Origin of the sequence: Orenia metallireducens, assembly GCF_003001995.1 — a bacterium.
In the GTDB taxonomy this organism is placed as follows: domain Bacteria; phylum Bacillota; class Halanaerobiia; order Halobacteroidales; family Halobacteroidaceae; genus Orenia; species Orenia metallireducens_B.
On record NZ_PVNB01000025.1, the window covers coordinates 1 to 57,671 of the forward strand.

At 33.1% G+C, this 57,671-nt stretch carries 56 protein-coding genes (1 of these 56 running past the window's edge); 3 read left to right on the forward strand and 53 right to left on the reverse strand.

The window, feature by feature from the left end; genetic code table 11:
* The 3 genes from BX659_RS14595 to BX659_RS14600 form a co-directional block, all read right to left on the reverse strand.
* The coding region (locus tag BX659_RS14595; RefSeq protein WP_146129056.1) for a hypothetical protein at positions 1 to 236 on the reverse strand (236 nt) is incomplete at its 3' end.
* A 141-nt stretch (positions 237 to 377) separates the two neighbouring features.
* Positions 378 to 548 carry a hypothetical protein gene (locus tag BX659_RS19075; protein ID WP_172431952.1) on the reverse strand — a complete coding sequence of 57 codons (171 nt, stop codon included), beginning with the start codon at positions 546 to 548 and terminating at the stop codon, positions 378 to 380.
* Between the two features lie 135 nt (positions 549 to 683).
* Complete coding sequence (locus BX659_RS14600) at positions 684 to 896, reverse strand: helix-turn-helix transcriptional regulator (protein ID WP_216358822.1); 213 nt, start codon at positions 894 to 896, stop codon at positions 684 to 686.
* A 174-nt stretch (positions 897 to 1,070) separates the two neighbouring features.
* Between BX659_RS14600 and BX659_RS14605 the strand changes: the two genes are divergently transcribed.
* The 3 genes from BX659_RS14605 to BX659_RS14615 all read left to right on the forward strand — a co-directional run bounded on the left by BX659_RS14605 (position 1,071) and on the right by BX659_RS14615 (position 3,735).
* Positions 1,071 to 1,478 carry a helix-turn-helix domain-containing protein gene (locus tag BX659_RS14605; RefSeq protein WP_097018805.1) on the forward strand — a complete coding sequence of 136 codons (408 nt, stop codon included), beginning with the start codon at positions 1,071 to 1,073 and terminating at the stop codon, positions 1,476 to 1,478.
* A 45-nt stretch (positions 1,479 to 1,523) separates the two neighbouring features.
* Positions 1,524 to 2,003 carry an ImmA/IrrE family metallo-endopeptidase gene (locus BX659_RS14610; RefSeq protein ID WP_097018806.1) on the forward strand — a complete coding sequence of 160 codons (480 nt, stop codon included), beginning with the start codon at positions 1,524 to 1,526 and terminating at the stop codon, positions 2,001 to 2,003.
* A 157-nt stretch (positions 2,004 to 2,160) separates the two neighbouring features.
* Positions 2,161 to 3,735, forward strand: a complete 1,575-nt coding sequence (locus BX659_RS14615; RefSeq protein ID WP_097018807.1) for a recombinase family protein — start codon at positions 2,161 to 2,163, stop codon at positions 3,733 to 3,735.
* An 8-nt stretch (positions 3,736 to 3,743) separates the two neighbouring features.
* Here BX659_RS14615 and BX659_RS14620 read toward each other — a convergent pair whose 3' ends face one another.
* The 50 genes from BX659_RS14620 to BX659_RS14860 all read right to left on the reverse strand — a co-directional run.
* Positions 3,744 to 4,229, reverse strand: coding sequence for a ferritin family protein (locus tag BX659_RS14620; protein WP_097018808.1), 486 nt, complete (start codon positions 4,227 to 4,229; stop codon positions 3,744 to 3,746).
* Positions 4,230 to 4,299: 70 nt separating this feature from the next.
* Positions 4,300 to 4,704, reverse strand: coding sequence for a hypothetical protein (locus BX659_RS14625; protein WP_097018809.1), 405 nt, complete (start codon positions 4,702 to 4,704; stop codon positions 4,300 to 4,302).
* 116 nt (positions 4,705 to 4,820) lie between these two features.
* A complete protein-coding gene (locus BX659_RS14630) occupies positions 4,821 to 5,651 on the reverse strand; it encodes an ABC transporter permease (RefSeq protein WP_097018810.1) in 831 nt (276 codons plus the stop codon).
* Positions 5,644 to 6,411 (reverse strand): ABC transporter ATP-binding protein, encoded by a 768-nt coding sequence (locus BX659_RS14635; protein WP_097018811.1) that lies wholly within the window; start codon positions 6,409 to 6,411, stop codon positions 5,644 to 5,646. The genes BX659_RS14630 and BX659_RS14635 overlap by 8 nt, the downstream gene beginning before the upstream one ends.
* 13 nt (positions 6,412 to 6,424) lie before the next feature.
* Positions 6,425 to 7,414, reverse strand: a complete 990-nt coding sequence (locus BX659_RS14640) for an ABC transporter substrate-binding protein (RefSeq protein WP_097018812.1) — start codon at positions 7,412 to 7,414, stop codon at positions 6,425 to 6,427.
* Positions 7,415 to 7,517: 103 nt separating this feature from the next.
* Entirely contained in the window at positions 7,518 to 8,129 is a 612-nt protein-coding gene (locus tag BX659_RS14645) for a tetratricopeptide repeat protein (protein WP_097018813.1), read from the reverse strand.
* A 123-nt stretch (positions 8,130 to 8,252) separates the two neighbouring features.
* A complete protein-coding gene (pssA, locus tag BX659_RS14650) occupies positions 8,253 to 8,804 on the reverse strand; it encodes a CDP-diacylglycerol--serine O-phosphatidyltransferase (protein ID WP_097018814.1) in 552 nt (183 codons plus the stop codon).
* A 490-nt stretch (positions 8,805 to 9,294) separates the two neighbouring features.
* Positions 9,295 to 10,401 (reverse strand): ABC transporter permease, encoded by a 1,107-nt coding sequence (locus BX659_RS14655; RefSeq protein ID WP_253250781.1) that lies wholly within the window; start codon positions 10,399 to 10,401, stop codon positions 9,295 to 9,297.
* A gap of 14 nt (positions 10,402 to 10,415) precedes the next feature.
* On the reverse strand, positions 10,416 to 11,384 hold the full coding sequence (locus BX659_RS14660; RefSeq protein WP_097018815.1) for an ABC transporter permease: 969 nt from the start codon (positions 11,382 to 11,384) through the stop codon (positions 10,416 to 10,418).
* Between the two features lie 84 nt (positions 11,385 to 11,468).
* Complete coding sequence (locus BX659_RS14665; protein WP_097018816.1) at positions 11,469 to 13,193, reverse strand: ABC transporter substrate-binding protein; 1,725 nt, start codon at positions 13,191 to 13,193, stop codon at positions 11,469 to 11,471.
* A gap of 311 nt (positions 13,194 to 13,504) precedes the next feature.
* The gene (gene dapF, locus BX659_RS14670) at positions 13,505 to 14,347 is read right to left on the reverse strand and encodes a diaminopimelate epimerase (protein ID WP_097018817.1); all 843 of its coding nucleotides are present in this window, start codon (positions 14,345 to 14,347) and stop codon (positions 13,505 to 13,507) included.
* Between the two features lie 314 nt (positions 14,348 to 14,661).
* Complete coding sequence (locus tag BX659_RS14675) at positions 14,662 to 16,137, reverse strand: protein adenylyltransferase SelO (protein WP_097018818.1); 1,476 nt, start codon at positions 16,135 to 16,137, stop codon at positions 14,662 to 14,664.
* A gap of 177 nt (positions 16,138 to 16,314) precedes the next feature.
* Positions 16,315 to 17,985, reverse strand: a complete 1,671-nt coding sequence (locus tag BX659_RS14680) for an SWIM zinc finger family protein (protein ID WP_097018819.1) — start codon at positions 17,983 to 17,985, stop codon at positions 16,315 to 16,317.
* A 589-nt stretch (positions 17,986 to 18,574) separates the two neighbouring features.
* Entirely contained in the window at positions 18,575 to 19,105 is a 531-nt protein-coding gene (locus tag BX659_RS14685) for a hypothetical protein (protein WP_097018820.1), read from the reverse strand.
* A 20-nt stretch (positions 19,106 to 19,125) separates the two neighbouring features.
* Positions 19,126 to 19,980 (reverse strand): RHS repeat-associated core domain-containing protein, encoded by an 855-nt coding sequence (locus BX659_RS14690; RefSeq protein WP_097018821.1) that lies wholly within the window; start codon positions 19,978 to 19,980, stop codon positions 19,126 to 19,128.
* Positions 19,981 to 20,221: 241 nt separating this feature from the next.
* The gene (locus tag BX659_RS14695) at positions 20,222 to 20,650 is read right to left on the reverse strand and encodes an RHS repeat-associated core domain-containing protein (protein WP_308871117.1); all 429 of its coding nucleotides are present in this window, start codon (positions 20,648 to 20,650) and stop codon (positions 20,222 to 20,224) included.
* Between the two features lie 198 nt (positions 20,651 to 20,848).
* Positions 20,849 to 21,460, reverse strand: a complete 612-nt coding sequence (locus BX659_RS14700) for a hypothetical protein (protein ID WP_097018823.1) — start codon at positions 21,458 to 21,460, stop codon at positions 20,849 to 20,851.
* A gap of 62 nt (positions 21,461 to 21,522) precedes the next feature.
* Positions 21,523 to 22,425: an RHS repeat-associated core domain-containing protein gene (locus BX659_RS19480; protein WP_097018824.1), complete on the reverse strand. Its 903-nt coding sequence runs from the start codon at positions 22,423 to 22,425 to the stop codon at positions 21,523 to 21,525.
* Positions 22,426 to 22,792: 367 nt separating this feature from the next.
* Positions 22,793 to 23,161 (reverse strand): hypothetical protein, encoded by a 369-nt coding sequence (locus BX659_RS14710; protein WP_097018825.1) that lies wholly within the window; start codon positions 23,159 to 23,161, stop codon positions 22,793 to 22,795.
* Positions 23,162 to 23,430: 269 nt separating this feature from the next.
* The gene (locus tag BX659_RS14715) at positions 23,431 to 24,276 is read right to left on the reverse strand and encodes an RHS repeat-associated core domain-containing protein (protein WP_097018826.1); all 846 of its coding nucleotides are present in this window, start codon (positions 24,274 to 24,276) and stop codon (positions 23,431 to 23,433) included.
* Positions 24,277 to 24,369: 93 nt separating this feature from the next.
* Positions 24,370 to 24,567: a hypothetical protein gene (locus tag BX659_RS14720; protein ID WP_097018827.1), complete on the reverse strand. Its 198-nt coding sequence runs from the start codon at positions 24,565 to 24,567 to the stop codon at positions 24,370 to 24,372.
* Between the two features lie 19 nt (positions 24,568 to 24,586).
* The gene (locus BX659_RS14725) at positions 24,587 to 24,859 is read right to left on the reverse strand and encodes a hypothetical protein (protein WP_097018828.1); all 273 of its coding nucleotides are present in this window, start codon (positions 24,857 to 24,859) and stop codon (positions 24,587 to 24,589) included.
* Positions 24,860 to 24,870: 11 nt separating this feature from the next.
* Positions 24,871 to 26,934 carry an RHS repeat domain-containing protein gene (locus tag BX659_RS14730; protein WP_253250782.1) on the reverse strand — a complete coding sequence of 688 codons (2,064 nt, stop codon included), beginning with the start codon at positions 26,932 to 26,934 and terminating at the stop codon, positions 24,871 to 24,873.
* A gap of 280 nt (positions 26,935 to 27,214) precedes the next feature.
* Entirely contained in the window at positions 27,215 to 27,907 is a 693-nt protein-coding gene (locus tag BX659_RS14735; protein ID WP_097018830.1) for an outer membrane protein assembly factor BamB family protein, read from the reverse strand.
* A 248-nt stretch (positions 27,908 to 28,155) separates the two neighbouring features.
* Positions 28,156 to 28,527: a RidA family protein gene (locus tag BX659_RS14740; protein WP_097018831.1), complete on the reverse strand. Its 372-nt coding sequence runs from the start codon at positions 28,525 to 28,527 to the stop codon at positions 28,156 to 28,158.
* Between the two features lie 78 nt (positions 28,528 to 28,605).
* Entirely contained in the window at positions 28,606 to 29,124 is a 519-nt protein-coding gene (locus BX659_RS14745) for a helix-turn-helix transcriptional regulator (protein ID WP_097018832.1), read from the reverse strand.
* A 27-nt stretch (positions 29,125 to 29,151) separates the two neighbouring features.
* A complete protein-coding gene (locus BX659_RS14750; protein WP_097018833.1) occupies positions 29,152 to 29,544 on the reverse strand; it encodes a helix-turn-helix transcriptional regulator in 393 nt (130 codons plus the stop codon).
* Between the two features lie 22 nt (positions 29,545 to 29,566).
* Positions 29,567 to 30,223, reverse strand: a complete 657-nt coding sequence (locus BX659_RS14755; protein ID WP_097018834.1) for a 4Fe-4S binding protein — start codon at positions 30,221 to 30,223, stop codon at positions 29,567 to 29,569.
* A gap of 228 nt (positions 30,224 to 30,451) precedes the next feature.
* Positions 30,452 to 30,682 (reverse strand): RNA chaperone Hfq, encoded by a 231-nt coding sequence (gene hfq / locus BX659_RS14760; protein ID WP_097018835.1) that lies wholly within the window; start codon positions 30,680 to 30,682, stop codon positions 30,452 to 30,454.
* 113 nt (positions 30,683 to 30,795) lie between these two features.
* Positions 30,796 to 30,993 carry a hypothetical protein gene (locus BX659_RS14765; RefSeq protein ID WP_097018836.1) on the reverse strand — a complete coding sequence of 66 codons (198 nt, stop codon included), beginning with the start codon at positions 30,991 to 30,993 and terminating at the stop codon, positions 30,796 to 30,798.
* 107 nt (positions 30,994 to 31,100) lie between these two features.
* Complete coding sequence (locus BX659_RS14770; protein WP_097018837.1) at positions 31,101 to 31,652, reverse strand: hypothetical protein; 552 nt, start codon at positions 31,650 to 31,652, stop codon at positions 31,101 to 31,103.
* Between the two features lie 9 nt (positions 31,653 to 31,661).
* Positions 31,662 to 32,261 (reverse strand): GTPase, encoded by a 600-nt coding sequence (locus BX659_RS14775; protein ID WP_097018838.1) that lies wholly within the window; start codon positions 32,259 to 32,261, stop codon positions 31,662 to 31,664.
* A gap of 84 nt (positions 32,262 to 32,345) precedes the next feature.
* Positions 32,346 to 33,308, reverse strand: a complete 963-nt coding sequence (locus BX659_RS14780; protein ID WP_097018839.1) for an AAA family ATPase — start codon at positions 33,306 to 33,308, stop codon at positions 32,346 to 32,348.
* Between the two features lie 229 nt (positions 33,309 to 33,537).
* Positions 33,538 to 33,840, reverse strand: a complete 303-nt coding sequence (locus tag BX659_RS14785; protein ID WP_097018840.1) for a hypothetical protein — start codon at positions 33,838 to 33,840, stop codon at positions 33,538 to 33,540.
* 49 nt (positions 33,841 to 33,889) lie between these two features.
* Positions 33,890 to 34,828, reverse strand: coding sequence for a tRNA (adenosine(37)-N6)-dimethylallyltransferase MiaA (miaA, locus tag BX659_RS14790; RefSeq protein WP_097018841.1), 939 nt, complete (start codon positions 34,826 to 34,828; stop codon positions 33,890 to 33,892).
* Between the two features lie 49 nt (positions 34,829 to 34,877).
* Positions 34,878 to 36,809, reverse strand: coding sequence for a DNA mismatch repair endonuclease MutL (gene mutL, locus BX659_RS14795; protein ID WP_097018842.1), 1,932 nt, complete (start codon positions 36,807 to 36,809; stop codon positions 34,878 to 34,880).
* Between the two features lie 29 nt (positions 36,810 to 36,838).
* Entirely contained in the window at positions 36,839 to 38,212 is a 1,374-nt protein-coding gene (locus tag BX659_RS14800) for a hypothetical protein (RefSeq protein WP_097018843.1), read from the reverse strand.
* 66 nt (positions 38,213 to 38,278) lie between these two features.
* Positions 38,279 to 40,978: a DNA mismatch repair protein MutS gene (mutS, locus tag BX659_RS14805; protein ID WP_097018844.1), complete on the reverse strand. Its 2,700-nt coding sequence runs from the start codon at positions 40,976 to 40,978 to the stop codon at positions 38,279 to 38,281.
* Positions 40,979 to 41,181: 203 nt separating this feature from the next.
* Entirely contained in the window at positions 41,182 to 41,313 is a 132-nt protein-coding gene (locus BX659_RS19490) for a hypothetical protein (RefSeq protein WP_258176149.1), read from the reverse strand.
* Positions 41,314 to 41,396: 83 nt separating this feature from the next.
* A complete protein-coding gene (locus BX659_RS14810) occupies positions 41,397 to 42,302 on the reverse strand; it encodes a DUF421 domain-containing protein (protein ID WP_097018845.1) in 906 nt (301 codons plus the stop codon).
* 201 nt (positions 42,303 to 42,503) lie between these two features.
* A complete protein-coding gene (locus BX659_RS14815) occupies positions 42,504 to 42,875 on the reverse strand; it encodes a YlbF family regulator (protein WP_258176150.1) in 372 nt (123 codons plus the stop codon).
* 46 nt (positions 42,876 to 42,921) lie between these two features.
* Positions 42,922 to 44,271, reverse strand: coding sequence for a tRNA (N6-isopentenyl adenosine(37)-C2)-methylthiotransferase MiaB (gene miaB / locus BX659_RS14820; protein WP_097018847.1), 1,350 nt, complete (start codon positions 44,269 to 44,271; stop codon positions 42,922 to 42,924).
* A gap of 178 nt (positions 44,272 to 44,449) precedes the next feature.
* Positions 44,450 to 45,349, reverse strand: coding sequence for a DUF5655 domain-containing protein (locus BX659_RS14825; RefSeq protein ID WP_097018848.1), 900 nt, complete (start codon positions 45,347 to 45,349; stop codon positions 44,450 to 44,452).
* 27 nt (positions 45,350 to 45,376) lie between these two features.
* A complete protein-coding gene (gene pglZ / locus BX659_RS14830) occupies positions 45,377 to 47,914 on the reverse strand; it encodes a BREX-1 system phosphatase PglZ type A (RefSeq protein WP_097018849.1) in 2,538 nt (845 codons plus the stop codon).
* A gap of 93 nt (positions 47,915 to 48,007) precedes the next feature.
* A complete protein-coding gene (gene pglX / locus BX659_RS14835) occupies positions 48,008 to 51,532 on the reverse strand; it encodes a BREX-1 system adenine-specific DNA-methyltransferase PglX (protein WP_097018850.1) in 3,525 nt (1,174 codons plus the stop codon).
* Positions 51,533 to 51,635: 103 nt separating this feature from the next.
* Positions 51,636 to 55,229, reverse strand: coding sequence for a BREX system P-loop protein BrxC (brxC, locus tag BX659_RS14840; protein WP_097018851.1), 3,594 nt, complete (start codon positions 55,227 to 55,229; stop codon positions 51,636 to 51,638).
* A gap of 43 nt (positions 55,230 to 55,272) precedes the next feature.
* The gene (locus BX659_RS14845) at positions 55,273 to 55,854 is read right to left on the reverse strand and encodes a DUF1788 domain-containing protein (protein WP_097018852.1); all 582 of its coding nucleotides are present in this window, start codon (positions 55,852 to 55,854) and stop codon (positions 55,273 to 55,275) included.
* Positions 55,855 to 55,901: 47 nt separating this feature from the next.
* Entirely contained in the window at positions 55,902 to 56,504 is a 603-nt protein-coding gene (locus BX659_RS14850) for a DUF1819 family protein (protein WP_097018853.1), read from the reverse strand.
* A 245-nt stretch (positions 56,505 to 56,749) separates the two neighbouring features.
* Entirely contained in the window at positions 56,750 to 57,124 is a 375-nt protein-coding gene (locus tag BX659_RS14855) for a hypothetical protein (RefSeq protein ID WP_253250783.1), read from the reverse strand.
* A 43-nt stretch (positions 57,125 to 57,167) separates the two neighbouring features.
* Positions 57,168 to 57,671, reverse strand: the 3' portion of a protein-coding gene (locus BX659_RS14860; protein WP_097018854.1) for an N-acetylmuramoyl-L-alanine amidase family protein. It continues 15 nt past the right edge of the window; the window shows 504 of its 519 coding nt (coding positions 16-519); its start codon lies off the right edge, out of view — the gene reads right to left on this strand; its stop codon occupies positions 57,168 to 57,170.

Genomic DNA, 57,671 nt, shown 5'->3' on the forward strand with positions numbered 1-57,671 from the left:
ATAAAGTTGATATGATATCTATCCTGGTCTACAATTTGACCCAATATCTTGAGCATATCCTTTAACCTCATCATTCCTTCTAATCTAGCTACTGGTATCATCCTTGCTCCTTCTAGTTTACTAATCTCATATCCTACCTTTTTATTTAAAATAATTACTCTTTTATTAAATCTATTCTTTTTAGAAATACTCTTTTTTATATTTATCTTCTTTTCAAGAGCTTGTCCATAATTCATCCAAGTAACCTCCTTTGAGGAGTTGTCATAACTCCCCATCTATGATATAATTGCATTAATATTAAATTTATTAAACTTCCTAATCGCCTGTACCAGCAGGTGATTATTTTTTGTCCACTATTATCTGCTATATCTACCAATCTATATGACTTCCTTCCTACTTAAACTATTTTTATTCTCACTTTGCTCTCTCTTTATCCTTCTTTTAACTACTTTAGCGTATATAGAATCAAACTCCTTACGCTTTAACTGCCTAAGTTCTTCAGGAACATCAGCAATCGTTATATTGGTTATTCTCAACTCTACTCCCACAGCATCCCCCCTATTATGTATATCTTATTTTAGCAACGAATTGTCCTATGCTTGGTTTTTTCTGCTAATAACCTTCATTCAATCTTTCACAACACATGAATAATCTTCATTATTATCGGAATACTAGTTCACGTATCATGAACTTAAATCTAAAAAAATATCCTCATATGTCTTATTAGGAAATAAGGATAATATCTTATTAATTTCACTCTCTTTAAAATCACTCTTTCCATTCTCTTTATTTAAATAGGTTCTAGGTGTAGTATCTAAGATTTCTGCCATATCTTCCTGAGTTAATGAGTTCTCTATCCTAATTCCCTTTAATCTCATATGTGATTTAATCTTCATATTTACCCCCCTTTCTTGTTCACATATTGTGAACTTATATTTATATTATAGTTCATGTATCGTGTATTGTCAAGGGTTAAATTCATTTTGAGTGAATTATTTTTCACAATTAGTGAACTTTATAGATTTTATTCACATTATGTGTAATAATATATTATATAAGGAGGTATCGTCATGACTCTAGGAGAAAGACTTAGAAAGTTAAGAAAAGAAAGAAATCTTACTTTAGCTGATTTATCAAGTCACTTTCATATGAGAAAAAGCACTTTTTCTAATTATGAAAATGACTATAGAAAACCAAATGCAGACCTACTAGAAGAGTTAGCTGATTACTTTAATGTTTCTGTTGATTATCTATTAGGCAGAACCAATGAAAGAAATCCAATGGAAAAATTAACAGCTCTTGCCCCAGAAGGAACTTTAAAATTATTAACTGCTGAAGAGTTAGAATTTCTAAGGGAGTTAGCACAAGATGAACAGAGACAAGTACTGTTAAGAGAATCTAGAGGACTAACCGATAGAGACTTAGCTAAAGCAATTAGAATAATTAAAGCCTTTGTAGAAGAAGAGGAAAGTAAATAACACACCTACTTTCCCCTTGCATTACTATAAAGAAAGGAGATTTTTATGTCTAAAATTAAGCACGCAGAAATAGTAGCTAGACAATTTTTAAAGAAACATAAGCTCAAAGTGCCAATCAATATAGAAGAAATAGCTAAGCTTTTAAATATCAGAGTGACTTATGCTAGTTTTGAAGGTGATGGTGCTATCTTATACAATGGTAAAGCAAAATTAATAATCGTAAATAAAAATCAAGAAATTGGACAACTTCGTTTTAATATAGCCCATGAGATATCTCATTTTCTGTTAAAGCATAGAGGTAAAATCTTCAATACCCACCCTGGTGATGAAAAACCACTGTATGAAAAATGTGCAGATACTTGTGCTAGCGAATTATTAATTCCTAGAAATGAGTTAAAACGAAAACATTATCAATTTAATGGCGATATCCAAAAACTAAAAAATTATTTTCAGGTTTCTGAAAAAGCTATGATAACTAAAATGAATATTTTGAACTTACCTTATCACAATACCTTTTATAAGTGATATTTATTTTTTACCTTATAAAAGAATTTTTTAACTATTATTCTTTTATATGTAATATGATATCAAAGCAATACTAACTTTTTATAAATACATAAAGGTTACTAAGGGATACTAATGATAATTAGAAATTAAAATTATATTATAAGGAGGAATTGATATGAAAAGAGCTATAGCTTATATTAGAGTATCTAGAGCCAGAGACAATATGATTACTCAAGATACACAATTAGAAAAGATTAAGCAATATTGTAGATTACATGAAATTAAGCTAGTAGATGTCTACTCTGACCTTGATTACTCTGGTCGTTCTACAGACAGACCTGGTTTTCAAAAATTATTCAAAGATATCAAGCATGGAAAATTAGACGCTGATTATTTAATGGTCTATAAGCTAGACCGCTTTGCAAGATCAGTTACATCATTCCATAAATATATGAATGCCCTTGATAGTTATGGCATCAACTTTATCTCAATCACCCAACAATTTGATACTTCTACTCCAATTGGAAGATTAATTCGTAATATCCTAGTAGACTTTGCCCAATTTGAGTCAGAAATGATAGCAGAAAGAGTCAAAGATAATCTTACCAAAAATGCAGCAGATGGTAATTGGAATGGTGGTCCCTTACCCTTTGGTTACGAATTAGATGAAAAAAGTAATATCTTAATTCCCAAAGAAGATGAAGCAGAGATTGTTAGAAACTTTTTTGACTGGTATTTAGAAGCTGGTGGCAGCTTTAATCAAATAGCTCAAAAAGTTAATAAAGAAGGAATTACAACCTCTAATAATAATCTATGGGCTCCATCACGTATCGGAGAAATTATTTCCCATCCTCTTTATTGTATAGCTGATGAAAAATCTATTAATTACTTTGAAAAGAAAGAGATTAAGGTTTTTAATAAAGAGACAGCAAATGGAAAAAATGGTTTAATGAGATATAATAGACGTACTTCAGATGGAACTCTAAATGAAGAAGAAAACTGGTTAATATCAGTTGGTCACCATCAAGGACTTATACCATCAGATAAATTCATTCAAGCCCAATATAAACGTAAAAGAAGGTCAAAACGCCCTCCACGAGCTGGAACTAGTACTAAAGGACTTTTAGCCTACCTATTAAAATGTGGCAAATGTGGTCGAGCTATGACTTTTTATTCATCTACTAAGACCTTAGCTAACAATAGAAAAAAGACCTATAGATATTATGTCTGCCGAGGAAGAAATCTAGGGAAATCAGTTTGTAATGGTCAAAGAGTGAATGCAGATAAAGTAGATGAATTAGTAATTAAGCAGATCCAAAATACAGACCATGAGAAATTTAATAATCTTCTTAATAAGGTAAGAGATGATTTAAAATACTCTATTAATAACTTAGAAAATAAAAGATTAATCTTAAAAAGAGATCTAGAACAATTCGAGAAAGAAGAAAAGAATTTATTAGATAAATTTAAAAAGACGAAGTCAGATCGATTAATATCTCTTATAGAAGATGAAGTAGAGGAGATCGCTGAAAAAAAGATTAAGATAGAGAATAAGTTAATAGAAATAGAAAATAAGTTAGATGAAAATCAATCTCAAATTTATTCAGATGAGTATCTATTAAATAAAATACATGAGTTTAATGAAAACTTTGATGAAATGACCTTTGAAGAAAAACGTAGCAGTCTACAAAGTATAATTAATAAAATCACTTATGATGAAGGGGATATTGAATTAGATCTATTCTTTTAACTTAGCTTTCATAGTTGTACTTTGTAACTGTATGATTCATCGTGCATTGCATTAAAGAAAATATCTCGTAAATATGGATTATTTGTCATTAAATAATAACTCTTATACTTCTTATAATCTGCAGTCTCATCTAAAACCCTCTTCTCTAAATACTCCTGATAATTATCTACATCTAATTCAAACTCATATTCATATTGAGAGACAAATTTATCACTAGTTAGCCTTTCATAAGCCTTCTGTAGCTGATAAGCATGCTCTCTTTCATCTTTAGCAAATTCATTAATCATCTCAGCAGCAAACTGATTTGGAGCTATATCAGCTAAAGATCTATAATAAGCTGAATCCCTTAGTTCACTTTCAATTGCTAAATACATCTCCTGTAATAGAAAGGATAAATCTTCTCCATTGACTTCTTTAACACTTTCCTTTTTCATCTTCATCAATTCTCTGCTTATCTCTAATATATCCTTCTGTGTTAGATTATTTAATTTCATTAACCACCCTCCTTTCTTAATAACATTATATTCCAACCAATAAAAAACGTTCCTGTCATCTATACCTCTTTTAAGAATCAGAACAAGGATCTGGTGGTTTAGGAGATGGGGGTTGCTTAGGTGGTTGACAGATCCCACCTGCTAATAAACAAGTAAAGACAAAAAGTGCAATCACTATAACAATTATCAAAATATTAAATAAAACAATCAGATTCGTAGGTGAATAGCTTTTATCATCATACTCCTCTTCTATTTTTTCTTCAGTAAAGGGGGGCAACACTGGTCCTTCTGGTGGTATTGGAGGCACTAATAAATCTTGATAAGCTAATATGCTAGCTATAAACCCTATGGCTGTAGAAATAACACCAAGAGTATCTGCAAAGGTTGCTTCTCCTATTATTCCTGCTCCCTCTTGTTGTAACTTTGTCTTACTAAGGCTATTTGAGGTTATACTTTTTAGCAGTTTTAGAAACATTAAATTCCCTCCTTTCTACTTATTAATTTATTCAGATCTTACTAACTTGGTGAAATAAGAATAGATTGAATGCATATAAAAAGACAAAAACCCCCTAAATAAAGGATTTTTGTCTATTAATTCTCCCATTTAATCAATCTCTTCTCTAACCAGACTATTAAATAATATAATAGACCTGCAACTATACAGAGAATAATCACACTGGTCATTACCAAGCTTAGCTTAAAGACTTGACCACCATAGACTATCAGATAACCTAATCCAGCTTTAGAAACTAAAAATTCTCCCACTATCGTTCCTACCAAAGATAATCCTATATTTACCTTTAAGGCAGAAAAGATAGTCGGCAAATTCTCCATCAAAACTACCTTCTTAAAGATTTGAAACTGATTTGCTCCAAGAGTACGTAGTAGCTTAATCTTATTATTATCTGTCTCCCTAAAGCCATTATAGACCATCATAATAGTTACTATGATAGATACTAATAATGACATCCCTATAATGGCAGTCACCCCATTACCTAACCAGATAATCAAGATTGGGCCCAAGGCCATCTTAGGTAATGCATTTAGTAAGACAATATAAGGTTCAAAAACCTTTGATAGATAATCAGACCACCATAAAGCAGTAGCTACTATCAAACCTATTATTGCTCCTAAAGTAAATCCTACCAAGGTCTCATAAATTGTAGTCCAAGTATGTTTAACCAGTTCTCCATTTAAAGCCATCTTGTAGATGGTCTTAGCTATCTGGGTTGGGTAGCTGGTAATGAATGGATCAATAACTTTATACCTAGCAGCCAGCTCCCAAGCTATTATAACTACTGCTAAAATAGCTAGTTGAGAGAACTTAACTCCTATCTTCTTTAGCCTAACCCTCTTTAAATATTGACCATGCTCTGTAGTAACAGCATCTTTAGTCAATATCCTTTCAATAAACTTAAACATAGATATCCAACTCCTCCCATAAGGAATTGAAGTACCTGTTAAACTCTGTTGCTTCTCTTGCTTTAAAGGTAGAATACTCTCCATCGATAGTTAAATCTATCTTGTAATCACTCTTGATCTCTCCAGGGCGTTCACTAAAGACCAGCACCCTATCAGACATAGCAATTGCCTCTCCAATATCATGAGTTACTAAAATAACAGTCTTCTTCTCTTCCCTTAATATCTGTGCCACCTCATCTTCTAAGGCCAATTTAGTATGGTAATCTAATGCAGAGAAGGGTTCATCCAATAAGAGAATGTCAGGCTCAATAGCCAATGTTCTAGCCAAAGCAACCCTCTGTCTCATCCCCCCTGATAATTGGGTAGGATAATAATCTTCAAAATCTCCTAGTCCATAATCAGCTAATAATTGGCGTGCCCTCTTTCTACTAGAATCATTGAGTTCACCTCTAATTTCCAATCCCAATAAGACATTATCTAAGATACTTCTCCAAGGGAATAAATAATCTTCCTGCAGCATATAAGCAACTCTTTGATTGATGCCATCTACCTCTTTACTATCGATCATCACTTGACCATCTGTTGGGGATAGTAACCCTGCCAAAAGTGATAAGGTAGTACTCTTACCACAGCCACTAGGACCAATTAAACTGACAAATTGATTATCTTCTATAGTAAAGCTTAGGTCTTTAAGAGCTTCTGTCTCACCTTCTAAAGTATGGTACTTCATTCCTACAGCTTTAAACTCTACCTTAGACATGACTACCCCCCCTTTACTCTACTAAGTAGATGGCTCTTCTAGCAAAGCTAGTATTGACTAATATTCCATAGTCAACAATCTCTTCTAGCTCTCCAGCCTCCATAATAATCTCTTGCCAATGTCTAAAATCTCTTCTCTTTAGAATCGGATTATGTGCCCAAGTCTCTTGGCTCTTATATCTATCCACTACCTTTACTAAAATATTAAAGTCTATATTCGGAAAAGAAGGTCTAATCACTCTAGCTATCTCTATAGCAGAATGGGAATAAACCCACTTTTGAGCACGATAAACCGCTTTAGTAAATTTTAAGACTGTTTGTGGATTCTCTTTAATATAGTTCTTTCTTGCCATATAGACTGTATAAGGTACCTTTCCACCAAGCTTTCCAAAAGAGGCTACTACATGAGCTGCACCTGTAGCTTCTAATTGTGATGCCTTTGGCTCAAATAACTGTACAAAATCACCTAATCCATTCTTAAAGGCTGGTGCATTTGCAGTAAAATCTAAATTAGTAATAATCTCTACATCCTTAAAGGGCTCGATCCCATTATGGCGCAGAGTATATTCCATCACCATCTCTGGAGCACCGCCTGGACGGTTACCAACAACCTTCTTACCCCTTAGATCATCTATAGTGAAATCAGGCATCGGCTCTCTTGCCAATAGAAAAGAACCTGCTGTCTGGGTCAATTGGGCAAAATTGACCAAATAATTATCTGCCCCTTGCTGATAAATATATACAGTAGTCTCTGGACCTATTAAAGCTATATCAGCATGATTAGACATTAAGCTAGTAGCAGCTTTATCACCACCCCAAGCAGTAGATAACTCTATATCCAACCCTTCATCAGCAAAGAATCCTTTATGTATTGCAACATATTGAGGTGCATAGAAGATAGAATGAACAACTTCATTTAACCTAACCTTAGTCTTTGCAAAAGCACCAAAGCTTACGGTTAATAACAAGACCAAAACCAAACTTCCAATCAGTAATCTCTTCATCAAATCACCTCCCAATTTTTATACATATATTCTATGTACCATTAATTGAAACTGTGAATAAAAAAAACGAGATCCCTGAGAATCTCGTCCAAATCAATGTTATTTAATTTAAGAATAAAGAGACACCTTTACCACCTTTGCCGATATGATATAAAGCCTTAAAGATTTTACCCTTCTTATAATAGTTGGCTCCTAAGAGAAAGTGGGTATATTCATTCTCTTCTATCTCTAAAGACTTCTTCAATGCTTTCTCAGCCTGATTGTAATTCTTTAATTCATGCTCTACTACAGCCAAATAATTATAGGTCCAAATATTTTCTGAATCTAACTTAACTAATCTATCAAATAACTCTTTAGAATCCTGATAATCCTTCATTATATAATAAGCAAATGCTAAATAATTACTATCTATAATATCATTACTATTCTTCTCTACTATCATCTTATATTTAGGTATAGTCTCTTTTAACACTTTTTTTCCTTTATTCTCATCTAAACTCTTAAATATCTCTGTAGCTTGCTCTATCTTCCCTAAGTTAGCATAGGCAACCGCTAATTCATAGTTTACTACTATATTCTCTCCACTGTCCTCTAATAGCTTGTTTCTCTCTAAAGCTACCTCTTCCCATTTACCTTCAACTTTACTAACAGCCCAAGCTTTATTAGGGAATAATATTATTGAAAGCAGTAATAGGATTAGTAAGAATCTCTTCATATAACTTTTCCCCCTAAGATATTAAATTAATTCTTTTTACTATAACTATTCAATATCTAACAAGGAATACCTCTTCTAAATTTATATTTCCTGAATATTTTATAAAAGGATAAAATTTGAACTTTATAATTTAGGGATCTTGATTTTACTGATCATCAGATAAGATAGTACTATTATCAATAAGATGAGAAGCTCCACAGAAACTGAATACTTGTAGCTAAAAAAGCTAACAAAGGACAATAAAGCCCCAGCTACAGTGATAGGTACTCCCACATAAGTGCCATCAAATTCTGTAATATTATACCTTGCTAACCTTAATGCACCTGCCATTGGAAATAAAACTGTCAATAATAGACCAAATCCACCTAATCCTATCAACCCAATCCTCCAGACCAATATTGCTGGAGCAATACCAAAAGAAACTATATCAGCTAAAGAGTCTAGCTCTTTTCCTAAGTCACTTGTAGCTTTAAGCCCTCTAGCAAGACGACCATCAAATACATCAAACAGACCTGCCAATAATATAAACATTGGAGCCAAGTGCATCTCTTCTTGGATAATGGCTAAAATAGCTATTATTCCACAGGATAGATTCCCCATAGTCACTGCACATGGAATCAGCTTTAAATCAATAGACTCCTTGATACTTCTCTCTCTTAAAAACTCTCTAATCATTCCCAACTACCTCCCCAATGATAGTAATTCTACAGCTTACCTTCTAATCTTCTTTAACCTTTATCTCTACATACTCGAGTATAATAATTTCAGTACAAGAACCAAATTTAATCAATCCAAAAATTCTCCCTATTGAAGCTTGTCATTATTAGTAACCCAACAGACTATTCTACTTAAAGCTATAAATCCCGTGACCTGATTGACCAAAACCTTCATCTGATCATTTTCCAACTCCATTCTTTTTATATAACAAGATACTATTCTCCCTTTAAGAGAGTTTTCCTGCAAAAGATTAATAAATTCTATAATAATATTCTATTCTAAAATCTTGTGTTGGTAGAACAGATAAGACAAAATTACAGCTTGAGCCTAAGTCCAAAATTAAAATTTAGTAAATTATAAGAATACTATTCTAAGCTTTATTTAGACTCATACTTAAACTCAATCTTAAGCTGACTCAATATATCCATTAAATCCTACTTAAATCCAACTATTCATTCTTAGGGTCTAAAGCATCTCTGACCCCATCTCCTAATAAATTGAAGGATAAGATGGCAATAAAAATCATCAGTCCTGGTATCAATAACCAAGGAAATGAGGTTATCTTAGTAATCGATTGAGCTGAACTTAACATATTACCCCAGCTAGCATCAGGCTGTTGAATACCTAAACCAATAAAGCTCAGACCTGACTCCATCAAGATATAACCAGGAATAGCCAAAGTTGCTCTAACAATTACATAGGTCGTTGCTGTTGGTAAGATATGTTTCCAGATTATTCGAAGATCACTAGCACCTAAGGATTTAGCTGCTACTACATAATCCTGATCCTTAATCGACATGACCATTCCTCTAATTACCCGAGCCATCCCAGCCCAACCAATAAAAGAAAGAATTAAGATTATTAAAAAGAATCTAAAAGCAGAAGATAACTTAATTGGTAAGACTGCAGCCAAGGCTAACAATAAATAGAAGCTAGGAATACTTAAAATCACCTCTACTATTCTCATTAAGAGACTATCAATCCAGCCCCCGTAATACCCTGCAACCCCCCCAATTAGCAGACCAAAGATACTGGTAATCAATATCCCTGCAAAGCCTAAGAACATAGATACCCTTCCTCCAAATAATATTCTAGTAAAAATGTCCCTGCCATAATTATCAGTTCCCATTAAGAAGAGATGAGCAGGTTCATCTACCCCTACAAGATGAATAGTGGTTGGGATAAGTTTCAAAAACCTATACTCACTATCTTGATAGAGAAGTTTGATGGGATATTTTTTACTTTTATCCTCTTGATACTTTGCCCAGCCTGTCGCTTTAGTAGCATAGACATAGGGCCAAGTCAGTCCATTAGCATCTTTAATATGAATCTTAGTAGGTGGATGGAAGAAATGATTCTTAAAAGCCTGATTTGGGTGATAAGGAGCTAAAAACCCAGCCAGAATAACCATTAGATATAAAGCTAAAATAATAACAGCAGCTATAGTTGCCATTTTATGCTTAGCTAATGATGAAAGTTTATCTCTCCAAAAAGAGTATTCTACTCCATTAGAACTCTCTTTATTCATTCCTTCTTTAATCTTTACTTGAACCATCTTTCTTCCCTCCTTTAATCATATCTAATCCTAGGATCTACTACAGATAATAATATATCAGCAACTAAATTTCCAATTACTAATAAGATGCTCCCCATCATCAACCCTGCCATTACTAAATAAATATCCTTAGCTCTAACGGCCTCTAGCATCATCCTACCCATCCCTGGCCAAGCAGTTACAATCTCTGTCAAAGCTGCTCCACTTAAAAGTCCACTTAATTGAAAACCAAAGATAGTTATTAGAGGATTAATGGCATTTCGAAAGGCATGCTTATAAATAACCTTCTTTTCTTTCAATCCTTTAGCTCGAGCTGTTCTGATATAATCTTCTCTCATCACATCTATCATCTGCCCTCTCATCTGGCGCATCAACCCTGCTACTGATGCTGTTCCTAACACAATTGCTGGCACTAAAAGATGCTTTAAAATATCAATAATCTTAGCCCAAGGGCTTAACCACTCATAATCAACACTGGTCATTCCACCAATTGGTAGATTAAGATTGAACTTGACAATCAGAAATAATAATAATAATGCAAAAAAGAAGTTAGGAATTGATAAACCAATAAAAGCAAATATCCCTAAAATATTATCACTCCAGCTATACTTCTTAACAGCTGAATGGATACCAATTGGTATGGCTATCCCCCAACTAATTATCATCGCAGCTAAGGATAAAATTAACGTATTTAATAGTCTACTACCAATCACATCTGTTACTGGGGCATTCCATTTAAAGGATCTACCAAAGTCTAAATGTAGTACCCTCCATAGCCAGCGAAAGTACTGTTCTACTGGATTCTTATCTAACCCATACTTGATCTTTAAGTCATTGATTAACTCTTCTGAGATATCTGGATTCATCTTTAAAGTCTCAAGATAATCTCCTGGAGTCAATTGCATGATAAAGAAGCTGACCATAGAGATTATCAGCAATAGTGGAATTACTTGTAATAGCCGTTTAGCTAGATAAGTTAACATTCTGCCACTCCTTTCCTAATTAAGAATAAATGCTACAAAGGGAGGGTGACCAATTATCTAGCCACCCTCTTTAAATACTATCTTTTATTTTTCTAAATAAAGTTCTTCTAAATTCCACAATACTCCACCTAAAGCATTAGGTCTTACATTTTTTAAAGTATTTCTAACACCATAAATAGAATCGGCAACTGCAGTATAGATAACAGGAACCTGATCTGCTACAATCTCTTGCCACTGGTCATAATACTTCTTACGCTCCTCATAATCAGAGGTAGTAGCTCCCTTTAAGAAGAGCTCATCTATTCTTGCCTCCCACTGGGTAGCTGGCTCTTGCTGCTTGGGATTCCACATATGGAGATTACCACTAGATTTCCAAACATTGGAGCCACTATTTGGCTCTGGACTTCCAGTAAGATAGAGGAAGAAAGCATCCCAAGTATATTCACTGGTCAACTGTCTAACTAGCTTACTAAAGTCAATCGGAATAGCATGAACTACCATCCCTAACTCTTTCCAACCATTAGCGATAATATTTAAATTGGCTTCACTTAATTCATTGCCTGCATTGGTCACAAAGGTAAACTCTACAACTCGACCATCTCGGTCTATTAGTTGTCCTTGATCATTCCAGCTAAAACCACCTTTCTTTAGCTCTGCTCTAGCTTGATCTAAACTATAAGGATATTTTCTAATATCAGGATTTAGAAATCTCTTATTAGGAGCACTGACTGCATTAAAGTCAGGCTGACCAAAACCGGCATAGACCTGATTAATAATAGTCTCTCGATCTACTGCATAAGCAGCTGCCCTTCTAAAATGGATATTTGTAAACCATTCATACTTCCAAGGCTGTTCTTTAACGTTTGGATTATTAGGATTTTGGTTAAAGGAGATCAACGATTTAAACCAAGTCGGTCCAGCATCGTATAAGGTGAAGTTCTTTTGCTCCTCCATCGCCTTCATCCTATTATAATCACTATTCTTAATCCCTACAAGGTGGGTCTCACCTTTTTCAAATTTAAGCACCTGAGTCTCTCTGCTTCCTGCAATCTGACGGACTATACGGTCGATATAAGGTAGTTGATTGCCTTCTTGATCCTTCTTCCAATAATATGGGTTACGTTCAAAGACAAGCCTCTCACCAGTCTTATAATCAACAAATTTATAAGGTCCAGTCCCCACAATCTCACTTACCTTAGTATCTATTCCCCAGCTTTGATTAAACTTCCCTGCTTGCCAAGTCTGATAGAGCTTATGCTTTGGTAAGATTACAAAACCATTTAATTGACTCAACAGAGGTGCATAGGGCTGAGGTAGAATTAACTTAACAGTATAATCATCTACTTTTAGTACTTCTATCTTTTCACCACCGATAATCATACCATCCTTAGAACTATTAGGAATATTCTCATCATAGACTACTTGATAGGTAAAGATTACATCATCAGCACTAAAGGGCTCTCCATCATGCCATTTGACATTCTCTCTTAAATGGAAGGTCCATTTTAAGCCATCTTCACTGACTTCCCAACTCTTAGCCAACTCTGGTTCTATCTCTAAGGTCTCAGCATTACGATCAGTTAAACTCTCCAAAACTATACCTACTATCTCTGAATGTTCTGAGCTAGTAATTGGATTAAAACTTCCTGGATCACTTAATAAATCAGCAGTAATTAAAGTTCCTCCATACTTGTCATCTCTACTTGACTGCTCACTTTTAGCAGACTCCTTTCCACCACAAGCTGTTAAAATCAGACTTGTAGCTAAAAGCAAGACTACCATTAACTTTAGATTTCTCATCTTATTCATCTACTAAACTCCTCTCTACTCAGTGTATAATTGCTTTCATTATCAAGAAATTGACTTTAATTAAATTTGCAAACTATTTTTTAATTATCTCATTTATCACTCTGATTTTCAACTCTTTATGGAGAGTAATAAGTTGCTAGTAACCATATAATTAACTGAAAAAGAGCAGACTACAATAGCCTGCTCCAAAACTCTAGGTTATAATTTCCATTCTCTCCTTATAGTTTTTAGAAAGCAAAAACTATTGCTGGTCAAATAATTCTTTATTATTTCCTATTGAAAACTTAATTTAATATTAATCATCTACTTTTTTATAGTTTCCATTCTCCTTCAAAGACCTCAGTAGCTGGTCCACTCATATAGACACGATTATTATTGTCTGCCCATTCAATTACTAAATCTCCACCTGCTAAATGAACAGTAATCTTACGATTAGTATATCCATTTAGGATAGCAGCTACTGTAGAAGCACAAGCTCCCGTTCCACAAGCCAAGGTAATTCCTGCACCCCGCTCCCAAACTCTCATCTCAATCTCATCTTGATTCAAGACTTCGATAAACTCTACATTGATATCCTCTGGAAATACTTTATGGGTCTCTATTTGGGGTCCCCAGTTACTCAGTTCAATCTCTTCAATATCATCTACGAAGATAATACAATGGGGATTACCCATAGATACAGCAGTTACTTCAAAAACCTCCGTACCAACTGCTAACTCTTCTTTGATTACTTGTTCTTGCTCTTCACCTTCCATTGGAATCTCACTTCTTCTTAAGATAGGCTCTCCCATATCGACCTTAACCAACTCTACTGCTCCATCCTTTAGGATCAATTCTGGTCTAATTATTCCAGCCAAAGTCTCTATATTAAGTTTAGTTTTCTCTGTTAGTTCTCTTTCATATAGATACTTAGCAAAGCATCTAATTGCATTTCCACACATCTGAGGTTCACTACCATCGGGATTGAAGATCCTCATTCTATAATCAGCTTCGGCTAAATCTGATGGTAGAATCAATACCAATCCATCTGCCCCAATTCCAAAGTTTCTATCACACATCTCTTGAGCCAATTGAGATGGATTCTTTACTTCCTGCTCCATACAATCAATTAATACAAAATCATTACCTAATCCATGCATCTTGGTAAATTTCATGACTACTCTCCTCCTAATTAATGTATGTTACTAATAATATGTAAACGTGACTTGCTATAACGAATAATCAGTATAGATAAAATCATTATAAATCTACTTTTAAAGTTATCACTTATACTATATTTATTTTACTAGGATTCAGAGCTTAAATCAAGGTAAAATCGAAGATTTTGAGAGTAATTATCATTGTTGATTTTTCAATAAAAACAAGACAACCCTGTTATGAGTTGTCTGCTATATCTCTTTTAGATATCTTCCTATACCAATTTTTCTCCCCACTAAAAACTACTATTATCTTTTATAAGAAAGGTAGATCAGGTGCCACAAAATGTTCGATAAGGAAGATCTGATGGCTCAGGGGGTATAGAATACTCCTCTTGCTTGGAAGAATGGGCATAAGGGTTAGCAAGAACCTCAAGAAAGCGCTCCATCACACTATAATCTCCTTCTTTGACTGCTGCTTCTAGTGCCTCTTCTACCCGATAATTACGAGGAATTAATGCCGGATTACTCTTTTTCATCAATTGATAAGAGTCGGACTTTGACTCTTGCTGCCTGTCTAATCTCTTCTGCCACCTTTCATACCATTGAACAAATTCTGTCTTATCAGACAAGTTACTATCTTCCAGTTTATCAAAGGTCAATCCCAAAAAAGTATTAGTATAATCTAAATCATGCTTCTCCATTATAGTCAGCAACTCTTCAATAAGAGCTTCATCTTTCTCTTCTTCATTAAATACCCCTAATTTAGCCCTCATCCCTGCTAACCAATTTTGATGATATAATTTAGCAAAATCTGAAAGAACACCCTCAGCCAACTTGATAGCTTCCTTCTGATCATCATGGAGTAAAGCTAGAAGGGTTTCAGCAAAACGTGCTAAATTCCATTGAGCAATAGGAGGTTGATTTTGATAAGCATAGCGACCTCTACGATCAATTGAGCTAAATACTGTTTCAGGGTCATAACTATCCATAAAAGCACAAGGACCATAGTCGATAGTCTCTCCACTGATGGTCATATTATCGGTATTCATCACCCCATGGATAAATCCAACTAACTCCCATTTAGCAATCAACTCAGCCTGTTTTTTAATCACTTCTTGAAGTAGAGAAAGATATGGATTTTCATCATCTTCAATTTCTGGGAAATGACGCTGTATTGCATAATCAGCTAAAATCTGAAGCTCCTCCTTACTCCCCCAGTTGGCAACATATTGAAAGGTTCCAATCCGTAAATGGCTACTGGCCACCCTAGTTAAAATTGCACCAGGCAAATTAGTTTCACGCCTTACCTTCTCACCAGTTGTTACCACTGCTAAACTACGGGTAGTAGGAATACCTAGTCCATACATTGCTTCACTGATGATATACTCACGTAGCATCGGTCCAAGATTGGCTCGACCATCACCGCCACGGGAATAGGGTGTTCTACCTGAACCCTTAAGCTGAATATCAAAGCGTTTACCTGATGGGCTAATCTGTTCTCCAATTAGTAAAGCCCTGCCATCGCCTAACATCGTAAAATGACCGAATTGATGCCCCGCATAAGCCTGAGCAAGGGGAATGGCACCTTCAGGAATTTTGTTACCAGCAAAGATCTCTATTCCCTCTTTACTTTCTAGTTCTTCTATATTTAACCCTAGTTCCTCTGCTAAAGAATGATTTAAAATAATCAACTCTGGTGAGGATACCGGTGTCAGATTGAGGGTAGTAAAAAAGGATTCTGGCAGATTGGCATAACTATTCTCCAGATTCCATCCTGTTTCTGTTAGTTCTTTTAGTTTTATCATCGTATCTCCTCTTTTTCTATACTATTTTATAATTTTAATTAAACAATCACTTTTAGTATCTGCTTCTACCAAATTCATTATACCCTCTCTAGATATAAAGCAAATATTGAGTATATAGTGATGAAACAGCATAAGAAGGAGAGAACTAACACTTTTAACAACCTTATATATCGCTATTTACTTAACTTTTCCCAGTTCATCTAAGAAGGCTGGTCTTCTTTTATAAGTAATACTTAACTCATTTATCAGCTCTTTCAAATCTTCTTTACCTGCAATCTTTTTATAATTTTCAAGCTTTTTGCATACCTTTTGATACATCTTTCTATTTGAAGCAGACTTAGCCTCTAATTTTATAAACTTTTTATAAATCTCTATAACCTCATCTTTGTATCTATCTATTAACATCTCTGCATATTTTTCTATAGTTCTTGGATTCTCTCTTACAAACTCCATTAACTCAGCTAAATCACCTTCCTCAACTATCAGCTTAAGATAAATACTTTTTCCATGCCAGCCCTTATCGTTTTTCAACTCTTCTTTTATCTGATTATAGAAGTTTTCTTCATCATCTTTATGTAACTCTTTTAGTTCTTGATAATATTCAAAATCACCACTAAACAATAGTTCTTTTGCTAAGATTTCTTGTTCTTCTTTGAGTCCAACTCCCTTATAAGCTCTATACCTTATCTTTTTCCATCTTGATACTAACCCTAAATATTGTTGGTCTTTGCTTTCTCCTTCTAATGCCAATTCTATAACCTTTGAGTAATCTTTCTCTTCTATCAACTTCTCTATAAGCAACTCTCTAAAAGCTGTAAATTCAAGATTTGCTTTTATAAACTCTTCTGCTTCTTCTTCACTACCATATTCATCTATTATCTCAAATAATATTAGAAGTAACTTTTCACTATGGTATCTCTGATAAAAACCATCAAGATTTTTACTAACTAGATCCTCTATTTTTAACTTTAACTCATCTCTAAATTCTTCAATTTCTGCAAATTTAGCAGAGATTTCAATTATACTGTCCCTATATTCTCCCCAACCATCAAACACTCTATTGTCACTTTCTTTTAATAATCTTTTAAAGATTTTTCCTCTTATCTTTATATCTCTATTTTCAGAAGTAGCTACAATCTCATCTATTAAATCAATTACTTGTGAGACAAAACCACCTATATCACCATTGGAATCATCTGCATATTGAAAAGCCTCTATGGCTTCTTCTAATACTACAAAAGCAATATCTAAGGCTAATAAAAGTTTGTTATTTTGATGTATCTCTCTTATCTTACCCAATAGTTCCTCCAGCTCAGCGACAAAGTAATAGGTTTCTCTATATGGGATAAAACCTTCTCTTTTGGTATATTTTCTTACTATTGTATCCATTAAGTTTTGACACTTTTTTAGTTCATCACCATCATTACCCTTGGAATATCTAAGGATAATATTATTTTTCAAAGTTAGATCTTTTTTAGCTATATCTACTATGATATCAATTAATTCCTCTTTGCAAAGCGTCTCTAATACTTCTTTTATTGCTGGCTTCCTAGTTATCTCTTCTATAGTATTTTTATTATTTAAAATATCACCTAATTCAAAATAAGCTGCTACTTGATGCTTACATATAGGTCCAAAATCATAGGGGCAATTACAATTAGAATCTAATATCTTCCCATCCCCATCTATTTCTACAATCACTTCATACTCTTCACTTCCATAAACTTCAAAAACATATTCATTATCTCCCTGTTTATATACTCCACCAATATTTCCATCATGATAATAGTTGTATCCTCTTTCTAAAATCATTCCATTTATGTCTTTTTCAAAATCATTTATATTCATCTGTTAATTGTCACTTCCTTTTATCCTCAAAGTTAATAACTTTATCTTTATATAATTAAATTCATCTTTTTACCACTAAATCCTGCTCTCCTAATGCATTAAAGTAATTAAACTAATATCTATCCTAAATTAGTGAAAATAATATCAAATTTTCTTGAGATCTACTAAATATAATTATGAATGATTTAATTCAAACAATCGAGTAAGGCCTCTTCTGTGTAAATGATTAAGGTCATCATACTGTTCTTAGGTAGAGTGACAACAGTATGATTACCATTGTATCATAGCTATATTCTGCTGTAGCAATAAGAAAACCTAGCTGACAGTTAAAATATCAGCTAGGTTTTCTTGAAATTTTTAGGTAGCTAAAGTAGTTCCTAAACTATCCTCTACCTCAATTGGACGATTATTGGCATTGTAGCTAAAGATGTATTCTCCGTTATTGATTAGGTTACCATTATCGTCATAGATATATTCTTGGTCATCGATAGCGATCAGTTCATTCGCTACATATTATAGGTGTAATTGGTAATGTAGTAATAAGAAGACCTAGATAATAATTAATTATTATCTAGGTCTTCTTAAAATTTTAAGGATAATTATTCATTATTTCTTTAAAATCATCATCTAATTTTATTATAACTACTTGTGTTGAAAAGGGTAATTTACTTGATTCAATCAAATCTTCTGAAAAGTTTTTATCTGATATTAATAGTTGGTTAGTCTGTAGTGAATAATTGGTACTTATATTATTAAACATGTTATTACTATAAAAAACTACCGAATGAGTTGCTTTAGGTAAATTTTGAGTAGAATTTTCTTTAATATTAATCTGAGAATTTTTAATTGCACTTGTTAACATATTGATTACTTTTTTATCTTTGTCATTCTCTATAAGATAATCTTTATCTCCCTTTATTTCTCCATTTTCAATATATTTAAATGAATGAATAGATATTTTATCGACTTTTCCTAAGTCTAAATCATTATAAATATCTTGACCTGTAATTTTATCTGCCTGTTTACTCTCTTGAGAGACATATTTTACGATTAAGAAACCTATTGAAGTTATTATAGTAATCATTAGTACAGTAATTAATATTTTATTATTTCTATTCATGAGAATCTTATTTCCCCCTCTTATTGAACAAATCCTGGTAAATAAATATTAATTTTATTGGCTCTATAAGGATAAAGTAGGTTACCTTTCATTAGAACATGAGTGGTTAATTCAATCCTTGAAACTGTAATACCTTTAGGGATAAATACACTTAATTCATCATCTTCATCAGCATCCAAAGCATTAGAGTATCCTTCACTTACAAAAGGATTATATTTTGATGAATATAACCATTCACCCTGTGGACTATCAACATAGACATTAATTGTTCTTCCTACTACATTGTTACTACCACTACTCAAATTTATATAATCACTGATATTTACTAGATTATCATTTTTAAAGGATTTGGTATCTATGTTAACAAATAGCCTTGATTGATAATTCATAACATTTGGGAATATAAAAGAGGAAAATATACCGATGTCATCAATATCTCCTCCAATACCTCCTTCAAAATAATTCATTAATGGACTATACATCATATAACCAGTTGTAGTTTGCTCTAAGTGCTCTATACCAAATAGACTGAGAACTGACTTCCAATAATGTCCACTAGGGTCAATTAACATCACAGGATTATTCTCTGCATAAGCATATTGATTTATCTTCTGTACTGTATCCCTACGAATAAATCTTCCAATCTCAGGGTCATAGTACCTTGCTCTTAAATAGTAGAGTCCCGTCTCTTCATCATAATAGTAACCTGCATATCCATATGGGTTCTCTGTTGCCATACTTCCACTCTGCGATAGAATATTACCCCAAGCATCATAGTCATACTGGGCTACTATATTACCTAGCTCATCACTGAGAGCAATGACATCACCATGACCGTTCAAATGATAATAGTAGGTGATTCCACTTCTAGTCATAGTTACAGGGTTATTCTGTTTTATACCCTACTTTGATTCATATTTTATTTTACTAACCTATAAATAAATTTTACAATTTTCACTATCAATGGTCCTATAATATACATTGCTATTAATAATGATAACATCATGTATACAGATTTTTCATTAGACCATTTGGCAGCAAGTTTTAATAAAATAAAGCATAAAATTATCTTAATAATTGAATTTAATATTTTTTCAAATATTGTAATCACCTAAATTATCTATAAATTTTTTTAGCTACCCAAGTAGCTGCAGTAATTGCTGAACCCCAACTAATACCATAAATTGCTTTATAAATTATACTATCCCTAAAAAATATTCTAGCTGCTGTTTGTATTATAGGAACAGGAAGACTTAAAACTGCAGCTGAAGCTACATTCCATGCCCAATCTTTAAAGTTAAAATGTTTATATGCATTCTTCCAACCATAGCGTCCAATTAAATAAACTCCATATCCTAAAGTACCATAAAATATAGCTTTCCCAATAAAGTAGGCTGCTACAGACAAAGTAAACCTCCCACTAGGATCAGTATACATCACAGGATTATTCTGCACATAAGCATATCTATTCAAAAACTGTGGATCTCTTCTAAACTCTTCATCATCAAACTTCTTCATTGTATCCCGATTAATAAAGCGACCAATTCTCCATTATTATCTAGGTTGCCATTTTCATCATAGATATATTCTTGATTATCGATAGCTACTAAAAAGGCATAAGAGAATTAATTCTCTTATGCCTTTTTAAAATTTAACCATGCCGCTATAGATAGAAAAAATCGATATTTAGGAGGTAGGTGGCTAGATGATTAGGAACTGCCTAACTACCTAACGTTCTACCTCCTAACCATCAAAATAAAACCAATTTCCTTTAATATGGGTTATAATATTATAATTTGAGTTTTTGTTTCCACGCAACTTTCCTGGAATCTCATTATAAATCCAATGATGTTCATTAACCTTAGGTATATACATATATCCATGGGGAACAATATGAAATCTATCTATTGTTAATATCACAAAATTTTCAAAAATAGGGGAACTAATAGAATGAAAATTGTAACTACTAAAGAATTTCTTCCAGTAATTTAATTCTTTCTTTGTCAGTTCAATTGATGATAGTGCTTCTTCTAAAGATTCAAAATTTATATCCTCATAGTTAAAATACTTATTCTCTTTTTCGTTTATAATTAGGGTTTTAAAAAGTTTAACATCTCTATTATAAGGATAATAGTTAAATACCCAACGATCTTTAGAATAAGAAATTGAAATTATAGTATCATATTTCATAAATTCTCTTAGATATTTTAAATAAACAGCTTGATTAACTGTTAATAATTTAACTGCTTTTTTTTCTCTTTTATCTGGATTGTCAATAACAAAATTGGAGATAATTAGAAGTATAGCAATAACTGTTATTACACTTTTGAAAATAATTTTATTTTTATTAGTCACGATATTCCTCCTAATAATTAGCAGAAACATTTAATTTATATTTAAAATTTTGCTGTTTACTATTATTCACCAGACCAATAAAGCTGATATCCCATTCTAATAGCTCTTGAATCTCTAGGGTCATCACCTAAATTTATAAAATTAGTTAACCAAAATCCTAAAGTTGTGGTATTATCTAAAATAGTTTGAGCAAAACCACCACCCATTAAAGATATACCTAATGGCCAACCTCTTGATGCCATAATATATCCCCATGCAATATTTCCTATTGTATCAGCTTTATAAGCCTGATCTTGAAAGATAAATACTTTATTAATATAGTTTTTCTTCATATCCCAATCTGCTCCGCTTGGTGATTTCTTTAAGACTTCACTAATTGTAAACATCCACGGTATTAATGGATTCCCTTTTCGTTGATTAACAAAATCCCAAAAAATTTCATCTCCATTTTCAATAAGACCTGCATAATTATCTCCCAATGACCCCTCTAATCTCCAAAAATTTGAACCATCTGATGATTGAATATAATAACTGTTCCAAAAAGATTGTATTCTTTTTATTACTTTACCTTTTGAATTATAATAAATTCTGTCTAAACCACTAGGGTCAATTAACATCACAGGATTATTCTCTGCATAAGCATATTGATTTATCTTCTGTACTGTATCTCGACGAATAAATCTTCCAATCTCAGGGTCATAATACCTCGCTCGAAGATAATACAATCCCGTTTCCTCATCATAATAGCATCCTGCATAGCGATATGGATTCTCCTCTGCCATACTTCCACTCTGTGATAAGATATTACCCCAAGCATCATAGTCATACTCAGCTACAACCTGACCATTTTCATCACTTAAGGCGATTACATCATCATGACCGTTCAAGTGATAGTAGTAGGTGATTCCATTTCTAGTCATAGTTACAGGGTTATTCTGAGCATCATAGGTATAATCAGCAATCATGGTGCCAATCTCATTAGTTTCGTAAATCAGACGACCTTGAATATCATAGTGATAATGGATAGTTCCTTCGGTAGTAGTCTTGGACTTGCGAAGACCTCGATAGTCATAGGTGTAGGTGGCGATAGTAGTTCCTGAGCTATCCTCTACCTCGATTAAGCGATTATTGGCGTTGTAGCTAAAGAGGTATTCTCCATTATTGATTAGGTTACCATTGTCGTCGTAGATATATTCTTGGTCATTGACAGTAATTAGTTCATTGGCAGTATTGTAGGTATAATTGGTAATGTAACAATAAAAATACCTAGATGATAATTAATTATCATCTACTATTCAAAGCTATTTAATATTCAAATTAATCTTATCTAAATCACCAAGATTCTTCAATTACATATATTTTGTCTTCCTTTAAAGTAGCTAACATCCAACTATTATCTTCTTTTAGTTTTAAATAATATAGGTTATTTTCTTCTATGAGGAAAGGATATTCTTTAAAGGGATCTTTATCCCAAGTGTTTATTACATGAGTTTGAAATTCATTAACTCTTTCTTTTAATTGCTTATAATTATTATCAGTTATTTTATCCCAAATGTCTGCTTTTCTTACTTCTTCTAAATTTTCTTGATTATAAGTTAATATAGTGTAGGTCTCTCCTTCACCTTGAGGACCAAGTTTATAAAATTCTTTTGTAACATCTTCTGGTTTAGGTACTTTAAGATTATATATCCTAACATACATATCCCAGTAAGCATATTTGGTAAAATTGAGTTCATACCACTTGTAAATTAATGGTAAGCATAGTGTTATCAGTAGTATTATTAATAGTAATATAATTATCTTTTTTCTATAATTAAAATTAATTTTAATCTACTCCTCTCCTATCTAAAACTAGATCATTTATAAGATTTTTGACTATAATAATTGCTTAATTTAATAAGTGAGAAGTTTTAATTAAAACTTCTCACTTATATAACAACTAATATGATTAGTAATGAAATAGGTTTATTTTAAATGTATATGATAAAATCTGCTTTCCACTCATATTCAGTAATTACACCAGTTTTTTGACTATAATAACCTAAATTATTAGCATAATTAGAAAATCCTTCCCATGGTCTTTCCTCAGTAAAATCATATATATCTCCCATAGATACATAAACCTTTAATTTTCCACTGTAGTGCCTATAGCCCCATACATTATAACTTGCATGTTGTATAGCATAATATAAATCTCCTGTTTCAAATTCGATTGAACTATTGAAAGAAAACCAACTTCTATTTCCAATCTCTTTTTTTAATTTAGTTCTAAATTTATTTGATTGAGAAACCTTTTGAGCTAATAAACTATCTTGACCAAAATAAAGGTCTTGCCCATATCCAAATAAACCATGATTAAATAATTTATAAGATAAATCATAATTTCTAGGTAATAAATAAGCGGCAGCACCTATTGACAGTACATTTCTAGCAAAATTATAGGTATTTGCATAGGGAATAGTTATAGCCCAATTACCATTAGAATCCATTAACATCACAGGATTATTCTCTGCATAAGCATATTGATTTATCTTCTGTACTGTATCCCTACGAATAAATCTTCCAATCTCAGGGTCATAGTACCTTGCTCTTAAATAGTAGAGTCCTGTCTCTTCATCATAATAATACCCTGCATAACGATATGGATTAATCTCTGCCATACTACCACTTTGTGATAGAATATTACCCCAAGCATCATAGTCATACTCGGCTAATACATTACCTGCTTTATCAGAGTGATCAAGCAGATGACCCCGTTGGTCATAGTGATAATAGACAACTGTTGCTGTTATAGTTGAAGGGATATTCCCCGTTATTGATTAAGTTACCATTATCACCGTAGATATATTCTTGACCATATAAATGAATAAAGAATCTAGATGATAGTCTAAGCTATCATCTAGATTCTTTTAAGGCTCTGTTAACAATAATACAATAAGTGGTGAGATTAATCCTAGAACTACTAAGATAATTTTTAACCAAAACATAGCTTTATCCGCTGTATTTTGATACTTATTTTTTAGTACCTGATATCCTCCAATTAACCCCATAAAACCCAAAGAGTAGAGTAGTATATTGTGGATAATTTCTATAAAGTTACTAAACATATTACCTCCTAAATTTAGCTTATAGAACAACTCTCTCTACAATCAATCTAATTGCATATGTTATAGCTGCAAAAAGTATTACTTTCCATGCTAAATTAAAATGTCCTTCACGAAAAGTTTGTTTTTTTCTTTCCAATTTTTCTCCCTCGATTATACCTGTATACATCAAGAACAATAAAATAAAAATAAGCCAAATTTTATCTGCTATTACTGCTGTTTCTAAAGATATAATACCATAAATAAAGAATATAGTCATTATAAGCATAATTATTATACGAGTTTTATTATACATAGACTCCCACCTTAATCAGATAATTTATCTATTCCAGCTCCAATTAGTGTTTTTAAATCATTATATAATTGACCATAAGCCCATTTGGCTTCAGGAATTGGTTTTAGTTCATCCAATATACTTGCTGAATATATATATTCTTCAAAAATATCAGGATAACCAGTTACTAAAGTCATCATAGTAAGTATTGTATCCACAGTAACATATACAGTATCATTTCCCATATAAATTATATTTTTAGTCAAATTCCATCTATCTTTTTGACCTAACATCTTACCAATTCCTCCAAAAAAATTTCCTGCTCCATGGGCAATTAATGGTATACCTATAATAGCACCATAGCCAGAAGAACTAATGGAAGCTCCAGTAACAAATTGACCTGCACCTCCAAATGCTTGCCAAAAACCACCAATAAGATCATCCCAAAAAGAGTATAAACCACTAGGATCAGTATACATCACAGGATTATTCTGAGTATAGAGATATCTATTCAAAGACTGTGGGTCTCTTCTAAACTCTTCATCATCAAATTTCTTCATTGTATCCCGACGGATAAATCTCCCAATCTCAGAATCATAGTACCTTGTTCTTAAATAGTAGAGTCCTGTCTCTTCATCATAATAATACCCTGCATAACGATATGGATTAATCTCTGCCATACTACCACTTTGTGATAGAATATTACCCCAAGCATCATAGTCATACTCGGCTACTACCTGACCATTCTCATCACTTAAAGCGATTACATCACCATGACCGTTCAAATGATAATAGTAGGTGATTCCACTTCTAGTCATAGTTACAGGGTTATTCTGGGCATCATAGGTATAATCAGCAATCATGGTGCCACTCTGATTAGTTTCGTAGATCAGACGTCCTTGGAGATCATAGTAATAGTTGATAGTACCCTCAGCAGTGGTTTTAGACTTGCGGAGACCTTGATAGTCATAGGTGTAAGTAGCAATAGTAGCTCCTGTGCTATCCGTTACCTCAATTAGACGATTGTTGGCATTGTAGCTAAAGAGATATTCTCCATTATTGATTAGGTTACCATTCTCGTCGTAGATATATTCTTGATTATCGACAGTGATTAGTTCATTGGCATCATTATAGCTATAATTGGTGGTAGTGGTACTATTATCTTGAGTGACTGATTTCTCAGTCCGATTGCCGACACTGTCATAGCTATAGTTGATCACAGTACCATCTAGTAGAGTCTCTTCTACTAAGCGATTTAAATCATCATACTGATAGCTGACGCTTCCTTGAGTGGTAGTCACACTAGTGCGATTACCATTGGCATCATAGTTATATTCAAACTCCTCCAATAATTCACCTACAGGAGCAAAGAACTCTCCATTACCACTATAATTTCTAACTAGCTGTAAGCGATTGGCAGCATCATAGTCAAAGGTGGTATAACTGCCATTATTACAGAGAGCAGATGAGACATTGCCCCGTTCATCATAGGTAAATTCAGCTCGATATCCATAATAATAATAGATTCCAATTAGCTGATTTAAGGAGTTATAGGTTAGAGTATCAGTTGTAGCTAAATCACTGACTGTAGTGAGATTACCATTGCGATCATAGGCAAAGTCCCAGCGTTTCAGACCATCATAGTAGACTTCAATTAAGCGATTAAGCTGATTATAAGCATAGGATAGCTGATTCCCTGTAGGATAGGTGGTTTCAGTTCTGTTACCTACATCATCATATTCAAAGCTGATAGTCTGACTAAGGGGATTAGTAATACTACTTAAGAGATTAAATTCATTATAGCTATAACTGCTTTGATTATTCTTAGCATCAGTGACTGTGACTAAATTCCCAGCTGAATCATAGTCATAGAGGGTCTGATTTGAGTTAGGGTCAACTACTTCGGTCAATAGATTTCTTAAATCATAATTATAAGTGGTACTATTTCCTTTAGCATCAGTATAGCTAGTCAGATTACCTAAATCATCATAGTCATAGAAGATTGTATTATCTAAAGGGTCAGTGATACTAGTTACATAATTCTTACCTTCATCATAGCTATAGGCAGTTATTGAAGCATTCTTCTCTAGTCTCATAGCATCAAACCAGGCTGTTCCTGTCTGGTTATAGTAATAGAAGTAAACCTCTACTTGACTAAAGGCTTTATCAGGTGTGATCTCAGCTACAATATGTTGCCACCCTTCTTTACTAGTATCAAAGTCATTGGCATTACTCCAATCTACCTCTCCATCATCATAATAAATTGCTAGACGCTTTTTGATTATGAACTACTCAATAAAATAAAGAAGAAGGGCTCTTCTTTGAGAGCCCTTCTTCTTTTATTCTGCTAGTCTTATACACTTATAAATTTAATTATTATTGTAATTTACCTCTTGCTGTTACTACATAGGATTTACCAGTTGTTGTACTAATGGAGATAGTCCCATCTTCAGCTACTACTGGAGCCTTTAATTCTCCACTACCAGCTAATTTGATACTCCATTTCTCTTCTCCATCACTATTTAGCGCATATAAGAAACCATTCTCTACACCAAAGTAGACAGTGCCATCTTCAGCTACTGCTAAATCAGTTAACGCTAATTTCTCATCCTCATCATCAGCTAAAATCAGACTTCTATCATTATTATCCTCTACTGGAACTTCAAACTCCCACTTCAACTGACTATCTGCTTCAACAGCATATAAAGTACCTGTACTAGTCCCTACCAAGATAGTCCCATCACTTGCTACTACTGGTGAGGTCAACTTGGCATTCTTGAAGATAGCAAATTGCCACTTCAAATCACCAGTTGCATCAATTGCATATAAGAAGTACTTATTATCAGTAAAGTAAATCATCTCATCAGCTACAGCTGGAGTAGTATCTGCTGCTATCTTCTTAGCTTGATTATACTTGCTATAAGTATAACTCCAATTCAGCTCACCATCTCTAGCTACTGAATAGATAGCTCCACCATCTTGTACTATATCTCCAACCTCTGCCATTACATTAGAAACTGACATAAAGACCAACATCAACATAATCATAAACATTCTCTTATTAAACACTCAAATTCCCTACCCTTCTTTTAATTGTATAAACTGACTAGCTGGTCATTAATTTCTCGGTTTAATTCTAAAATCCTTCTTTATATCAACAAAAAAATTAATTTTTTTATTTTTTTCATTATTTTGTAACATTAATTGGTATAGTTTGATTAACTTTACCGGTCTATGGTTAATTAAACCAATAATCAAACTGGCTTGAATTGAAAAACACCCCTTTAAAGGGGTGTTTAAGATAATAAGAATTATTTTTAAGATTTATAAGCCACAGCTACAACCTGTATTAAACAATCATCTTCAATAAACTCAGTAGTAGCTGTCATCCGAGCAGGGTATCCATCACTAAAATAATCTCTATAAATATCTCGCATGCTTTTAAAATCATCAATATTTTTAAGATAAACTGTTGTTTTTACAACATCATTTAAAGTAACTCCTTCCTGCTCTAAAATAGCTTTTAAATTCTCTAAACTCTGCTTAGTCTGTTCTTCAATCGTATCCAACTTATTTCCTTGCTCATCACGAACTCCTCCAATATGTGCAGTATAGATAAAATCTCCTGCTACTACATAAGCAGAATAAGTCCACTCCTCCACCTTATGTAAAGCAACCTTCTTTAACATTAAAAATCCCTCCTAATAACTATTCTATAATAATTATAGCAAGGGATATCTGACACCAGTATGTCCTATATACTAAATTTATTGATATAATTTCTCTAGCTCTCTTACTTTCTCCATGATTTTATCCTGTAATGAAGCTGGCTCTAAGACTTTTATCTTATCTCCATAACTTAACAGCATCCCAAACCAGAACTGTTCATTCTTAGGTAAGGAAATTTCTAAGATAAAAAAACCATCACCTTCTTCACTTATCTCTCCATTAGCAAAATAATCTTCCACAGAAACTCTAATCTCTTCTTTGCATAACAATTTTAAATCAAGATATTCTCTGCTATCAAGGCTCTGGTGCTCTTTGATTAATTCATCTAGCTTCTCATACTCTCTACTAAAACCCTTATCTATCAGCCTCAAATTCCTTATTCGCGAGACTCGAAAGGTGCGATAATCTTCTCTTTCTTGACAGAAGCAGAAAAGATACCAAGCATACCATTTAAAGCTCAAAGAAAGAGGTTCTACCTTTCTAGAACTTTTATTATGATTGGCATTGGTATAATCAAACTCTAAAACTCTCTTATCAGCAATAGCTCTTTGAAGCAAAGCTAAATAATCATCTACCTTGGCTGGCTATCTTAAGACACTCAAATCGAGATCTAATTGTGAATTCCGTTGCTTTAAAAGAGTATTCTTCTCTTCTGGTAAGATAGCTGCTATCTTCTCTAAAGCACCTTCAATCGCCTTGTTATCATAGGCTGAAGATAAACCCTTCAAAGCTTTAATAATAAAGAAGAAATCATCTAGACTCATCAACTGCTTATCCAATTTAAAGCTATCTATAATTGCATAACCACCTAAAGAGCCTTGTATGGAGTAGATTGGAATCCCTGCTAAGGTCAAGGAATCTATATCCCTCCGGATTGTTCGCACCGAAACTTCAAATTTCTCAGCAAGGTCACTAGCACTGACAACTTCTCGATTGAGTATGTAAATTACTATTGATAGTAAGCGATCTATTTTCATGGTATGGCTCCTTTTTTATAATCTATATTAACCATTTTTCTCCCCCAACTGGACATACCACCAAGCATAATCCACAAATATGCCCCTCTCTACTTTCATTTTTGTCTATACAATTAAAAATATTAATCTTATCCTCTCTTTTTAATCCATTACTCCAATTAACATCTACTATACAGTTAGTTGGACAAATATTGACACATAGATTACAACTACCACAGCCATCATAGTCTACTTTTTTACTCACAGGTAAATCTAAATTAACCAATATTGTAGCTAACCTTACTCTAGGACCATATCCTTTGGTGATTAATAATGCATTCTTACCAATCCAGCCAAGACCAGCCCTTACTGCTGCCATCTTATGTGAATATTCTCCTATAGCTAACTTCTTATCTTTCTGCATATTAGATACAACATAATAATCTATGCCTTCTTCTTTTAAGTGATCTTCTACAATTCCAATTGAACTTTTTAGTTCATCTCTAATATTAAATATTAAGAAATCATGAAAATCTCTAGGATTATAATCCTCTAAATCATAATCATAGTTTAAAATCAAAGAGATAGCATAAGAATAGTCGTGATAAAACTTATTTGATTTTGGGACAGAAGAAATTCCCCATTTGTAAATTGCTAGACTATCTAATATCTTAATTAATGAATCTACTTTTTTATCCATTATATCGACCTCCTAATTAAAGGTTTTTAATATAGAATATAATTTTTCAGTATTAATAATCTTTTTATAAGTATATTATTATACTTTAGTAACCAGTAATAAGTGACGAGTAAGAACTCCTTCTCGTTACTGTTTTAATCTCTATATACTTTATCAATCAAAAATTATAATAAAAAAGGTCGACAGCTAAACAGCCATCAACCTCAAATATCTATAGTAAAGCAAACCTTACTCACTTTTAAATAGACTCTTAACCTCTTGCTCTGGGACTATAGTCGAAATAGCATGTTTATAAACCATCTCCTGTTTGCCATCAGCTCTTAAAATAATAGTAAAATTATCAAAGCCCTCCACCAAGCCTGCCAAACGAACACCATTGACTAAGAAGATAGTTACTTTGGTCTTCTCTTTTCTCACTTCATTTAAGAAAGTATCCTGCAAGTTAATCTGGTTTTTCATTAATATTTCCTCCTCTTATCTAAGATAAAATTTAGCCCCAAGTTATAATCATACATTCTCTATCAAATTATTTTTTCCTCTATTTGATATAAATCCTTTATATTATTCCCTAACTAAGAATCCTTTGCATCTAATTCAAATTTTTCATTACATAATACACATACTCCCTCTTCTAAACTCTCTTTTCTCAATGCTAGTGGGGTTGAGTTTCTTCCCTCTTTTAGCCCTTCCTTATAACCAACATATCTCCCCCCAAAATAGCCTATAGCTAATGAAATTAATGTTAATAAGAGGATATATTTAAACTCCAAAAACTACACCCCCTGTTTAGAAGTTGATTCTATCTTTAATTTTTAACATATATATCTTTTCTTTAATCACTACTCATTACTAGTCACTCATCACTCCTTATTGCTTCTCACCTATGGAGTATCCAAACCACAATATTAGCAATTAGGGCTACCAAAATAGACATCTGCCAATCTATAGTTAAAGAAATAACTAAAGCAATTGTAGCCAATAAGATAGTACCTACCTTACCTAAGTAATTAATAAAATTATCACGATTAATATACTCCTCTAAATAATAATCTATATAATCATCACTTAATTGGACAAAAGTAATAATTGAGATAGAGAATAGAAAAAGATTATAATCTAAGACTAAAAAGCCAAAAACCACCATAATCATAACCTCTTGATAACTCTTCAAGCCTGTTGGTAATCTATTGGTATCCATTCCCATCCCCACAATATAACTTGACCAAAATAAGGCTATTGCTAATTGATAATCTATCAGTACAGCAAAGGTCAACAAGATCAAAGCATAAGGTAAAGTCCCTCTATCTAATCTCATTGCTAAGGTCTGTCTACCATTCATTCTATCAAGCTCTTGGTCTAAATAGTCATCCATCAATTTAATCACCAGACCCGTTAAGAAAATAACAGTAATATTGTTAAGTGTCTCCATTATATCCTCCTAAACATTATCTAATAAGAAGACCTTAATCTGATCAAATCCCTCCTGATAAATCGCAGAAATAGGTACTACCAATCTTTTATCGACAAATTGATTTAACTTATTTAAATTCTCTTGACCAATATCTAAATCCAATTTATTTGCTAAAATCTTATATCCTGCTCTATTTTTTAAAAAATTATAGATCTCTTGATCAATTCTTCTCAGCTCCTGTCTAGCAGATAGCTGACTTAAGTCAACAATATGGAGAACTATCTCACTAACCATCAGCTCCTGTAAGGTCTCTGCCATCGATTTTCTAATATATTCTTGCTGATGTATCTCATCAATTAAGCCACAGCTATCTACCAGCCTAATAACTTTATCCTGTTTACCAACAGGTAATCTAAGCTGTATACTCTGAATACTATTGGTCTTATGGGGCTTAGTAGAGGTTAACTGATCATAGGCTTGTTCTATCTGATAGGTTCGTGTTGATACAAACCCTGCTGGTTGTTTAATCATAAATCTCAACTCTTTTACACCTAGATAATAAGCAAAATTGATCAAAAAGGATGTCTTACCTACATTGGGTTGACCTACTATCACCGCTGATGTCATAATCTCACCTCAATAAATCAATTTACAATGTACAATTAATAATTTATTCTTCAAACTCAGCTCAAAATTGTACATTGTAAATCGTCAATTATTCACTTTAATCTTTGGAAGGTCTTCTCTAGTAATTGTCATCAAATCTGTTTTGCTAATCTTCTCTTTACTAACAAGTCTAATTGCTTGATTTCTAATCGACTCTTCAATTAAATTTCGGACTGTTCGGGCATTCCCCTCCTCTACACCTGCCCCTTGCCTTGTCTTACTTAAAATACTATATAACTTAGCTTCAGCACCTTTCGAGAAGGTATATTCCCGTTCTTCGACCATTAAATTACCTATCTCAATCAACTCTTCTAAATTATAATCCTCAAAATCTACCTGAATAGGAAAACGGGAATTCAATCCTGGATTACTCTGTAAGAAATAATCCATCTCTTTAGGATAACCTGCCAAAATCACAATCAAATTCTTGCGATTATCCTCCATCGCTTTAACCAAGGTATCTATTGCCTCTTTTCCAAAGTCACGATTGCCTCCTCTTGCCAAAGCATAGGCCTCATCAATGAACAAAATCCCACCTAAAGCTGACTCCACCATCTTTCTAGTCTTCTGAGCTGTATGCCCAATATACTCCCCTACTAAATCAGCCCGCTCTACTTCCTTTAAATGCCCTTTATCTAAAAGCCCTAACTCTTTAAATAATCTAGCCAAAATTCTAGCTACTGTAGTCTTTCCAGTACCAGGATTTCCTTTAAAGATCATATGCATCACCAAAGAATCAACCTTTAACTGTTGCTTCTTTCTCTCCTTTTGAATAGTCACAAAAGCTCTAAGTTGTTTGACTAAATCCTTGATATTATTAAGTCCAATCATAGTATTTAACTCTTTGACTATCTCTTCTATAGGATCTTGCCCTAAGCCCTCTACCTTCTGCTCTTCTTTGCTGCCTTCTTGCTCCTTTAGTAATTCAAAAGCCTTGATAATTGAAATATCTCCTAATTCTAACCTTCTTAATATCTCCCTTTTTTTGGAACTATTATTTAAGGGCATCACAATCCCCCCAAATAGTTTCTATTATATACTATATGATTGGAGTTGTTGTATAATTACCGATTGGCTCTAGATTGAATAATTAATTATGTAGATTCAGTGAGGAGATTTTTGCTCGTTACCCGTCACTAATTATTAAAGTGTCCCGACATCCTCATTAATCATCATCATTTATCTCAAATCAATAAAAAATTATCCATAAATAAAAAAAGAGGGCAATCGCCCTCTTTTATTCACAACATTGACACAACATTATCATCTCATTATTATCTTTAAATACCTCTTTACCTAAAGCTTTATTGACTAACTTATAGTCATTACACAACTCATAACGGCAACAGACATCACAGATATAAGCACCTATCACTGAACAATAGACATATTTCTCATGCTCATCAATGCTACATTCACAGACAGGGCACTTCAGTCCTCGTAAATTTTCATTACTTGCAACTAAAATATTATCCTGCTGATCATCTTTCTTCTCTTTAATTTTAAGTATTAGCTTACTGACCTCTTTATTATACTTCATTGAGAAGTTATACCCCCCGAGAATCTGAGTTTAAGTTCAAATACCTAATCTAAAGCTCCATCTTAGACTCAATCAACGCCCTAACCTCATTGAGCAAATCATCAAAATCATATTGATCTACATCAAACCAATGAATACTCTTATCACGCTTAAACCAAGTGAATTGGCGCTTAGCAAAATGGCGAGTATCCCTCTTAATCAGTCTAATCGCTTCTTCTAAATTATATTCACCTTCAAAGTAAGCTATGATCTCTTTATATCCCAAACCTTGCATCGAAATCAAGTCACGGTTATAACCTTCTTTATATAATTCTCTAACCTCATCTACTAATCCTTCTTTTATCATCAAATCGACCCGCTGATTTATTCTCTTATATAGGCTATCCCGCTTTCGTCTCAAACCAATCTTAACAGCTTGATAGCGAGGAGGTGTATTTGCAGCTTTCTGTTGAAAATAGGTGCTGGTCTGACCAGTCTGTTGATAGACCTCAATCCCTCTAATTACTCTTCTTAAATCATTTGGATGTAGCTTATCAGCAAGCTTAGGATCTATCTCTCTTAACTTATCGTGGACTACCTCTGTTCCTTTCTTCTCAGCTTCTGCAGTCAACCTCTCCCTTAACTCCCAATCTGGCTCCATCTCTGGAAAGACAAAGCCTTCGATTACTGCTTGCACATATAATCCTGTACCACCTACCAACATTGGCAGCTTACCCCGTCCATAAATCTGTGGAATCAACTCATCGACCTTCTCCTGAAAATCAGCAACACTGAACTCTTCATCAGGTTCGATAATATCTATTAAATGATGGGACACTAGCTTCTGCTCTTCTATAGATGCTTTAGCAGTCCCGATATCCATCTTCTTATAGACCTGCATCGAATCTGCCGAGATAATCTCACCTTGCAGCTCTTGGGCTAAAGTCAATGACAGTCTAGTCTTGCCTACAGCAGTAGGTCCTACAATCGCTACTATAGGTTCTCGCACAATATCACTTCCTTCCTTTAGCTATCGGTTAATAGCTACTAGCTAGCAGCTAAGTTCTTTTAAACTCCTTCTCTAACTCTTTTTTCGATAATTGCATCATTACTGGACGACCATGGGGGCAATTGGTCACCCCATAACGTTCCATATCATCAATCAATCTATTCATCTCCTGAATCGATAGCTTATCACCAGCTTTGATTGCTGTCTTACAGGAGATCATAATTAGGATATCTTCCACTAATTCATAAGCTTCTCCCAGTTCATCTTCTTCTAATAATTTATCTATACAATCTCGGATTAACTCTTCATCATTTAAATTATAGAGTCCTGTAGGTACACCACGGACAATATAACTACTTCCTCCAAAGCTTTCTAAGCTAAAACCTAGCTGCTCTATCTTCTCTTTATTTTCATTCAATACCTCTACCTCTTGATGTGTTAAATCTAAATTCATAGGAATCAATAGCTCTTGAGTCTTGATCTCACCAGCTTTAAACTCTGCCATCAGCTCTTCATAGCGAACCCGTTCATGGGCTGCATGCTGATCGATAATATGCATCCCATCCAATCCTTGAGCAATAATATAGGTCTGATGAATCTGACCTATAGGAATTAAATTCAGTTCAACCTTTTTATAATCTACTTCTTTCTCTTGATTTAAACTATTATCATCTTGTTTATATTCTTGAGCAGTCTCCTTAATATTATCCTCTATCTCAGTCTCTTTTATAGGCTCTATCTTAGATGAAATCAATTTATCTTCATCTACCTGTAATAACTTCTCTATCTTTTTAGCTCGAAGTTCTTTGCTCTCCTTATTCTTTTGCGGATACTTAGCTTGATTCTTCTCTACTTTAGGCTTTGTTTGAGAAGATTTCCCTTCTTCCTTTTTAGATCTGTACTTCTTATCGACAGCTAGAGTCAATTCATTTTGGGTATAGTTATCTCTACTCTTTTCTGGTTTATTAGCTAATTTCAGCTTAGGAACTAGATCACTGGATTTAATTGCTCTACTAACCCCTTCTTTAACCAATCCATAGACCATCTCAGCACGACTAAACTTCGCCTCTAGCTTAGTAGGATGAACATTTACATCAACCAAGATAGGATTCAACTTCAAGCTCAAGACCACAATCGGTTGGCGATGTACTGTTAATAATGTATGATAAGCCTCCTGTACCGCCTTACTCATCAAGTTACTTTTAACATAACGACCATTGACAAAATAAGATTGGTGTTTGCGAGAAGAACGGGTCACTGTAGGCTTAGAGATATAACCTTTAATTTCCATATAACTATCTGAATAATCAACCTTGACCATCTCTTTGGCTACTTGGCGACCATAAATACTAAAGATTACATCCAATAAATTATTATTTCCTGTAGTCTCTAGAATCTTCCGTCCATTATGCTCTAAATAAAAGGCAATCTCAGGATAAGATAGGGCTAATCTATTGACAATATCACTGATATGACCAATCTCTGTAGAAGTCTGCTTTAGATATTTGTACCTGACTGGAGTATTAAAGAAAAGATCTTTAATGATAATATTACTTCCAATGGGAGCACCACAGCTCTCCTCCTTCTCTAACTCTCCTCCTACTAACCTTAGCTTAATCCCACTTAAACTCTCTTCAGTTCTAGTAGTCAAGCTCAATCTAGATATCGAGGCAATACTAGGTAAGGCTTCACCTCTAAAGCCTAAAGTCCTTAAGGCAAAGAGGTCATTTGCCCGCTCAACCTTACTGGTAGCATGGCGTTCAAAGGCCAATTTGGCATCATCAGGGCTCATCCCTTCCCCATTATCAATAACTTGAATCCAATCCTTACCACCATTTTTTACTTTAACTTCAATCTTGTTAGCCCCTGCATCTATCGAGTTCTCCACCAACTCCTTAACTACTGAAGCTGGTCGTTCAATCACCTCACCAGCAGCTATCTTATTTGCTACATCTTCTGCTAAGACTCTAATCTTTCCCATATCATCTCACCTCCAATTTTTAATCAAAATCAGAAGCTATAAGTAAGCCCTGTTTGTAAGGAAATATTCTGATCTAAGTAAACATTACTAGCTACCCAGCCATCGGTTTTTCCTGCAACCTTTAAATTCCAGCCCCACTTATCATTAATAACTGTACTTAACTTAACTGACAATAAAGCTCCAAATTCTCCCTGACTAGTCTTAAATTTTTGATCTTTAGGCTGACTCCATAGCATTAACCTTGGTGTTAATTTTATCTTCTTATCTTTGAAAGTTATCGGATAATCTATTAACTGTAAATCTATACCTGGAAAATAATTTTTATAGTTGGATTGATTTAATAAAGACATAAATAGCTTTAAATCATCCTTTTTTAGATAAAAGTTTAAATTGACACTGCTACCAAAAGAGGTTAAGTAATGCCTTACATTTACATTAAAAGCTAAGTTCTCATTGAGCCTAAATTCATCAATTCCAAATAACATCGGGTCTAAAGCATTAAGCATAGCTAAGCGTCTCTGTTTATTTAAGTAATCCATCTCTTCTGAACTTAGCTCACTTACTCTAATATATCTATCTATTCCCCCACCGTTCTGGCGATAGCCTCTATCTTGATTATAATCTACATCAGGATTAAATAGATCATGTACCCAGGCTGTAAAATCTAAGCCTGTAAAATCTTTCTTGCTCATATCAGCTCCTTCTTCTTCAATCATCTCCTCGACATCCTCATCGGTACTTTCATCAGTACAAGCATTTAAATAATCATAATTATTAAATAAATCCATCCAATAAGTCAAGCGATAACCATTGCTATACCTAGGGTTATAAAAGAACTTCTCCTTTTCCAAAGAAAGAACTAATTCCGTTTGAGCTTCATAACCTGCAGCAGCTAAGCGTACAAAATCAGGGTTGCTCTCAGCCTTCATTTGAGCCAATTCTTGATCATCTATCTCACTTACAGAGGTAAATTCGCCTCCCTTAAGATCATAAATACCATTATAGCTATCGATCCCTTTATTTTTCAGCACTGCTCGATGGTACTCTTCATGTAACCACCCATCAGCACCAGGCAGTCTAGAGGATTCAACTGCAAAAAGTATATAAGACATCCCCCTCCAAAATACTTGATCAGAAGAATTTCCTTTTAAATTCAATTTATCCATTGTCTTATCCAATAACATTAAGCCTAATTTAAAGTAGTCTTTAGTAATTTTTAGAGATTGATTCATACTTGGCAGATAAAATCCATCTTGATAATTAAAAGGAGCATCAACTAAAGGCAACTCTAATTGAACCTTCTGCTCATCTGCAGTCTTCTCTTTAGAATCCTCTGCCATTACAATAGTAGACAAACTCACCAAAATTACAATGCTAAATAAAAATATTATTCTTTTTTTCATAATCAACAATCTCCTTATTATTTATTTAATTTTAAAATCATTGATCTTACTTTTATTTATCACTCGTTACTGCTCTTTTATTTCTTCTTTAGCTTTCTGCTGTAATTGGTATAGTTGGTTCATTGCTTCTAATGGATTTAAGGACATTATATCTAATTGACTCAGTTGCTCTAAAACTTCACTCTCTTTAGTATTAAATAAAGCCATTTGAGTAGAAGTAGCTGAGCTCTCTTTTAAAGTGTAGTGCTGCAACTGTTCTTCTTTTAAATTTTCCTTATTATCTATTATCTCTTCTTTATTATTTTTATCTTTAGTAGTTACCTCGATAGTCTTTTCTTCTTGCTCCTCTAATTGAGCCAAAATCTCCTTAGAACGATCGATTACTAGGTTAGGAATGCCTGCTCTCTTGGCTACTTCTATTCCATAGCTCTGGTCTGCTCCACCTGGAATGATCTTACGTAAAAAGACTACATCCTCCCCTTCTTCTTGTACTGCTACATTATAGTTCTTGATTCCTGCCAACCTATCCTCTAATTCTGTCAACTCATGATAATGGGTAGCAAAGAGGCTTTTAGCACCAATCTTATCAGTGTCACTGATATACTCAATTACTGCCCAAGCAATACTCAAACCATCATAAGTACTTGTCCCACGGCCAACCTCATCTAAGATAATTAGACTCTTGTTAGTAGCATTATTTAAGATATTAGCCACCTCATTCATCTCTACCATAAAGGTACTCTGTCCTGTAGTCAGATCATCAGAGGCTCCAACTCTAGTAAAGATTCTATCAACAATTCCAATCTCAGCAGATTCTGCTGGGACAAAGCTTCCCATCTGAGCTAATAAAGTAATCAAAGCAACTTGGCGCATATAAGTAGACTTTCCTGACATATTCGGCCCAGTAATAATTGAAAAGCGCTCATCACCTTGGTCTAGATAAGTATCATTTGGAACAAAGACCTCTGTATCAAGCATCGCCTCTACCACTGGATGGCGACCTGACTTAATATCTATTATCTCACCTTGATTGACCTTGGGTCTGACATAATTATTATTTAAAGCTACCTCTGCTAATGAGATTAAAGCATCTAGCTTAGCTAAGATATTAGCCGACTTCTGAATCCGATCAGTCTCAGCAGCAATTCTATCTCTAATATAGATAAATAACTGATACTCTAAATCCATACTCTTCTCTTCTGCCCCTAAGATAATCGACTCTTTCTCTTTAAGTTCAGGGGTAATATAGCGTTCACTATTACTTAAGGTCTGTTTTCTAACATAATCCTCAGGAACTGCATCTAGATTGGCCTTAGTTACCTCTATGTAATAGCCATGTACTTTGTTATGTCCTACCTTTAATGAGCTAATCCCAGTTCTTTTCCGTTCCCGTTGTTGGAGTTCAACAATCCAATTCTTGCCATTCTTCTTAGCATCTAAGTATTCATCTAGCTGTTCATCATAACCCTCTTTGATGATCCCACCTTCAGTAATAGTTGTAGGAGGCTCATCTTGAATAGAGCTTGCAATCAACTCTGTTACATCTGCTAATTTATCTAAATCTTGCTGTAATTCCTCTAACATACTACTTTCAAATTCTGATAATGAACCCTTAACCTCAGGTAGTATCTCCAAAGAGCTCTTTAAAGCAATTAAGTCTCTAGCATTGGCAGAACCATAAATCACCTTACCCATCAACCGCTCAATATCATAGACCTGATTTAATAACTCCCTTAGCTCTTCTTTTAATAATATATTCTTGCTAATCTCTTCAACCCCATCTAAACGGCAATTAATCTCCTTAACATCAAGTAAAGGTTGTTCAATCCAACGCCTTAACCTTCTGCCCCCCATTGAAGTTACTGTCTGATCGATAACCCATAATAAGCTTCCTTTCTTACTCTTATCACGCATAGTTTTAACCAACTCTAAATTACGACGCGTATTGGCATCTAAGACCATATAATCTATAGTAGAGTATGTAGAGAGCCGATTAATATGCTTAAGACTCCTCTTTTGGGTCTCAATTAAGAAATCCAAGACTGCTCCTGCTGCTTTAATGGCTAGAGGTTGATCTTCACAACCAAAGCCCTCTAAAGTAATTGTCTCAAAATGGTCTGTTAATAATTCATAAGCCCTGTCATAACTGAAACTCTCTTGGATATTAGTAGTAATTGGATTAATTTGACTTTTCATAAAGCTCATAATCGGCTTAGAAGAGCGAACCTGATCATCCACTAAAATTTCAGCAGGATTAATCCTTGATAACTCATCAATTACCTTATTAGCAGCCTCTGCTCCATCTAATTGAGTCACTGCAAACTCCCCTGTAGAGACATCTACCAAGGAGAATCCATAGCCTTGATCAGAACCAACAATAGCCGCTAAATAATTATTGTTCTTCTCCTCCAAAATATTATTATTTACTACCGTTCCTGGAGTAATCACTCTGACTACTTCCCTCTTTACTAAACCACTGGCTTGGCTGGCATCCTCAACCTGTTCACAGATTGCTACCCGATAGCCCTTTTCAATTAACTTAGCAATATAGGACTCTGCCGAATGATAAGGAACTCCAGCCATCGGTACCTCATCTCCCTTACCTTTGTTTCTAGCCGTTAAGGTTAACTCTAGCTCCCTAGCTACAGTTTTGGCATCATCATTGAACATCTCATAGAAATCTCCTAATCTAAAGAAGAGTATTGTATCCTGATACTCCTTTTTGATAGAAAGATATTGTTGCATCATTGGCGTTACTTTAGCCATGTATATAATACCTCCTAAAGCTTTCTCTATATTATTGAAGTTAATGTTTTAATCTATCTACAAATTACTATTATAACATAAAGCTACCTTATAATAAAGTATACTGCTCTCTTTAAGCCTAAGACTAAGTCTGAAATTAAAAAAGGATAAAAACAAAAAATATAATAGTGCAAAATAACAAAAAGTAGCTAAATAGCTACTTTTTAACTCTCCTTTTTAGTTATAATTACATCATTACAATTTATACATCTCTTATGTTGTACATCTTTTGAACGACCATCATCACCAAAGTAAACATTAACCAACTCATCTCCACACTCTTTACAATGGGTCATAATTGAATCTACCCCTCCTAATGAGTCCTTTATTAATAAGTTTATTCCAATTTATCTTTAACATTCCTATTATCAAAATATTTTTAATTTTTTTCTTTTACCTTTCTTCTCTGTTTGATTTTGACTTCCTCAATATCATCAAAATTACTGACTCCTAGACAACTTAATAGCTCTGATTTATCAATTCCCATAACAGCCAGCTCTTTTAATTGTAATCTCCCATCTCTAATTAAGTATAGTTCCTTATTCTTCTCTGAAAATTTAGAATCATCTACTGCGTCTTTATTTTTTACTTTTATTTCTTCCCTTAGTTTAATATCAGCAGAGTCCCTTAAACTTAAATATAGCTTATCACTCTTGTCCTCAACAAAGGCATAAAATATATCTTTACTATTATCAATTCCCTTCTGCTTTAGCTTCTCTAATAGCCACTCTTCACTTCTATCAACAAGCTTAAGATTCCCTTTTTGAACGATTCCATCAATAATCACTGCCATGGGAATTCCTTCATACTCTCGCTCAATATCTAAATCTGCTAAGGTAACAGGGCGAGCTGAAGGAATAGGAATCACACTAACAGATCCCGTTGGTTCCAGTACAGCAAAGTCTATCTCTGTCAATTTAGAATACCCTGCTGTTCTTAAAATTGATAGTAGTTGCATCAAAGAAAGGTGCTCCTTCTCTAAATTCTGCTCTATAATCTGACCATCCTTAATCAAAATACTGGGCTCACCTAATAAGAATCTATTCATGATTTGATTTAAAGATAGCTTAGCAAAGATAATATAAAACAGAACTAAAATAGCTGCTCTAATAACTGTTGGCATAAACTCTGTACTGATTAAAGGTTCTGCCACCACCGTACCTAAAATAATAATTGCTACCAGATCATAAGGGGTCAATTGGACTATACTAGATTTGCCCATTAGACGCATTAAACTGATAGTCAACAGAAACATTACAAAGATCTTACTGATAATCTGAAACATAATCTACCACCTTAAAATAATAATAAGTGACGGGTAACGACTAAAAACTTTTATACATTTAGACTGTTCTTAATTGTTATTTTTTATTATCCCAAGTTCTATACTATACCAACACTAGATATTATAGATATGCTAACAACTATACAAAAAAATAAAGCTCTAGACTTTTAAAAGTCTAGAGCTTTATTAAGTATATAGTTATTAACAACAACCGCCGCTGCATCCACCAGCATGAGAACCGCAACCGCCCTCTTCTTCTCCAGCTAAAGCAGCAGAGATAACTTGATTAACAGTCTGCATAACTTGGTTAAATTTATTTTGAGCTTTCATAAAGCTTTTAATATCTTCATTCTCTTGCATTTTAGTTTGTAATGCTTCTAACTCTTTTCTTACTTCATCAGTTGCTTCTTGACCATTCATTGTCATCATCTGTACCATTTGTTGCTTCTGTTGAAACTCTTGTAAGATTCCTTGAGCTTCTTCATTAGCTTGCATCGTATCTTGAGCTACCAATAGCTCCTTATATTCACTAGATTCTACAAGTGCATCTCCCAAATCTTTAGCTTTGTTCATAATTGACATAAAACTACACATCCCTTTTGATTATTTGCAACAGAGATTAATCGACTATTGTACCATACAAAGTCCAACTCTGTACTTTGTTTATTTTAACATTAACTAACTGCCCTGTCAAATTAGTGTCACCTTCAAAGATAACTATCTTATTGGTAGTAGTTCTACCTGTTAAGGTTTCAGGATTATTCTTACTCTCTCCTTCAACTAAGACCTCTACTGTTTGATTTAAATAAGGTTGATTATTCTTCATACTGATACTACTTTGTAAATCTATTAATCTCTGTAATCTATCATTTTTAACATCATCAGGCACCTGCTCTTCCATCTTAGCAGCAGGAGTACCTGTTCGCTTAGAGTACATAAAGCTATATGCCATATCATACTCTACCTTCTCAAATAAATCTAAAGTAGCTTGGAAGTCTTCTTCACTCTCACCTGGAAAGCCAACGATTACATCAGTACTAATAGAAGCATTAGGATTTTTAGCTCTCACTCGTTCAATCAAATCAATATATTCCTCACGGGTATAATTTCTATTCATAGCCTTAAGTACCTTATTGCTTCCTGCTTGTACTGGTAAGTGGAAGTGATCACAGACCTTATCCAAATTAGCTACAGCTTCAATCAATCTATCACTACAATCTTTTGGATGAGCAGTCATAAATCTAATTCTAGCTAGACCTTCAACTTCATTAAGAGCTGTTAATAGATCAGTAAAATCAGTCTTGTCTTCAAAATCATTACCATAAGAGTTTACATTTTGACCAAGTAAAGTAACCTCTTTAACCCCATCAGCTGCCAACTCTTCTACCTCTCTAACTATATCTTCAACTGGACGGCTCTTCTCTCTTCCCCTAACATAGGGCACAATACAATAAGTACAGAAGTTATTACATCCATAGATAGTAGTAACCCAAGCTCTATGGTCATCAGTCCGTTGGACTGGCATATCTGGAATTAGTTCTGTATTTTCATCCCAGACTTGTACCAATGGATTCTTCTGCTCTTTAGCCTGCTTTAACAGCTTTGGAAAATGGTGAATATTATGAGTACCAAAAACTATATCTACATGGCGATACTTCGCCTTAATCTCATTAACTACCTCTTCTTGTTGCATCATACATCCACAGATTCCGATGATTAAGTCAGGATTCTTCTCCTTTAGTCTCTTTAGTTGTCCTACCTTACCATAAACCTTCAATTCAGCATTCTCACGGACACAGCATGTATTTAAAATGATAATATCAGCTTCTGTTAATTCTTCAGTTGGATGATAACCTTCACCTTCTAATACGCCTGCCAACTTTTCTGAATCATGCTCATTCATCTGACAACCGTAGGTTACAGTTAGATAGAAACCTCTATGCTCCTTTTTATCTTTAAGTAGTGTCATATTTATTCCTCCTTTTGATAATACATCTCAGTTCGTAGACTATAACATTATATATTATAACATAAAACCTTTTATTTAAAAGTGATAAATAGAAAAAATAATTGATATTATCATAAAATAACTACTTACTAAAGTTAGTTACTAGCCTTAAATTAATAGCTTACTAAGCCAAATTTGATTACAAAATAAATCGATAAGATTTCTCAATCAAATCCCTAGCCACATCAATATCTTCTACACTCTCTACTCTAACTTCTAAATTTCCAGTTCCGTAATGGCCAATATCACTGACATCCCTTAATCGCTCGTCAGCTAAATCAACTTCAATAGGATTTAGGGATAAATAAATTAATAAATGCTTCTTATGTATTTCCAAGCAGGCAAAATTTCTAATAGTCCTATATGCTATATAAAACTTCCGGTAACTTACTGTTATATCATCACCCAAAAGTAAGATAAATTCCTGAAGTTCTTCAAATAGATCAATAGTTAATTCAGTTCCTTTTGCCTTATGATCATCTAAACAATAACTCTTTTCTATTCTCTCTTCAGTTGATTTTTTCGGTGCTGAATAATCCACTTCTTCATTAGAGGTTAATATATTAATATTTAATAAATCCTCTTCAAAAAGCTGATATTGAATTAGTTCAATTGGTCTTCCCATCTGAGCTACAGCATAGGTATCATATTTATTAAACGTTTCAGCAATACATAATACTCGTGGTGAAGACCAATCAATCTCTATCTTCTTACCTAGCTTATCTCTAACAAGTAATTCAAAGTCTCCTTGATGATCCATTAGCCAGTCTAGATAAAATAAAGCTTGATTGATAATATTTTGACTTTTATTACGCTTATATTCTAAGATTACTGGTGAGTTATTTTCATCTATTCCTAGAGTATCCATTCTTACTCCATGTCGTTCTCCAGTTGAAAATTCACTGGCTAAAAATTCAATCCCGAATATCTCTTCTAAATTGGCTTCTATTAAGTTTTGGAGCTCTTTTTCTAAACTAACAGTTGCGCGTTTGAGTTGTGTGGCTTGACCTTCTTGGATTTTATATATGTTGAAAGACATGGTAAACACCTTCTCTTTAATTTTATGCTACAACAAACTTATTCTAAAATTAATCTTCTCATATACTTGATTATCTTCTTCATCCACTAACACCAAATAATAATCCTTATCTCTTTGATAATCTAAATCTTGCAAAGTAAACTTTTCTTTAAAGCTTCTCTCTTTAGAACTTTCAGAATTACTATCAGCAATAATAATATTTTCATTAGAAATTCTATTACCCGACTCATCTTCAAAGTACAACCTTACTCGCCTTGGAATTAATTTATCCTTAATCTTTTCACTTTGAAAAAAGTTAAGATAAAATATATTATTAGTAATCTTTTTAGAAATACTAGTTAGCCTAATATCTACTTTCCTCACTTCATTTTCACTATTTTGACTTCTATCATTCTTAAACTTAATTACTGGAATAGCTATTTCCTGTAATGAAGCTCCTCCATGAACATAATTCTGACCAGCCCCCTGTTTTTTAAATCGATTAACCCCCCGTGGCACAATAGCAGTTAATCCACTCTTATCTCCAAAAATATAATCTAAATTAACTTTTAAAGTTCCTTCTATATTGGCCTTATCTTTGCTAATTATAAATCTTCGTTTTTCTTCTATAGCATCAATTTTCACACTATCTGTCTTGTCACTCTCTTCTAATGGTCTACGTCGATAAATAAAACCATGATCGGCAGTAATATAAATATTAGCTGCACTCAAACCATGCTTTAAAGTTCTTACAATCAAATCTAACTCTTCATAACTCTCTTCTATGGCTTCAAAAACCTCTAGCTCTGTTGCAGCATGATCTCCTTTAGCATCAATTTTATTATGATAAATATAAACTAGCTTTGTTCCCTTGACTACATCTCGTAAATCACTTCTACTCATCTGAACTATATCTTCATATCTTAAAGCTACAGATTCTTCTTCAGTTACTTTTAATATTTTCTCTCTATTCTTCAGTCCTTGAGAATTTATACCATCTACAATAACATCACCCTTACCATTGATATCAAGCTTTTGATGGGGCAGCAGACTAGCCATCCCTAACTTTGTATAAGAAGGAAGGGTCCCTTGCATAGCATAAAGCTCCGTTGCTCCCTTTACTTCTGCATTAAGTAATTGACTGAACTCTGCTGCAGCTTCATATCGTAAAGCATCAGAGATAACCACATAAACCCGTTCCCCATCTTCTACAGTTTCTTTAATAAACTCTCTATAGAAATCTTTCTGCTGTTTGATTCCAGCAATCTGCCAATTATCTATCAATTCTTCTTCAATCATATTAGACCATTTTGTAGATAATTCTTGTAAGTACCAGTTAGTATATAGGTTTTCAACCCTATCCTTTAACTCTATAATTAATTCCTTATCTTCTATTTGATCATAAGCCAAATAAAATTTACGATATGCTTTATCAATTAAATAATACTCTTCTAAATAGGTATTAAAGAAATCATAAGATTTTTCTTGTCTAATGATTTTATTATACTTCTTCTGATACTTAAATAGTTCTATTACTTGATAGATAGCTTCATACACTTCCTCAAACTTTTCATACCAATGTTTAGTCCTTCTAGCAATAATAATCTCCTGATACCTATCAAATTCATCTAAATCATCTAATAAATTAGCCTTCAATCTATCAATAATAGCTAAATCAAAATCTTCAAAACTATCACAATCTAAATAATTATCTACCTTCCAATTAAAGATATATTCCTTAAGATTAATCTCTTGGGCAATCTCCCTAGATAAATTACCATAACTTTTAGCATGATTACTATGACTCATCCAGTGATCAAGAAAGACTATGCAATTATTCTCCCTTTCTGCTACGTATCCTTCCCACTCTTTAGGAAAAGACTCTTTCAAATTATGATGCAAATTAGTAGTAATAAGAAATCTCATTAATCCTTTAAGACTCTTATCTTGAGCTATGTAACCATAATTATCTTCTATCAGTCTCCAAAAACTATCCTCATCCCCAAATTTTTTGATATCTACAAAATATCTATTATCTTCTTCATTAAGCCCTTTCATTAATATCTTCTTAACTGCATTCTCCAAACTAGGCATCCTTAACATAGATAATGCAGATATAATTGCTATATCAAAGTTCTCTTCTCGATAATCATTAAGCTTGTACTTCTTTAATCGCTCACGACGCTTTTTATTATCAAAAAACTTCTCATATTTATTGAAAACATATCTCAAAGAATAATCTTCTAAACCAAACTCCTGCATAATCAAAGTAGTGCGGTTTGCAGTGAAAATATCAGAATACTTCTGAATATCCAATAACCAATTCTCCCGTTTAACAGGTTCTGGCTTATCAGAATAGATTAGATAATTAGATTCTTGGTCTACAACCTCTAGTTGATACTTTGTTTCGAAATTATTATTTCCTGTTAACTTCCATAGTTTAGCATTATTTAAGTTCAGTTCTTCTATATCTTCAGCAAATTCTTTATTTTCATCATACCAAAAAATAATATGCCGTTTCTTAGCATCACTAAGCTCTCTTGTAAATTTTTCTTCTAATGTTTTTTCAATTTTATCTAACTCCATAACCTCACCCATCCTTATATTAAAACCAGATAATAGTTTATAGATAAAAGATAATAGATAGTAAAAACTACACTATTATCTCTTATCTTATCTTTAAATTTTTGCTAATAACTTCTTAAACTTCGGATAATTCTCCTTAACCCCATCATCCAAATCAATTTCAATCTGCTGATTAGCTACATGATTTAATTCTTGGTCATACTCTAATAACTCCTGTAAATCACTATCGATTTCACTTAACTTATTTTTAGCCTTACTCTTCTCTCGACTAGACATCTCGGAATCAATAATTCCTTCTAGCCGTTGCTTTTCTGCTTCTAATTTTTTCTGTAACTTATGGAGATAATCTATTCTAATCTTAGATACCATTCCTTTATCATAACGATGCATATAAATTAAAACATTAAAGGCTTTACCTCGACTGTCACTCTGGAATAACCAATAAATTGGACATTTATTATATCTTCTCGTATGGTCATGATAGAATTTAGATTTAGTAATAAAATAGGTTCTCAAAGTTTCTCGAGAGTTACTATTACGCTTACTCAAAGTATCAGCAATAAAGTTTAAATTTTCTTCTAGATTCTCTTCGCCAAAGGTAACCTTAACAAACTCGACAAATTTAGCTACTATATCATCATCAAAGTATTCATCCTTAGTAATTGGGATAATTCCATCTTCATCAACAGAGAATATCTGATACTTACTTGCATCAAATTCTCCTCCTGCATAAGCTAGTCCCTCTATATCTAATGAATAACGCCCTAGCATACAACCAACTGCATAAGAGATAAAGCTCTTAATATCCCGTTCTCTATCTGCTTTTCTAACTGTAACATCCTTCTCCTCAACTTCTGGGCTAAGCTCATCTTCTAATCCATAGATATCAATGAAGATTCGGTTTAACTCTTCTTCATTAGCTTTAAGTTGATAGAATTGTTCTTCTGCAAAGTCTGACCAGTTATTGAAGGCTTCTTCGATTGTTTGTGCATTGTCTTTGTGAGTTAATAATGGGTGTCGCTTGAAGTCCCATGATATTTCGAAAGAGTCCCAGTCGATCTTGGAGATTTCGATGTTTTGTTGGACTAGGCTATCCGTTTTCTCTTTTAGAATCTGATTATCATCAACTACTTTCTTTTCATATGGAAGCTGTATTATATCTCCTTTATTATAATCTAATGTAGCAGATAACACATTTAAAAAATGATTTGCTACTTTAGAATTTAGAAATCCATTTAAAGTATAAATATCTTCTTTAAACGGAAAGCACATAGATCCTTTTTGGTCAAACATAAATCCTTTAGAAGAATATCTAGTAGAAAATTTACTTGATATGTTACTCCAAGTTATACCTTCTTTAAAATAATTTCCTCTATCTTTAACAACATAATCAGCATTACCATTCAAATAAGGATATTTGTTTTTTACGAATTCCTTTATTTCTTTGCCATCATTTTGCCAATTTACGATATATTCTTGATTCCCATACCATTTTCTATATGTACCACCTTTATGATAAGGAAACCACTTCAATCCACTTTTTTTAGCTTCTTCAGAATTGCTAAAATTAAATCCAATACTATGTATTTTTACCTCATGCCATAACTTTAAAAAATAATTATTATTTGAAGTCTGCAAACCTACCTGAACTCTAGCTATATCATCTAACTTTTGGCTTTGTTTGAATATCTCGATTACAGTATCTGATATCCAATAAGCTATAGGCGAACTAGGAATTTCATGAAAGTTACTATACTTTGTTGTATTTTTATTATTAATATCAAAATATTGTTTCTTCTTCTCTTTTGGATTATTATAATCTGTCAACCTTAAGTAAGTTCCATTATACTTAGCATTTAAATTATTTACCATTATAAAGGAAGTGGATTGAACTACTTCTCCACCTATCTCTTCAAAAGTTTTTGGTCCTAAGTGTACCATTGATTCAATAGTAATATTAGTAAGTAATTGTTTTCTCAATTTTTCAAAACTAGACAGAAACATCCAAGAATGTTGAGTAATCATTGCTATATAATATTTTTCAATACTATAATCTATGCATTTCTCTATAAATACTGAAAATAAATCTCTTTTACTATTTTCGAAATTTTTCTTCAGGTATTTCTTTAGTTTACTATTCATATTTCTACTGCCCATATAAGGGGGGTTAGTACATACTATCTCGTATTTCTGTCCCATTATCTGAGCCTGTTTAATTAAAGCCAATAATATATCTTCAACTCTATCATAAAATAATCCTAACTTATCTTTTAATATTTCTAACTCTGCTTCCATAGCTTCTTCATTAATCGCCTCTACCTCTAGAATAGAACCATAGTCTTTAGCATCCTCAAAAATATCAATTAAGTAAGAAATATTCTCAGCTCCACTATCTTTAATTATCTTTAATTCCGCTTCACCGATACTATTACTCTCTTGAATTGCCGTAATATTCAACTCTATTGGTTTCCTAAAAATACGACGATTCTTCTCTCTAGCCTTCATCATTACTGCAAAGTAAGCCAATTGTGCTGCTCGATTATCTATATCCAATCCATAAAGATTATTCTCTAAAATCAATTTTGGTATATCTCGACTAGAGTAGCCTACTGATTGATATATTTCATATAATACATCAAAAGCATATACCAAAATATGCCCACTACCACAAGCAGGGTCTAAGACCTTAATCTCTTCTGGTCGAATATCATTAACTCTAATCTTCTCTAATTCTTCTGCCACCTCTGGCTCCTGTTCTGCTTCTTCTAGATAATACTCCCATTCTTCTTTTAACTTCTCTTTTAGACTATCACTTAAATTGCCCGATTCTAACCATAGTTTACCCAAGGAATTCTCAACCATATACTTAACTATCCACTTAGGAGTAAATAACTGAGTAGCCGCTGGTATCTCTTCCTTCTTTATCTTCTTCTTACTAGCGAAAACCTCATCCTTCTTTTCAGAGATATAGAACTGATACAACCACCCAATTATCTCTACTCCCTCTTGCCAATCTTCCTCTTCGACCTCATTTACCAGCTTAGTAATCACCGACTTTTCAGCTAATAAATTATCTGGTAATAGTATTTCAGTATAATCCGCAATCTTTTCAAAGATAAAAGGCATAATCTGATTTAACTCATTACATTGCTCAATTAATAAATACTTATATAGCTCATCAGTTTTGTTCTCATCCTGATACTGATAGACCTTCTCCTTATCAATATCCAATCCCAGGTGTAATGCCTCCCGAATAATATCTGGTTCTGCCTTACTACCTTCTATTGAAGATAAGACCCTAACCCCTGTTGGCAGATAATTATTAACTTCCATATAACGTAGAGCCACAAAACGATTAAACCAAGTATAAGCCACCTCTTCCATTACCTGCTCATAACCTTTATTCTTTATCTCTTTAATTAACTCTTCTCTCTCTCCAACCTCTTTAGGAGTTAAAACCCTATTAGCAAACTTAAAAGCTAAATAACCTTCACCTCTATCTTCACCATCTTTAATTCCATCTTTACTAATCCCAATCTGATATGCTTTCTGTTTTACCTGTTCAATTAGTGTATTTCTAGCATCAATTGCAAAATTCTTAATCGCCGTCTTATTCAAACATAACACCCCTTTAAGTGCAGATTAATAGAGTATGGTATTAGATTATAGATATTATAACCTATAGCCTACTGTTAAATAAAAAATAAACTCTATCTATTATCTAAACTAGTTTGATTCGTTTATCTTCATCAAGTTCCCTCTGTAATTTCTTTCTGATTACATCAAGCACCTCTTCAATATCACCTTCATCTTCAATAATCTGTGCCCCATGTAAAATATATGCCAAACTAATTACTTCTGTCTCTTTAACCTTATAATCATCCTTTTCTGGAGTTTCCTCGACAGAACTCTTATTACCTTTATTCTTCTCTTCCTCTTGCTTATATTTAAGCTCTAATTCTCTGACTTTCTTCCTAATATCCTCAATAGAACGTATCTTTAAACGGTCACTCTCTTCCTTCATTGCAATTACCTGATACAGATTATTAGCCCTATCCAACCTATCTAATAGACTAACAAATCCTCTCTTAATCTTCTCTTCAAAGTCCTCTGGCAACTCTTTTTCAGCCAACTCATCTTTAACTATCTGATAATTATGCTTGATTACCTTCTTAACAGGCTTACTCTCTTCATCTAATAACTCAGCAAACTTATCATTAAATTTATTTCGTAACTCTGGTATTCTATAAATCTCAGAATAAGGTTCTTCCATTGCTAATATATTCTGTAATTCTTCTATTAAATCAATTATATCTTTTTCTAATACATATGACTGATTATCTTTATAAATCTCTATTGTATCCCAGGCCTTATCATAGTATTTCTTCTGATCTCCAATTAAGAAGTTTTTAACCAACTCTGCATCCTCTTCATAATCTAATAATTCATCTTCATTCTCAGCCAAAGCACTATAGAACTCAAAAGCATCTCGGATTTCTAGAATAGTCTCCATAGTTCTTTTGCCTCTTTTTAAGATATCTTCTCCTGGATAATCTTTATCTTGATTTTTAGAATAAATATTTAATAAATCATTAATTCCAGTATCTCTAGCTTCTATCTCAACTCTCATTTCTTCTTTAATAGCTTCCATCAATCCATCTTCATCACTCGGAAATGCTGTCTTGGCAAAAAGATCTCTGGCTAAATTTCTGGCCAAATTAATTAATCTTTGTTCTACTTTGATTCTTTTGGTGATTATTAAACCTTCCATATAATTATTTCGAGTTAAATAATCAATTAATCTTCTATTGTCCTTCTCTATATTTTCACCTTTATACTGCAACTTAATCTCTTGAGCCTTAAACAATTCAACTACTACTGCAGCAATATCTAACTCTTTCCAACCATAGGGTACACTCATGAAATCTTCCATTACCTTCTTTAAGCTTGTCTTAAGATTTCTTTCACTTCTTCTACTAATATATCTTCTTACCTCATCAATAGCTAAATGATTAGCTATCTGTTCATCAAAGTTAAGTTGCTTATCACCACTATTAATTTTCTTTAACAACTGGCTCTTATCTTTTGTAAACTCTTCAATATAATTTAGCTTCTTATATATAGTTTCAATCAAAAATTTAAAGGCTTCATTAATTCTCTTGACTGGATCACTAGATTTAATTTCTAATCTTTCACTCATCACATAGATCTCTGCTTCACCTAAATCTTGAATCAATATCTCTTTAATTCTAGAATTTCTTTCATTAGATTCTCGCCTTTTGGCACTCATAATTCTCTCTATCTCTTCAGTCTTGGCCATACCACCTTTTTTTCTTAAGTACTTATCTAATTTTAAGGACTCTTCTAACTCATCCATTAAATTTCCTTCTGGTAGCTTAAAAATAATATTGCTATTGGCTGAAGACGCCAATCTCAATTCTTCTTCACTATCAAGACAAAATGGAGTTACTATTCTAACACCCACTTCCCCATTTGGACGCCCCCGATGTTGTTTATCTATAATTTTATTAAAAGGAAAATTATATTCTGTAGAATAAGCATACTTTCTATCAGGATAAATATCTTCAAATACATATTCACCAATCTTGTCTATAACCATATCAGGATCTATATTTGTACTCTTTATCTCCCGATTAATATCCTGTTCTTCATTAGTTAAAAACATATATTCTAGCCCATTCTTTTGAATTAATGTTTCTTTGACCAATCTTTTCAATGAGTCTTCTATCTCCTCTTTTAAGCCTATCTTATCTTCATCAATATCACTGATCATTAATGTAGTAATATTCTCAAGATTAGCAGGTACTTCATCAATATATTTAATCATAAATAAAACCTTTAAAACTTCAACATCCTGCTCTTCTAACTTAGAGTGCTCATCTTCTGCCCTCTCTTGAGCTTTCTTAATCACTCTACTTACAATAGGATCTAAAAATTCCTCGATTGATTCATAAAAAGCAGAAAAAGGCACTAGCTTACCTAACTCATTATCAACATAAATCAATGCTGATTCTTGGAAAGCACTAAGTAATGACCGCTCACCTTCTGATAAATGCTTCCCAGAAGCACCATGTAATCTAATCGACTCAAAAACCTTCTGCAATAAATCAAATTGATAAGGAATAAAAGGATAAATATTAGCAAAGTTATCTTCATCAACATAATTCTTCATTTCAGCTGTATCAGCAGAAAAAGTAATTAAATTCTTTAAGATTGAACTCTTATTATCATAAAGTAATCTTAAAGTATCCTTTACCTCATCTTTTTTATCCAGTATCCTCTTTTGTATAACCTCATCTACATTAGCACTAGATAAGCTTAATCTCGTATCAAATCTTCCTTGTATTTTTGAAAAATCTCCACCTTGTACTTTAGTTATTGAGTCAATATCCTGCTGTGAAGTTACTAATACCCAAGCTTTACCTCCACAATATGTACCTAAATCTTCAGCTACTGTCTGCAAATTCAACATTAACTGAGTATCGTCACCAATATATTGACCAATTTCATCAACTAAAAATACTAGATGATGATTATTACCTTTAGCTTCAATATATTCTTGCACCAATTTGGCAAACTTCTCTACACTTAAACTATAATTATTCTCTGCACTATAGTACCAGTTCCTTGCCGTTTCTTCACTCATTTTTGTAGTATTAACTAGTGCCTCTATAATTGCATCTTCTTCATAATAAAAATCATGCCTTCTATCTTCCCATTCATCACCTATAATCCCCTTAAACTCTGCTTTAAAGTCTTGATATGTACCATCTTTATCCATAGTTCTTTCTAAATCAGCCAACCATGGAATATCTCCACAATAGCCCAAATAATCATTGAAAACTTTCATAAATACTTTAACTATTGCATCTTTTTCTGATTTACTATCAGCATCACTCTTAGAATCAATATTAAACAATATTACATCCGTTTCTATTTTCCCTGCCTGCTCAATAGCCTCTAATAACTTATCATTCTTAACTTTATCATCAAAAAAATCAATGGCTGTCTTTTCTTCCATTTCTCTATTTTCCAATAAATAAGATAATATTTTAATAAAGTGAGATTTACCAGAACCAAAAAATCCAGAAACCCAAACTCCCATCTTATCAGTCAAACCATCTATTCCTTTTTTATATGCATCATAAAATCTTTCAAAATACTCTTCTAATTCATGAGTTACAACATATTCCTCAAGCTCTTGCTTTATATTCTCTTCATCACTCTGTCCTACTTTAATAACCCCTTTTATATCACGAGTAATATCCTTCTTAAACATCTCTTTAAGTTTCATCTCTTTATCCCTCCTCTTTATTATCCCATTAATAATAAATTTATTATTTTTCAACTAGCCTAAAAGCACGATAATAATTATCGTCTTTAAATTCACCAAACAACTTTAAAGTAGCCCCATCATAAACACCTGGAAAGAACATTACTACAGGAACTTCATCCAAAGCAGCATGAAGATTATTTAATACAGTATGAGATCTAATTATAGGCCATGCCTTCCCTATTCCAGTTAAAAAGACAATGTGATTACCTTTGACTCTCTCTGTAATATACTTTACTAGCAAATTATTATCATCCAATAATCTAAGTGTTCTCTTAGTTCCTTTTAATACTCGATCACTTCCTCCTCGTTTTTCCATTTTAATGGTTTTTTCTAAATATCCTTTATCTTTTAATATATTTAACATTATTTGATATAAATCAAACTCAATTATTTTAATCTTTAAATTACTATTGTTAATTTTATCTTTAACAAATTTTATATGTTCCCTTACCAACAATTCATCTTTAGGTTCATAATCAAAAACATAATACCCAATCTCATTACCTAAACCTCTACCTTCTATAAAACTATCTTCCTTTATTTTTCGTAATATTTGATCTAATCTTTCACGAATATTACTCATCTTTACCTCCGTTTTTTTATATTTTCCCTTTATCTATTATCTACTTTTCACCCAAGCATTGCTTCAAGATATTCTGCTTCATTCTTATCTATGAGATGTTGCTTTAAGCTTTGATTAATAATTGGCCTAACAATCTCACGTTTATCTTGCTCTTTAATAAAACCAGCTTCAAACAATATCCTAATAAAAACTTGTTTTAATTTATAATAAGTATATTCCTTCCATCCTGCTACTCTTTCACTCTGTTCTGCCTTCTTCTCAAAGAAGATATTAAAATCCTTATCATGTAAATAAGGATCTTTTATCAAATATTTTTCTCTATATACTTCTTTCATAAACTCAAAAAAAAGCCTATCAGTTTTTAAAATTGAATATAAAGCTATTTGTTTACTATTATCAAGAGTACCATTTAGTAATTGATCAATTAAATAATCATCTAACACATTAATTCTTTTAATCGTGGCTCTAGAAATTGTTTTTCTCCTATTTAATGTATTGACCTGAAAAATATTATCTTCCACTGCTTGTCTTCTTATTTCTTTATCTGTTATATTTGAGTTTCTAACTTTTAATTTAGCAATTTTCTTTAATTCCAAATATAAAAAAGGAGTAGATTTAATTCCTGTGCTATACTTCTTTTTCTTCTTCATCTATTTCTTCACTTCCTTCTAAATTTAATATTTCATGGCCACATTATCATAATATATAACTTATACACAACCTCCAATAATCCTTTAAATATCAAGCATTAAATCAACTTTAATATTTTAATTATATCTTTTATACTTTGCAGCAAATCAACCATTTATACTCCTAAATCCAGTATTCTAACTTTTTAAATAAGAGCAAAAAATAAAAAAACACCTCCCAAGGATTTGTCCTCAGGAGGCCATCATCAAAACTCACCACCATATTTAATCTTATACTCTCCTTTATCAAACTCCAACTTCACCCCCTCTTCCTTCTTCACCTTAGCCTTCAACCTATTCTCAACCTTCTTCTCATCCTCACTATTAACCTTATAACCAGCCTCCTCTAACTCACTTAACACTTTATCTAACAAATCATTAATGCTATTCAACGAATCCTTTCCAGAAAATTCGAATAGAATACCATCAATCACATCATCAACCTCAGCCAAAATAAAAGTTCCTGTCCTAAGATAAGGATCTAAGCCTGGTTTCCACTTCCTCAATCCTATAATCAATACACTCAATAACGATAACCATCCTATTAATTTACTTGCCAGTTCAAGAATAATTTCTTGCATTTTAAACCTCCATATTCTTTGGTAAAATTGATAACCATTCGCCTTATCCCTTATCCTCTATCCCTTGCACTACCGCCAAAGCTATCTTTAGCTGATAATCTGCTGAATTAAGCAGTTTCTCTTCATAAGAATTAGTTATAAACCCCACCTCAACTAGCACCGCAGGACACTTAGTTTTCTTCAAAACATATAAATCATTATTATCCTTAACAAGTCTATCTACACTATTAGTCACCTTAACCAAACTTCTATGAATTGATTGAGCCAATAGCCTCCCCTGCTTACTACCAACATAATAAAAAGTCTCAATCCCTTGAGCTGATTTATTAGGAGCACCATTACAGTGGATAGAAATAAATAAGTCTTCCTTACTAGACTCAACCCTCTCAGCCCAGATTGGAAGACAATCATTATCCCTTGTTAACTTAACCTTATATCCCAGATATTCTAATAAAAATCCAATTAACTTAGCCAACTTCAAATTAATATCCTTCTCACAAGAAAACTCACCAACAGCACCAGCATCTTTGCCTCCATGCCCCGGGTC

What these genes read in the sequence shown, in the direction of transcription:
- BX659_RS14600 (WP_216358822.1), bottom strand. Translation starts at nt 896, where the DNA reads ATGAAGATTAAATCACATATGAGATTAAAGGGAATTAGGATAGAGAAC.
- BX659_RS14605 (WP_097018805.1), top strand. Translation starts at nt 1,071, where the DNA reads ATGACTCTAGGAGAAAGACTTAGAAAGTTAAGAAAAGAAAGAAATCTT.
- BX659_RS14610 (WP_097018806.1), top strand. Translation starts at nt 1,524, where the DNA reads ATGTCTAAAATTAAGCACGCAGAAATAGTAGCTAGACAATTTTTAAAG.
- BX659_RS14615 (WP_097018807.1), top strand. Translation starts at nt 2,161, where the DNA reads ATGAAAAGAGCTATAGCTTATATTAGAGTATCTAGAGCCAGAGACAAT.
- BX659_RS14620 (WP_097018808.1), bottom strand. Translation starts at nt 4,229, where the DNA reads ATGAAATTAAATAATCTAACACAGAAGGATATATTAGAGATAAGCAGA.
- BX659_RS14625 (WP_097018809.1), bottom strand. Translation starts at nt 4,704, where the DNA reads ATGTTTCTAAAACTGCTAAAAAGTATAACCTCAAATAGCCTTAGTAAG.
- BX659_RS14630 (WP_097018810.1), bottom strand. Translation starts at nt 5,651, where the DNA reads ATGTTTAAGTTTATTGAAAGGATATTGACTAAAGATGCTGTTACTACA.
- BX659_RS14635 (WP_097018811.1), bottom strand. Translation starts at nt 6,411, where the DNA reads ATGTCTAAGGTAGAGTTTAAAGCTGTAGGAATGAAGTACCATACTTTA.
- BX659_RS14640 (WP_097018812.1), bottom strand. Translation starts at nt 7,414, where the DNA reads ATGAAGAGATTACTGATTGGAAGTTTGGTTTTGGTCTTGTTATTAACC.
- BX659_RS14645 (WP_097018813.1), bottom strand. Translation starts at nt 8,129, where the DNA reads ATGAAGAGATTCTTACTAATCCTATTACTGCTTTCAATAATATTATTC.
- pssA (WP_097018814.1), bottom strand. Translation starts at nt 8,804, where the DNA reads ATGATTAGAGAGTTTTTAAGAGAGAGAAGTATCAAGGAGTCTATTGAT.
- BX659_RS14655 (WP_253250781.1), bottom strand. Translation starts at nt 10,401, where the DNA reads ATGGTTCAAGTAAAGATTAAAGAAGGAATGAATAAAGAGAGTTCTAAT.
- BX659_RS14660 (WP_097018815.1), bottom strand. Translation starts at nt 11,384, where the DNA reads ATGTTAACTTATCTAGCTAAACGGCTATTACAAGTAATTCCACTATTG.
- BX659_RS14665 (WP_097018816.1), bottom strand. Translation starts at nt 13,193, where the DNA reads ATGAATAAGATGAGAAATCTAAAGTTAATGGTAGTCTTGCTTTTAGCT.
- dapF (WP_097018817.1), bottom strand. Translation starts at nt 14,347, where the DNA reads ATGAAATTTACCAAGATGCATGGATTAGGTAATGATTTTGTATTAATT.
- BX659_RS14675 (WP_097018818.1), bottom strand. Translation starts at nt 16,137, where the DNA reads ATGATAAAACTAAAAGAACTAACAGAAACAGGATGGAATCTGGAGAAT.
- BX659_RS14680 (WP_097018819.1), bottom strand. Translation starts at nt 17,985, where the DNA reads ATGAATATAAATGATTTTGAAAAAGACATAAATGGAATGATTTTAGAA.
- BX659_RS14685 (WP_097018820.1), bottom strand. Translation starts at nt 19,105, where the DNA reads ATGAATAGAAATAATAAAATATTAATTACTGTACTAATGATTACTATA.
- BX659_RS14690 (WP_097018821.1), bottom strand. Translation starts at nt 19,980, where the DNA reads ATGACTAGAAGTGGAATCACCTACTATTATCATTTGAACGGTCATGGT.
- BX659_RS19480 (WP_097018824.1), bottom strand. Translation starts at nt 22,425, where the DNA reads ATGATTGCTGATTATACCTATGATGCTCAGAATAACCCTGTAACTATG.
- BX659_RS14710 (WP_097018825.1), bottom strand. Translation starts at nt 23,161, where the DNA reads ATGTATGTTAGGATATATAATCTTAAAGTACCTAAACCAGAAGATGTT.
- BX659_RS14720 (WP_097018827.1), bottom strand. Translation starts at nt 24,567, where the DNA reads ATGTTTAGTAACTTTATAGAAATTATCCACAATATACTACTCTACTCT.
- BX659_RS14725 (WP_097018828.1), bottom strand. Translation starts at nt 24,859, where the DNA reads ATGTATAATAAAACTCGTATAATAATTATGCTTATAATGACTATATTC.
- BX659_RS14730 (WP_253250782.1), bottom strand. Translation starts at nt 26,934, where the DNA reads ATGAGACTAGAGAAGAATGCTTCAATAACTGCCTATAGCTATGATGAA.
- BX659_RS14740 (WP_097018831.1), bottom strand. Translation starts at nt 28,527, where the DNA reads ATGTTAAAGAAGGTTGCTTTACATAAGGTGGAGGAGTGGACTTATTCT.
- BX659_RS14750 (WP_097018833.1), bottom strand. Translation starts at nt 29,544, where the DNA reads ATGAAAATAGATCGCTTACTATCAATAGTAATTTACATACTCAATCGA.
- BX659_RS14755 (WP_097018834.1), bottom strand. Translation starts at nt 30,223, where the DNA reads ATGGATAAAAAAGTAGATTCATTAATTAAGATATTAGATAGTCTAGCA.
- hfq (WP_097018835.1), bottom strand. Translation starts at nt 30,682, where the DNA reads ATGAAAAACCAGATTAACTTGCAGGATACTTTCTTAAATGAAGTGAGA.
- BX659_RS14770 (WP_097018837.1), bottom strand. Translation starts at nt 31,652, where the DNA reads ATGGAGACACTTAACAATATTACTGTTATTTTCTTAACGGGTCTGGTG.
- BX659_RS14775 (WP_097018838.1), bottom strand. Translation starts at nt 32,261, where the DNA reads ATGACATCAGCGGTGATAGTAGGTCAACCCAATGTAGGTAAGACATCC.
- BX659_RS14780 (WP_097018839.1), bottom strand. Translation starts at nt 33,308, where the DNA reads ATGCCCTTAAATAATAGTTCCAAAAAAAGGGAGATATTAAGAAGGTTA.
- BX659_RS14785 (WP_097018840.1), bottom strand. Translation starts at nt 33,840, where the DNA reads ATGAAGTATAATAAAGAGGTCAGTAAGCTAATACTTAAAATTAAAGAG.
- mutL (WP_097018842.1), bottom strand. Translation starts at nt 36,809, where the DNA reads ATGGGAAAGATTAGAGTCTTAGCAGAAGATGTAGCAAATAAGATAGCT.
- BX659_RS14800 (WP_097018843.1), bottom strand. Translation starts at nt 38,212, where the DNA reads ATGAAAAAAAGAATAATATTTTTATTTAGCATTGTAATTTTGGTGAGT.
- mutS (WP_097018844.1), bottom strand. Translation starts at nt 40,978, where the DNA reads ATGGCTAAAGTAACGCCAATGATGCAACAATATCTTTCTATCAAAAAG.
- BX659_RS19490 (WP_258176149.1), bottom strand. Translation starts at nt 41,313, where the DNA reads ATGACCCATTGTAAAGAGTGTGGAGATGAGTTGGTTAATGTTTACTTT.
- BX659_RS14810 (WP_097018845.1), bottom strand. Translation starts at nt 42,302, where the DNA reads ATGTTTCAGATTATCAGTAAGATCTTTGTAATGTTTCTGTTGACTATC.
- BX659_RS14815 (WP_258176150.1), bottom strand. Translation starts at nt 42,875, where the DNA reads ATGAACAAAGCTAAAGATTTGGGAGATGCACTTGTAGAATCTAGTGAA.
- miaB (WP_097018847.1), bottom strand. Translation starts at nt 44,271, where the DNA reads ATGACACTACTTAAAGATAAAAAGGAGCATAGAGGTTTCTATCTAACT.
- BX659_RS14825 (WP_097018848.1), bottom strand. Translation starts at nt 45,349, where the DNA reads ATGTCTTTCAACATATATAAAATCCAAGAAGGTCAAGCCACACAACTC.
- pglZ (WP_097018849.1), bottom strand. Translation starts at nt 47,914, where the DNA reads ATGGAGTTAGATAAAATTGAAAAAACATTAGAAGAAAAATTTACAAGA.
- brxC (WP_097018851.1), bottom strand. Translation starts at nt 55,229, where the DNA reads ATGAAACTTAAAGAGATGTTTAAGAAGGATATTACTCGTGATATAAAA.
- BX659_RS14845 (WP_097018852.1), bottom strand. Translation starts at nt 55,854, where the DNA reads ATGAGTAATATTCGTGAAAGATTAGATCAAATATTACGAAAAATAAAG.
- BX659_RS14850 (WP_097018853.1), bottom strand. Translation starts at nt 56,504, where the DNA reads ATGAAGAAGAAAAAGAAGTATAGCACAGGAATTAAATCTACTCCTTTT.
- BX659_RS14855 (WP_253250783.1), bottom strand. Translation starts at nt 57,124, where the DNA reads ATGCAAGAAATTATTCTTGAACTGGCAAGTAAATTAATAGGATGGTTA.